The 55930-nt window shown below is 71.9% G+C and carries 51 protein-coding genes and 2 pseudogenes (2 of these 53 cut by a window edge); 29 read left to right on the top strand and 24 right to left on the bottom strand.

The window, feature by feature from the left end; translation table 11 throughout:
• The 4 genes from ACIQHQ_RS08580 to ACIQHQ_RS08565 all read left to right on the top strand — a co-directional run.
• Window positions 1-249 carry the end of a gamma-glutamyltransferase family protein gene (locus ACIQHQ_RS08580; protein ID WP_402610999.1) on the top strand. It extends 1578 nt beyond the left edge of the window, so 249 of the gene's 1827 nt are visible here — the last part of the coding sequence; its start codon lies beyond the left edge, outside the window; it ends in the stop codon at window positions 247-249.
• An 85-nt stretch (window positions 250-334) separates the two neighbouring features.
• Window positions 335-1180 (top strand): inositol monophosphatase family protein, encoded by an 846-nt coding sequence (locus tag ACIQHQ_RS08575; RefSeq protein WP_402610998.1) that lies wholly within the window; start codon window positions 335-337, stop codon window positions 1178-1180.
• Window positions 1181-1360: 180 nt separating this feature from the next.
• Window positions 1361-2770 (top strand): phytoene desaturase family protein, encoded by a 1410-nt coding sequence (locus ACIQHQ_RS08570; protein WP_402610997.1) that lies wholly within the window; start codon window positions 1361-1363, stop codon window positions 2768-2770.
• Window positions 2767-3276, top strand: a complete 510-nt coding sequence (locus tag ACIQHQ_RS08565) for an O-acetyl-ADP-ribose deacetylase (protein WP_402610996.1) — start codon at window positions 2767-2769, stop codon at window positions 3274-3276. The genes ACIQHQ_RS08570 and ACIQHQ_RS08565 overlap by 4 nt, the downstream gene beginning before the upstream one ends.
• A 20-nt stretch (window positions 3277-3296) precedes the next feature.
• Here the strand turns inward: ACIQHQ_RS08565 and ACIQHQ_RS08560 are convergent, their stop codons facing one another.
• Complete coding sequence (locus tag ACIQHQ_RS08560; protein ID WP_402610995.1) at window positions 3297-4130, bottom strand: class II glutamine amidotransferase; 834 nt, start codon at window positions 4128-4130, stop codon at window positions 3297-3299.
• 466 nt (window positions 4131-4596) lie between these two features.
• On the opposite strand from ACIQHQ_RS08560, the gene ACIQHQ_RS08555 reads away from it, so the two are divergent.
• Complete coding sequence (locus tag ACIQHQ_RS08555) at window positions 4597-4863, top strand: hypothetical protein (RefSeq protein ID WP_402610994.1); 267 nt, start codon at window positions 4597-4599, stop codon at window positions 4861-4863.
• Window positions 4864-5304: 441 nt separating this feature from the next.
• On the opposite strand, the gene ACIQHQ_RS08550 is transcribed toward ACIQHQ_RS08555, so the two are convergent.
• Together ACIQHQ_RS08550 and ACIQHQ_RS08545 are read right to left on the bottom strand one after the other, a co-directional pair.
• A complete protein-coding gene (locus tag ACIQHQ_RS08550) occupies window positions 5305-6714 on the bottom strand; it encodes a DUF2252 domain-containing protein (protein WP_402610993.1) in 1410 nt (469 codons plus the stop codon).
• 3 nt (window positions 6715-6717) lie between these two features.
• Window positions 6718-7296, bottom strand: coding sequence for a potassium channel family protein (locus ACIQHQ_RS08545; RefSeq protein WP_402610992.1), 579 nt, complete (start codon window positions 7294-7296; stop codon window positions 6718-6720).
• A gap of 179 nt (window positions 7297-7475) precedes the next feature.
• Between ACIQHQ_RS08545 and ACIQHQ_RS08540 the strand changes: the two genes are divergently transcribed.
• The gene (locus ACIQHQ_RS08540; RefSeq protein WP_402610991.1) at window positions 7476-7946 is read left to right on the top strand and encodes a PLDc N-terminal domain-containing protein; all 471 of its coding nucleotides are present in this window, start codon (window positions 7476-7478) and stop codon (window positions 7944-7946) included.
• Between the two features lie 32 nt (window positions 7947-7978).
• Window positions 7979-8395, top strand: coding sequence for a hypothetical protein (locus ACIQHQ_RS08535; protein ID WP_402610990.1), 417 nt, complete (start codon window positions 7979-7981; stop codon window positions 8393-8395).
• An 11-nt stretch (window positions 8396-8406) separates the two neighbouring features.
• On the opposite strand, the gene ACIQHQ_RS08530 is transcribed toward ACIQHQ_RS08535, so the two are convergent.
• Window positions 8407-10452: a SpoIIE family protein phosphatase gene (locus ACIQHQ_RS08530; RefSeq protein ID WP_402610989.1), complete on the bottom strand. Its 2046-nt coding sequence runs from the start codon at window positions 10450-10452 to the stop codon at window positions 8407-8409.
• Window positions 10453-10601: 149 nt separating this feature from the next.
• Here ACIQHQ_RS08530 and ACIQHQ_RS08525 point away from each other — a divergent pair, with 149 nt between their 5' ends.
• Both ACIQHQ_RS08525 and ACIQHQ_RS08520 read left to right on the top strand, forming a co-directional pair.
• Window positions 10602-11438, top strand: a complete 837-nt coding sequence (locus tag ACIQHQ_RS08525; RefSeq protein WP_402610988.1) for an alpha/beta fold hydrolase — start codon at window positions 10602-10604, stop codon at window positions 11436-11438.
• A gap of 224 nt (window positions 11439-11662) precedes the next feature.
• Entirely contained in the window at window positions 11663-15568 is a 3906-nt protein-coding gene (locus tag ACIQHQ_RS08520; protein WP_402610987.1) for a glycoside hydrolase family 2 TIM barrel-domain containing protein, read from the top strand.
• A 27-nt stretch (window positions 15569-15595) separates the two neighbouring features.
• Here ACIQHQ_RS08520 and ACIQHQ_RS08515 read toward each other — a convergent pair whose 3' ends face one another.
• The gene (locus ACIQHQ_RS08515) at window positions 15596-15958 is read right to left on the bottom strand and encodes a metalloregulator ArsR/SmtB family transcription factor (RefSeq protein ID WP_033309205.1); all 363 of its coding nucleotides are present in this window, start codon (window positions 15956-15958) and stop codon (window positions 15596-15598) included.
• A gap of 145 nt (window positions 15959-16103) precedes the next feature.
• Between ACIQHQ_RS08515 and ACIQHQ_RS08510 the strand changes: the two genes are divergently transcribed.
• The 3 genes from ACIQHQ_RS08510 to ACIQHQ_RS08500 are packed head-to-tail and all read left to right on the top strand — an operon-like array spanning window position 16104 to window position 18489.
• Window positions 16104-17573, top strand: a complete 1470-nt coding sequence (locus tag ACIQHQ_RS08510; protein WP_402611614.1) for an AlkA N-terminal domain-containing protein — start codon at window positions 16104-16106, stop codon at window positions 17571-17573.
• A gap of 9 nt (window positions 17574-17582) precedes the next feature.
• On the top strand, window positions 17583-18065 hold the full coding sequence (locus tag ACIQHQ_RS08505; RefSeq protein ID WP_402610986.1) for a methylated-DNA--[protein]-cysteine S-methyltransferase: 483 nt from the start codon (window positions 17583-17585) through the stop codon (window positions 18063-18065).
• 19 nt (window positions 18066-18084) lie between these two features.
• Window positions 18085-18489, top strand: a complete 405-nt coding sequence (locus ACIQHQ_RS08500; protein ID WP_402610983.1) for a hypothetical protein — start codon at window positions 18085-18087, stop codon at window positions 18487-18489.
• Here the strand turns inward: ACIQHQ_RS08500 and ACIQHQ_RS08495 are convergent.
• From ACIQHQ_RS08495 to ACIQHQ_RS08485, 3 genes are all read right to left on the bottom strand, one after another.
• The gene (locus ACIQHQ_RS08495; protein ID WP_402610982.1) at window positions 18449-19204 is read right to left on the bottom strand and encodes an SIR2 family NAD-dependent protein deacylase; all 756 of its coding nucleotides are present in this window, start codon (window positions 19202-19204) and stop codon (window positions 18449-18451) included. The genes ACIQHQ_RS08500 and ACIQHQ_RS08495 overlap by 41 nt on opposite strands.
• Before the next feature lie 79 nt (window positions 19205-19283).
• On the bottom strand, window positions 19284-19778 hold the full coding sequence (locus tag ACIQHQ_RS08490; RefSeq protein WP_402610981.1) for an NUDIX domain-containing protein: 495 nt from the start codon (window positions 19776-19778) through the stop codon (window positions 19284-19286).
• A 41-nt stretch (window positions 19779-19819) separates the two neighbouring features.
• Window positions 19820-20890 (bottom strand): ADP-ribosylglycohydrolase family protein, encoded by a 1071-nt coding sequence (locus ACIQHQ_RS08485; protein WP_402610980.1) that lies wholly within the window; start codon window positions 20888-20890, stop codon window positions 19820-19822.
• 205 nt (window positions 20891-21095) lie between these two features.
• On the opposite strand from ACIQHQ_RS08485, the gene ACIQHQ_RS08480 reads away from it, so the two are divergent.
• On the top strand, window positions 21096-22214 hold the full coding sequence (locus ACIQHQ_RS08480) for a glycerate kinase (RefSeq protein ID WP_402611613.1): 1119 nt from the start codon (window positions 21096-21098) through the stop codon (window positions 22212-22214).
• Between the two features lie 209 nt (window positions 22215-22423).
• On the opposite strand, the gene pssA is transcribed toward ACIQHQ_RS08480, so the two are convergent.
• The 9 genes from pssA to ACIQHQ_RS08435 form a co-directional block, all read right to left on the bottom strand.
• Entirely contained in the window at window positions 22424-23206 is a 783-nt protein-coding gene (gene pssA, locus ACIQHQ_RS08475) for a CDP-diacylglycerol--serine O-phosphatidyltransferase (RefSeq protein ID WP_051185636.1), read from the bottom strand.
• A gap of 58 nt (window positions 23207-23264) precedes the next feature.
• Window positions 23265-23921 carry a phosphatidylserine decarboxylase gene (locus ACIQHQ_RS08470; RefSeq protein ID WP_033309199.1) on the bottom strand — a complete coding sequence of 219 codons (657 nt, stop codon included), beginning with the start codon at window positions 23919-23921 and terminating at the stop codon, window positions 23265-23267.
• A gap of 170 nt (window positions 23922-24091) precedes the next feature.
• A complete protein-coding gene (locus ACIQHQ_RS08465) occupies window positions 24092-25297 on the bottom strand; it encodes an acyl-CoA dehydrogenase family protein (RefSeq protein ID WP_402610978.1) in 1206 nt (401 codons plus the stop codon).
• Between the two features lie 2 nt (window positions 25298-25299).
• The gene (locus tag ACIQHQ_RS08460) at window positions 25300-25812 is read right to left on the bottom strand and encodes a MaoC family dehydratase (protein WP_030843910.1); all 513 of its coding nucleotides are present in this window, start codon (window positions 25810-25812) and stop codon (window positions 25300-25302) included.
• A gap of 16 nt (window positions 25813-25828) precedes the next feature.
• A complete protein-coding gene (locus tag ACIQHQ_RS08455) occupies window positions 25829-26803 on the bottom strand; it encodes an HpcH/HpaI aldolase/citrate lyase family protein (protein WP_402610977.1) in 975 nt (324 codons plus the stop codon).
• Complete coding sequence (locus tag ACIQHQ_RS08450) at window positions 26800-28848, bottom strand: protein meaA (protein WP_402610976.1); 2049 nt, start codon at window positions 28846-28848, stop codon at window positions 26800-26802. Before ACIQHQ_RS08450 ends, ACIQHQ_RS08455 begins: the two co-directional genes overlap by 4 nt.
• A 10-nt stretch (window positions 28849-28858) precedes the next feature.
• On the bottom strand, window positions 28859-30202 hold the full coding sequence (gene ccrA, locus ACIQHQ_RS08445) for a crotonyl-CoA carboxylase/reductase (RefSeq protein WP_402610975.1): 1344 nt from the start codon (window positions 30200-30202) through the stop codon (window positions 28859-28861).
• Between the two features lie 382 nt (window positions 30203-30584).
• Window positions 30585-31412 carry a TetR family transcriptional regulator gene (locus ACIQHQ_RS08440; RefSeq protein ID WP_402610974.1) on the bottom strand — a complete coding sequence of 276 codons (828 nt, stop codon included), beginning with the start codon at window positions 31410-31412 and terminating at the stop codon, window positions 30585-30587.
• 142 nt (window positions 31413-31554) lie between these two features.
• Window positions 31555-33360 carry a 3-hydroxyacyl-CoA dehydrogenase family protein gene (locus ACIQHQ_RS08435; protein WP_402610973.1) on the bottom strand — a complete coding sequence of 602 codons (1806 nt, stop codon included), beginning with the start codon at window positions 33358-33360 and terminating at the stop codon, window positions 31555-31557.
• 610 nt (window positions 33361-33970) lie between these two features.
• Between ACIQHQ_RS08435 and ACIQHQ_RS08430 the strand changes: the two genes are divergently transcribed.
• Window positions 33971-34546, top strand: coding sequence for an adenylosuccinate lyase (locus ACIQHQ_RS08430; RefSeq protein WP_402610972.1), 576 nt, complete (start codon window positions 33971-33973; stop codon window positions 34544-34546).
• 2 nt (window positions 34547-34548) lie between these two features.
• Here ACIQHQ_RS08430 and ACIQHQ_RS08425 read toward each other — a convergent pair whose 3' ends face one another.
• From ACIQHQ_RS08425 to ACIQHQ_RS08410, 4 genes are all read right to left on the bottom strand, one after another.
• Entirely contained in the window at window positions 34549-35052 is a 504-nt protein-coding gene (locus ACIQHQ_RS08425) for a GNAT family N-acetyltransferase (protein ID WP_402611612.1), read from the bottom strand.
• Window positions 35053-35072: 20 nt separating this feature from the next.
• Window positions 35073-35510 (bottom strand): RidA family protein, encoded by a 438-nt coding sequence (locus tag ACIQHQ_RS08420; RefSeq protein WP_402610971.1) that lies wholly within the window; start codon window positions 35508-35510, stop codon window positions 35073-35075.
• A gap of 57 nt (window positions 35511-35567) precedes the next feature.
• Complete coding sequence (locus tag ACIQHQ_RS08415; RefSeq protein WP_402610970.1) at window positions 35568-37166, bottom strand: alpha/beta hydrolase; 1599 nt, start codon at window positions 37164-37166, stop codon at window positions 35568-35570.
• A gap of 164 nt (window positions 37167-37330) precedes the next feature.
• Window positions 37331-38371: an Rv2578c family radical SAM protein gene (locus ACIQHQ_RS08410; RefSeq protein WP_402610968.1), complete on the bottom strand. Its 1041-nt coding sequence runs from the start codon at window positions 38369-38371 to the stop codon at window positions 37331-37333.
• 170 nt (window positions 38372-38541) lie between these two features.
• Between ACIQHQ_RS08410 and ACIQHQ_RS08405 the strand changes: the two genes are divergently transcribed.
• From ACIQHQ_RS08405 to ACIQHQ_RS08355, 11 genes and pseudogenes are all read left to right on the top strand, one after another.
• Complete coding sequence (locus tag ACIQHQ_RS08405) at window positions 38542-38985, top strand: SRPBCC family protein (RefSeq protein WP_402610966.1); 444 nt, start codon at window positions 38542-38544, stop codon at window positions 38983-38985.
• A gap of 156 nt (window positions 38986-39141) precedes the next feature.
• Window positions 39142-41532, top strand: coding sequence for an MFS transporter (locus ACIQHQ_RS08400; RefSeq protein ID WP_402610965.1), 2391 nt, complete (start codon window positions 39142-39144; stop codon window positions 41530-41532).
• 2 nt (window positions 41533-41534) lie between these two features.
• Window positions 41535-41774 (top strand): annotated as a pseudogene (locus tag ACIQHQ_RS08395) (carboxypeptidase-like regulatory domain-containing protein); the annotation flags it as partial.
• 127 nt (window positions 41775-41901) lie between these two features.
• Complete coding sequence (locus ACIQHQ_RS08390; protein WP_402610964.1) at window positions 41902-42039, top strand: hypothetical protein; 138 nt, start codon at window positions 41902-41904, stop codon at window positions 42037-42039.
• A 121-nt stretch (window positions 42040-42160) separates the two neighbouring features.
• Window positions 42161-43252, top strand: coding sequence for a GDSL-type esterase/lipase family protein (locus ACIQHQ_RS08385; RefSeq protein ID WP_402610963.1), 1092 nt, complete (start codon window positions 42161-42163; stop codon window positions 43250-43252).
• Between the two features lie 74 nt (window positions 43253-43326).
• Window positions 43327-44160, top strand: coding sequence for a M55 family metallopeptidase (locus ACIQHQ_RS08380; RefSeq protein WP_402610962.1), 834 nt, complete (start codon window positions 43327-43329; stop codon window positions 44158-44160).
• On the top strand, window positions 44153-45466 hold the full coding sequence (locus tag ACIQHQ_RS08375; protein ID WP_402610961.1) for a M20/M25/M40 family metallo-hydrolase: 1314 nt from the start codon (window positions 44153-44155) through the stop codon (window positions 45464-45466). The genes ACIQHQ_RS08380 and ACIQHQ_RS08375 overlap by 8 nt, the downstream gene beginning before the upstream one ends.
• Before the next feature lie 23 nt (window positions 45467-45489).
• Entirely contained in the window at window positions 45490-47436 is a 1947-nt protein-coding gene (locus ACIQHQ_RS08370) for a prolyl oligopeptidase family serine peptidase (protein WP_402610960.1), read from the top strand.
• Window positions 47433-48365: an LD-carboxypeptidase gene (locus ACIQHQ_RS08365; protein ID WP_402610959.1), complete on the top strand. Its 933-nt coding sequence runs from the start codon at window positions 47433-47435 to the stop codon at window positions 48363-48365. The genes ACIQHQ_RS08370 and ACIQHQ_RS08365 overlap by 4 nt, the downstream gene beginning before the upstream one ends.
• 36 nt (window positions 48366-48401) lie before the next feature.
• Window positions 48402-48692, top strand: a pseudogene (locus ACIQHQ_RS08360) (peptidase S15); the annotation flags it as partial.
• Window positions 48693-48723: 31 nt separating this feature from the next.
• Window positions 48724-49284: a GNAT family N-acetyltransferase gene (locus ACIQHQ_RS08355; protein ID WP_402610958.1), complete on the top strand. Its 561-nt coding sequence runs from the start codon at window positions 48724-48726 to the stop codon at window positions 49282-49284.
• Between the two features lie 13 nt (window positions 49285-49297).
• Here the strand turns inward: ACIQHQ_RS08355 and ACIQHQ_RS08350 are convergent, their stop codons facing one another.
• A complete protein-coding gene (locus ACIQHQ_RS08350; RefSeq protein WP_402610957.1) occupies window positions 49298-49645 on the bottom strand; it encodes a VOC family protein in 348 nt (115 codons plus the stop codon).
• Window positions 49646-49691: 46 nt separating this feature from the next.
• On the opposite strand from ACIQHQ_RS08350, the gene ACIQHQ_RS08345 reads away from it, so the two are divergent.
• Entirely contained in the window at window positions 49692-50162 is a 471-nt protein-coding gene (locus tag ACIQHQ_RS08345; protein WP_402610956.1) for a phage holin family protein, read from the top strand.
• A 25-nt stretch (window positions 50163-50187) separates the two neighbouring features.
• On the opposite strand, the gene ACIQHQ_RS08340 is transcribed toward ACIQHQ_RS08345, so the two are convergent.
• Window positions 50188-50532: a hypothetical protein gene (locus tag ACIQHQ_RS08340; RefSeq protein WP_402611611.1), complete on the bottom strand. Its 345-nt coding sequence runs from the start codon at window positions 50530-50532 to the stop codon at window positions 50188-50190.
• A 149-nt stretch (window positions 50533-50681) separates the two neighbouring features.
• A complete protein-coding gene (locus tag ACIQHQ_RS08335; RefSeq protein WP_402610955.1) occupies window positions 50682-51644 on the bottom strand; it encodes an LLM class F420-dependent oxidoreductase in 963 nt (320 codons plus the stop codon).
• Window positions 51645-51815: 171 nt separating this feature from the next.
• On the opposite strand from ACIQHQ_RS08335, the gene ACIQHQ_RS08330 reads away from it, so the two are divergent.
• The 3 genes in view from ACIQHQ_RS08330 to ligD are tightly spaced (each overlapping or abutting the next) and all read left to right on the top strand, a layout consistent with a single transcriptional unit that may run on beyond the window.
• Window positions 51816-53591: an FAD-dependent oxidoreductase gene (locus ACIQHQ_RS08330; protein ID WP_402610953.1), complete on the top strand. Its 1776-nt coding sequence runs from the start codon at window positions 51816-51818 to the stop codon at window positions 53589-53591.
• Window positions 53588-55435 carry a transketolase gene (locus ACIQHQ_RS08325; protein WP_402610951.1) on the top strand — a complete coding sequence of 616 codons (1848 nt, stop codon included), beginning with the start codon at window positions 53588-53590 and terminating at the stop codon, window positions 55433-55435. Before ACIQHQ_RS08330 ends, ACIQHQ_RS08325 begins: the two co-directional genes overlap by 4 nt.
• A protein-coding gene (ligD, locus tag ACIQHQ_RS08320; protein ID WP_402610950.1) for a non-homologous end-joining DNA ligase crosses the window boundary here: on the top strand, window positions 55432-55930 show its 5' portion. It continues 461 nt past the right edge of the window; 499 of the gene's 960 nt are visible here — the first part of the coding sequence; its start codon is at window positions 55432-55434; the stop codon falls past the right edge of the window. The genes ACIQHQ_RS08325 and ligD overlap by 4 nt, the downstream gene beginning before the upstream one ends.

The following is a 55930-nucleotide window of genomic DNA, read 5'->3' as shown; positions in this document are numbered from 1 at the left end:
CCGAACTGGCACAACGACAGCTTCCCCGGCTCCTTCTACCCGCGCGGCATGCGCCCGGGCAGTGTGACCGTGGAGTCCCGCACCGACCCGGCCGTCGTGGAGGAGCTGCGGCGCCGCGGCCACGACGTGACCGTCGGCGGGCCCTGGTCGGAGGGCCGGCTGTGCGCGGTCGCACGGGATCCGGAGACCGGTGTGTTGTCGGCGGCGGCGAATCCGCGCGGGATGCAGGGGTACGCGGTGGGCCGGTGATCCGGTACCCCGCTGTTCATCGCGATGCCACCCGCCGTGCACCCGGCGGGGGCGCCTTGTCAGTGGCACGTGATGTCATGGAGGGGTGATCGACAGGAACGAAACCATCGAAGAGTTTCTCGCAGAGCACGCCCCCGACGTCGAAGAGGCGATCCGCAAGGCGGCCGCCGGCGAGATCATGCCGCGCTGGCGCCGGCTCGCCGCGCACGAGGTGGACCAGAAGAGCGGCCCGCACGATCTGGTGACCGACGCCGACCGCAAGGCCGAGCTGTACCTGACCGAGGTGCTGGCCGCCCTGCTGCCCGGCTCGGTCGTGGTCGGCGAGGAGGCGGTCCATGCCAATCCGGCGTCGTACGAGGCGATACGCGGTGATGTCCCGGTCTGGATCGTCGACCCGGTCGACGGCACCCGGCAGTTCGTGCGCGGCGAGACCGGGTTCTGCACCTTGGTCGCGCTGGCCGTCGGCGGCACCCTGCTCGCGTCCTGGACGTACGCGCCCGCCCGTGACCGGCTCGCCACCGCCCAGCGGGGCAAGGGCGCCTACCTCGACGGGCAGCGGCTGTTCGCCGGTGTGCCGGAGCCCGGCCGGGACCTGCGCGTGGCCACCTCCCACCCGGACTACACGACGGAGGAGGAGAAGCACGCCCTGCTCCGCCTGCGTACGGACGGTGTGCAACCGCGCCCGTGCGGCTCGGCCGGTCTGGAGTATCTCGCCATCGCCCGCGGCGAGTTGGACGCCGTCGCGTTCTCCTGGGAAGCCGCCTGGGACCACGCGGCCGGTCTGCTGCTGGTCGAGGAGGCCGGCGGCGCGCACCTGACCCGCGCGGGCGAGCCGTTCCGCATCACGGGCGGCAATGTCCTGCCCTTCACCGCGGCCCGCGACGCGACCACGGCCCGCAGACTGGTGGGGCTGCTCTCGGGCGGCGCCTGAGCGCCGGAAGGGTCACCTGTCGCGCACGGCTGGTCGCTCACCGTGCGCACGGAGCGGCTCCCGCCGCCGCGAAGCGGCCTTCCACAGCGGAAATCACCCGCGGCCGGTGACGGACAGTCCCCGGGCATATCCTGATCCTCAGTGGCCGTCGGCTGACGAAGGGGTCCCAAGGTGCCGTCGATGCTCGATGCCGTCGTAGTGGGTGCGGGGCCGAACGGACTGACCGCGGCCGTGGAGCTGGCCCGTCGCGGCTTCTCCGTCGCCGTCTTCGAGGCCCGGGGCACCGTGGGCGGCGGAGCCCGCACCGAGGAGCTCACCCTCCCCGGCTACCGGCACGACCCGTGCTCCGCGGCCCATCCGCTCGCCATCAACTCCCCGGCGTTGCGCGCCCTGCCGCTCGAGCGCTACGGCCTGGAGTGGCTGCACGCCGAGCTGCCCATGGCGCATCCCTTCCCGGACGGCAGCGCGGCCGTACTGGCCCGGACGGTCGGCGAGACGGCCGCCTCCTTCGGTCCGCGCGACGCCGGCGCGTACCGCAAGCTCGTCGCGCCCTTCCTGCCCAAGTGGGACACCCTCGCCCGGGACTTCATGTCCCTGCCGCTGACCGCGCTGCCCCGCGACCCGATCACCCTCGCCCGCTTCGGCCTGACCGGGCTGCCCCCGTCGACGCTCCTGATGCGCCGCTTCCGCGACGAACCGGCCAAGGCTCTGTTCTCCGGGCTCGTCGCCCATGTCATGGCACCGCTCGGCGGCTTCGCCACCGGCGCCGTCGGCCTGGTCTTCGCCCTCGCGGCGCACGCCCGCGGCTGGCCCGTCGCCCGCGGCGGCTCCCAGTCCCTCTCCGATGCCCTCGCCGCCTATCTGCGCGACCTCGGCGGCAGCATCCACACCGACTACGAGGTCAAGCGCCTGGACGACCTGCCGCCGGCCCGTGCGTACGTCTTCGACACCTCGCCCACCGCCCTGGCCCGCATCGCCGGCTTCGGCACCCACTACGCCGGCTACCGCTACGGACCGGGCGTCTTCAAGATCGATTACGCGCTGGACGGCCCCGTGCCGTGGACCGCGAAGGAGGCCCGTGCCGCCGGCACGGTGCAGATCGGCGCGAGCAGCGCGGAGATCGGCGCGGCCCTGCGCGCGGCGTCCCGGGAGGGCCGGGCCCCCGACAAGCCGTTCCTGATCACGGTGCAGCCGAGCGTCGTCGACCCCACCCGGGCTCCGGCGGGCAAGCACGTCTTCTGGGCCTACGGGCACGTCCCGAACGGCTGGACCGGTGACCTCACCGACGCCGTCGAGCGCCAACTGGAGCGTTTCGCGCCGGGGTTCCGCGACCGCGTCCTGGCCCGTGCCACGGCGGGCCCGCCCGAACTCGCCGCCCGCAACGCCAATTACGTCGGCGGGGACATCGCCTCCGGCGCGGCCTCCGGCCTCCAGTTGCTGCTGCGCCCGAAGCCCACCCTGTTCCCGTACCACACCCCCCATCCGGCCGTGTTCATCTGCTCCTCGGCGACCCCGCCGGGCCCCGGAGTGCACGGCATGTCGGGGCACAACGCGGCCAAGGCCGTCTGGAAGCGACTGAGGCAGACATGACGGCCATCGAACTGGTCCAGGGCGACATCACCCGTGAGAGCGCCGACGCGATCGTCAACGCGGCCAACTCCTCATTGCTGGGCGGGGGAGGGGTCGACGGGGCGATCCACCGCCGCGGCGGCCCCGCCATCCTGGAGGACTGCCGCAGGCTCCGTGCCGCGCACCTCGGCAAGGGCCTGCCCACCGGTCAGGCTGTCGCCACCACCGCGGGCGACCTGGACGCCCGCTGGGTGATCCACACGGTCGGCCCGGTGTTCAGCACGACCGAGGACCGCTCCGGACTCCTCGCCTCCTGCTACCGCGAGTCGCTCCGCGTCGCCGCGGAACTCGGCGCCCGTACCGTCGCGTTCCCCGCGATCTCCACCGGCGTCTACGGATGGCCGATGGACGACGGCGCCCGGATCGCGGTCGAGACCGTACGGGCGGCGGACACGACGGTGGAGGAGGTCAGGTTCGTCCTCTTCGACGAGCGGGCCTACGAGGCGTTCGCCGCCCGGCTCCGCTGACGGCACGGCGACGGCAGCGTTCAGACGGGCTCGGGCTCGAAGTGCCGCAGCAGGTCCCGGCCTGGCTGGACGACGCCGTAGGTGCTCTCCGGTACGGCGTTCCAGACGCCCGGCAGATCGCCCAGCGGCTCGGACACGACCAGTCGTGTCTCGTCGGAGACGTGGTTCAGGAAGCCCAGGTCGGGATGGAGGGCCCGTACGTCCTCCACCCTGCTGCTGTAGTACAGCGACCGCGATTTTCCCGCGCTGGAGTACCGGAAGAACCACACCCGTTCCCCGTCGCTCACCGCGACCGTCATCTGGAGCGGCTGCGGCACCCCGTGCTCGCGGCCCAGCCGCTCGACGAGCCCCGTCATCCGGGCCACCGCGCCCGGCGGATCGCCGTCCAGCCCGAGGGTGAGCGCCACATGGAACATCACCTCGGAGTCCGTCGTGCCCTCCAGCGACGGGAACAGCCCCGGGTCCACGGCGAGCATGAGATCCCGGCGCAGGTCGAGGTAGCCGTCGATCGCCCCGTTGTGCATCCACATCCACCGACCATGGCGGAACGGATGGCAGTTCGTCTGCTGCACGGCCGAGCCGGTGGAGGCACGCACATGGGCGAAGAACAGCGGCGAGCGGACGTGGTCGGCGATCTCCCGCAGGTTGCGGTTGCTCCAGGCCGGGCCCGTGTCGCGGATGACGGCGGGGGTGCGCAGGTGCCAGGCGTACCAGCCCACGCCGAAACCGTCTCCGTTGGTGGTCTCGACCCCCATCCGCGCGTGCAGGCTCTGGTCGATCAGCGAGTGCTTCGGGCGGTAGAGGACGTCGTCGAGCAGCACGGGAGTGCCCGAGTAGGCGAGCCAGCGGCACATGGCCTGTACCCCGTTCCGAGCCGCCCGGCCGGGCCGCACGGCTCCGTAGGTGGTGTGCGTGCACCCCAGAGAACGACGGCCGGGGCCGGGGCGCATCGCCCGCGGCGGGTGGTTACGGGTCCCGGGTCTCCCCTGTCCGCACCGGCCGGGTATCCGTCCGGTGCGGCGATGGCCTGCTCCGGTGGGGAGCCCTCGGCCACCTGGCGGAGATCGACTACCTGACGGTCGGCCCTGCCGGGCGGTGGCACAGGGCTCCGGCGACGAGCAAGCAGGACCGCTGCAGCCCGCCCCAGCGGTCCGAGTCAGGCACAGGCCCACTCGTCCCTGCCGCCGTCCTCACCGACCGCGACGAACAGCAACCGACGAGGCCTGGGCTTCCTCGACGAGCGGGCCGCCTCCCGCCCGGTCGTCCAGGACACGCTGGGGGAGGAGGGCCGCACCCCCGCCCGGGGCGCCTGCTCCTGACGTGAAGGGACGCCCGGCCGCGCCGACAGCGACGGAGACGACGATCCCGGCGGCCGAGAGCTCACCCCGGGCGCGCAGGACCACGGCACCCGGCTCGCCTGAGCCGCCCCGCTGGTCAAAGGGCCCCGGCCTGGCCCGCAAGGTCGTGGAGCGCGGCCCGCCACCGCACGGCCGAGGCGGCACGGGCCCTGCCCGCGCAGGACAGCCGGACCGGGCCCCGGCCCTGGTCGACGGCCTGCCGGTGGACGACCGGTCCGCCGCGCCGTGACCGTCCGCGCCACGCCGGTCCCGTGCGCCGGCCGCCCACGGGACCGGAGACCACTGCCCATCGCCTGATCGCCCGCGCGCTCCAGCACGGCCGCCGCGAGCAGCCGCGTCGGCCGTTCCTGGAGGCTGCCCCGGCATCCGCCCGCTCCCGGACAGCGGCCGGCTCGGCACCGGGCCGACGGCCGGTTCGTCTCCGGCCCGCTCCGTCCGTCGACGACGCGGCGGCCGCTCCGGACACGCGCCCGGCCGTACCGTCCAGGTGCCGAGCGTGCGCGAGCGGGACGTGCCGTGCCGTCGGCCGGGCTGATGCCGACGAGGGGGGGGGCGCCACCGACCGCCCTCCGTGTGGGCCGCTGATCCGCTTCCCCCGGCTGCGGCCCACTGGCGTGGAGATGGGCCGGCTGACGGAGCGACCCGGCAGCCCTGCGCAAGGGCCGGGCGTTCACGTCGCCGCGGCGTGCACCCGGCCTGAGCGGACCGCCTCGCCGAGCGCTTCGAAATCCCGCTCGTTCTGATCGGCGTACGCCTGTGCGAACACGGTCAGCGCGCGGTCGAAGCGGTCGCCGCCCCCCAGGTAGGCCGCGATGGCGACGGGGTCACCGGAGCGGGCGTGGGCGCGAGCCAGGCTCGCCCCGCACAGCTGCCCGAACAGCCGGAGCAGACCGGGGTTCATGGTCTCCGGCCGGGCGATGCCCTTCCAGTCCCGCAACTGCCGCACGTAGAAGTCCCGCTCGTGTCCGTCGAGCCCCACCGCGCGGGTCCAGCCCAGCAGGATGTCGCTGGTCGTCTGGATCAGCCGCTGGCCCGCCACCACACGCCGGCCCTGGTTGTCCCAGCGGTCGCCGCCCCGGTGGGCGGCGAGCACCGACTCCTGTGCCTCCTTGGCCTGGAGCAGCAGCGGATCGTCGTCGTCCCGGCCCAGGAGCAGCACGATCCAGCAGCGGGTGCCGACACTGCCGACCCCGACCACCTTGCGGGCGATGTCCACCGGGCGGTAGTGGCGCAGCAGGTGCCGGCGCTCCGACGACAGGGTCCGCGCGTAGCCCTCCAGGACGGCGCGCAGTTCCTGCTCCAGGCCGTGCGGCGAGGCGTCGGTCACCAGGTCCCGCAGCGGGGTGATCAGCGGTGGGTCCGGAGTGATCCGCCGCCCCTCGGCCGTGGCCCGGGTGAGTTTCGCGTAGGCCTGCATATGGGTGCGCGTCCGGGCGTTCGCCGTGGCCTTCGCCGTGCGGCGCCGGGCCTCCTTGGACAGCGACGCGGCCATCAGCTCCCGCAGGTGGTCGGCGTCGTCCTGGGCGTACCAGATGTCGAGGGTGCGCATCCCGGCGAATTGCCGCATCCGGCGCCGGTAGGCCCGGACGCACGCCTCCACCGCGCTGTTCTGCTCCGCCGCCGAGAAGCCGTTGGCCCGGCCCGCGATGACGAAGCCGGCCGCGAGCCGTTTGACGTCCCACTCGAAGGGGCCGGCCAGCGTCTCGTCGAAGTCGTTGATGTCGAAGACCAGATGCCGCTCCGGCGAAGCCAGCAGCCGGAAGTTCAGCGGATGGGCGTCTCCGCACAGCTGCACCCGCAGTCCGGTGTCCGTGGTGGCCCCGAGGTCCGCCGCCATGACCGCCGCCGCGCCGCGGTAGAAGCGGAACGGGGACTCGAGCATGCGGCCGTAGCGGATCGGCACCAACTCCGGCACGCGGGTCGCCGACTGGCGCTGCACCACCTCGACCGGGTCGAACCGGTCCGGCCCCGCCTCGAACCCGGCGTGGGCCGAGCGCGGGACCCGCCGCCGTGCGTGCCGGCCCGCGGCCGCTCGCTCGGCCGGTGACACGAAGGTCGTGAAGGGGCTCGGTACGGTCATGGCTCAGCGCTCCGGCCGTGAGGGAAAGTCGTCCGAGGGCTCCCGGCCCCGCCGGCGCAGTCCCGCCTGCACCGCGCCGGTGAGAATCCGTGCCGCCACGCCCACCAGCAGCAGTCCGCCCGCCATCTGAATCATCGTCAGCGTCCGCCCGGTCTGGGAACGGGCCACGATGTCGCCGTAGCCGACGGTGCTGAAGGTGGTCAGCGTGAAGTACAGGGAGTCCGTCTTGGTCAGCGGCTCGCTGAACGAGCCCGGGGTGGAGTGCTCCAACAGGAAGTAGGCGCCCGCGAAGAGCAGCAGGAACAGCGCCAGCGTCGTGCACAGGGCCTCGACCGCCTTCAGCCGGGGGTAGGGCGAGGTCACGATGGCCCGCACCTCCCACCAGAAGACCACGGCCACCAGCAGCAGACCGCACCCCAGCAGCACCGAGTCACCTCGCGTGCCGCGTCCGTCCAGGGGCAGCACGTAGTAGACGGTGACGAGCCCGGCCGCGATGAGCACGGCACGCACGAGGGCCGAGACCGCCGCCCGCCGCCGACGCCCCGGCCGCTGCCGGTGCGGTGCCTGCGCTGCATCGTCCATCGCCGCGTCTCTCGGTCTCGGTGCGGCCTCCGGACACCCCGCGAGGCCTGCCCACCACCTCAGCTCCCTCACGCCACACACGGATCACCCGCCACGGGTGAGGCGACCCGGCCCGGCCCCGGGCAGGCTGAAGCCGATGGGGACGGTCGTCCGGCCTGCCCCGGGGACGGAGGACCGACATGGACGCGCAGACCTACCTGGCGTACGACTTTCCGCTGCTGAGCGCCTTCTGGTCGATGGTGTGGTTCTTCCTCTGGATCATGTGGTTCGTCCTGCTCTTCCGGGTGGTCCTCGACATCTTCCGCGACGATTCCCTGAGCGGCGGGGCCAAGGCCGGCTGGCTGGTCTTCTGCATCGTCCTGCCCTTCCTGGGCGTGTTCGTCTACGTCCTCGCCCGCGGCCGGAACATGGGCCGCCGGGAGACGGAGCGGGCCCGCGCACAGCAGCAGGCCCTCGACAGCTACATCAGGGAGACCGCCCGGGGCGGCGAGGGCCGGCCCAGCAGCGTCGACGAACTCGCCAGGCTGTCCGACATCCGCTCCCGCGGCGACATCACGGACGAGGAGTTCCGCAGGGCGAAGGAGCTGGTCCTGAGCGGTTCCGCGGCATCGGGCGCCTCCGCTCCCGGTACCCCCACCTCCGGTCGCTGACCGCGCCGGATCCAGTAGAAGCGAGGTAGCAGATGACCACCACACACCCTACGCACGGGCACACGACGGCGAAGCGCGATCTGGCCACCAGCACGATGATCTTCGCTGCCGTCATGCTGATGATCGCCGGAATCCTGGCCGTCTTCCGCGGCATCGCGGCGATCGCCGAGGACGAGGTCTTCGTCTCGACCAGCAACTACATCTTCGCGTTCGACCTCACCGGCTGGGGCTGGATCCACCTCATCCTGGGTGTGGTCGCCGTGCTCGTCAGCATGGGCCTGTTCCAGGGAGCGGGCTGGGCGCGCGTCACCGGCGTGGGCATCGCCGGACTCGTCATCATCGCGAACTTCCTCTCCCTGCCCGCCTACCCGGTCTGGTCCGTGGTCATGATCGCGATGTCCGCTTTCATCATCTGGGCCCTGTGCACCCCACGCAGGGGTGACGCCTGAGCCGTCGGGGCTCAGCCCCGCGTGCGGACCAGCAGCAGAGCCACGTCGTCGTCCGGTTCGGGACTCAGCGCGCTGAGCAGACTGTCGCTCGCGCGCTGAAGGCTGTGCCCGGCGTTCCCCAGCAGCCGTGTCAGGGTGTCGAGGCCGGTGTCGATGGACTCCGCGCGGTTCTCGACCAGCCCGTCCGTGTACAGGGCGAGCAGGGAGCCCGGGGCGAGTTCCACCTCCAGCGTGCCGAAGGCCACCCCGCCGACCCCGAGCGGGACACCGCCCGGCACGTCCAGGAGCGCCGCCCTGCCGTCCGGCCCGGCCAGCACCGGCGGCAGATGCCCGGCGCTGGACAGCTCACAGGTGCCGCGCCGCAGGTCGCACACCGCGTACACACAGGTGGCGATCGCGTCGCCCAGCGAGCCGGCGATGTCGTCGAGGTGCCGCAGCAGCTCGGCCGGCGGCAGGTCCAGCCGCGCCAGCGCACGCGTCGCCGTGCTCAGCTGTCCCATGATCGCCGCCGCCTGGACGCCCTTGCCCATGACGTCCCCGACGACCAACCCGGTGCGTCCCGGCCCCAGCGGCAGGACGTCGTACCAGTCGCCGCCGACCTCGCTGAGGGCCGGGCGGTAGCGGGCGGCGATGTCCAGCCCCTCCCGCTCGGCGGGCGTGCTGGGGAGCAGGCTGCGCTGCAGGGTGAGGGCGGTGCCGCGTTCGCGGCCGTAGAGACGGGCGTTGTCGATGCAGATCGCGGCGCGGGCGGCGAGCTCCGAGGCGAGCACCTGGTCGCGGTCGTCGAAGGGGAGCTCGTTGACCGTGCGGAACAGCGACAGTGTGCCGAGCACCTTGCCCCGGGCCATCAACGGAAGCGCCAGGTAGGAGTGGGCACCGGCCTCGTGCAGCGCCTGGGCGGCCCGCGCGTCCCGGGCCAGACGCCGCAGCATCTTGGCGTCCACGTGCTCGACCCGGACCGGGCGGGCGTCGCGGACGCACTGCGTGATGATCCGCGACGAGCCGTACGTGGCCAGCTCGCCCACCGGGTCGGCGGCGTGGATGGCGTCGGTGGGGTAGCCGGCCGCGACGGCCAGCGCACGGAATTCGGCCGGGGCGCCGCCCGTCACGGGCACGATGGTGCCGCCGGCCACGACGGACTCCAGGATGTCCACGGCGGCCAGGTCCGCGAGCTGCGGCACGACCGCGTCAGCCAGTTCCCGGGCGGTCTGCTGGAGGTCCAGCGTGGTGCCGATCTTCACGCCCGCGTCGGCGATCACCGACAGGTGCTGGCGCGCCTGCGCGACCTCGGCGGCGGCCTGCTGGCGCTCGGTGACGTCCAGCACGGCCATCGCCAGCCCGAGCACCCGACCGTCGGTGTCCTCGATGCGGTGGTACGACTCCGAATAGGCGCGGTCCTGGACGTCCGCCGCCGTCCGGCCGACGGTCTGCTGGTCCAGCAGCGGCCTGCCGGTCTCCAGGACGTGCCGCATCCGGGCCTCGATGGTCTCCACGTCCAGGTCGGGCAGCACCTCGCCGATCCGGCGCCCCAGCACGGCCTCCTCGGGCACCCCGTTGATCCGCTCCAGGGCGGGGTTGACGCCCACCCAGCGCAGCTCGTTGTCGAAGACGGCGATGCCGAGCGGAGTCTGGTTGACGAGGCTGTGCGAGAGGGCGAGGTCGCGCTCCACCTTCCGTACGGTCGACGCGTCGGTGGCCAGTCCCAGCAGGTGGGGCTGCCCCTCGGGGTCGAGGAGGCGCATCGTGCGGAACTCCACGGCGCGTTCCGTGCCGTCGCGGTGCCGCAGCGGGAAGACACCCGCCCACCGGGCGCCCGTGCTGACCTGGGCGAACAGCTCCCTGCCCCGGGATCTGTTCTCGGGGGACACCAGGAGGGTGTCGGCGCGCTGGCGCAGCGCCTCCTGCGCGCTCCAGCCGAGCAGCTGCTCGATCTCCGGGCTCCACAGGGCGATGTGCCCGCGCGCGTCCAGGACCACGGCCGCGACCTTCAGCAGATCCAGCAGCCCGCCGGGCGCGGCCGTGACGCCTTCGCGGTCCGAGGTCGCATACCCGTTCATACGAGCCGCTCCTTCCGGCGCGGCAAAGGTACCGCCAAGATCTGTTGCGCGGGCTGTCCGATGAGGTCACATTACGGTCGGGCAAGTGCCACTGTCGCGCCGAAATGACAAAAACCGCGGGTAGGTACCCGCGGGGAGGGAATGCCGTCGTGGGGGAATGGACGCTGCGGGAGAGCCTGGTCACCGCGTCGGGAACCGTGCGCTGGGACCGGTTCGGCGACCCCGGCGGCGAGCCGGTCGTGCTGCTGCACGGGACGCCCTTCTCGTCGTTCGTGTGGCATGAGATCGCCCCCGCCCTCGCCGCCGCCGGGCACCGCGTGCACGTGTGGGACATGGCCGGTTACGGCACCTCGGCGATGCGCTCCGGCCAGGACGTCTCCCTGGGAGCCCAGGGCCGGATCTTCACCGAGCTGCTCGCCCACTGGCGGCTGGAGGAGCCGGCGGTCGTCGCGCACGACTTCGGCGGGTGTGTGGCACTGCGTGCCCACCTGCTGCACGGGGCCCGCTACCGGCGGCTCGCGCTGGTCGACCCGGTGGCCCTGGAGCCCTGGGGTTCCCCCTTCTTCCGGCTGGTCGGGGAGCACAGCCGGGTTTTCGAGCAGCTCCCGGCGGCACTGCACGAAGCCTTGGTGCGCGAGTACGTCTCCTCCGCGAGTCATCTCGGCCTGCGACCCGCCACGCTCGACGCGCTCGTCGGGCCCTGGACGGGGGAGGAGGGTCAGGCCGCCTTCTACCGGCAGATCGCGCAGGCCGACCAGCGCTACACCGACGAGATCCAGCCGCTCTACCCGGCGATCGAGCTGCCCGTCACGGTGTGCTGGGGGACCGAGGACACCTGGATCCCGTTCGCCAAGGGGCGGGAACTCGCCGCCCTGATCCCCGGGGCGCGGCTGGTGCCCGTCCCACAGGCCGGTCATCTCGTCCCGCTCGACGCGCCCGCCCGGCTGGCGAGCGAGTTGCTCGGCTTCCTCACGGCGACCGACTGACGGGCGCCTGACGCCGGATAACCATCAGGACCACACAAAGTCCGACGGGGTCATTGCTTCGGTTGTGTTCGAGTCCTAGGGTGTGCCTGCTCAGCAGTTGCTCCGTCACCGCCAGTTGCACGGGAACCAACAGAAACACCCATTACAGGGGGGAAGTTGGGGACCGCATCTGACATGCCCTCAGTCCGTGCAGCACCCTGTCGAACCGAGGAAGGCCAACGGTCATGCCGTACCCGCACTCGCACCCCTCTCCCGCCGACCGGCCGGTCGTCAGCCGCCGCCGACTGCTGGAGGGAGGAGCCGCCGTGCTCGGCGCGCTCGCGCTGTCCGCGTCGCCCGCCGCGGCGTACGCGGCCGGTCGGCGCCCGGCGGCGGCGGCGGCGGACGGCCCGCCGGAATGGAACGACGGCCTGGCCACCTACCGGATCGGCACCGAGCCGCCGCACACCACCCTCATGCCGTACGCGGACCTCGGGCAGGCACTCAAGGCCGACCGCGAGCGCTCGCCGTACCGCCTGAGCCTGGACGGCACGTGGAAGTTCGCCTACGTGGACCGCCCCGACGACCGGGACACCGACTTCTACCGCACCGACGTCGACGACTCCGGCTGGGACACCATCCCCGTGCCCTCGGCCTGGCAGCTGCACGGCTACGACTTCCCGATCTACGTCAACATCACCTACCCCTGGTGGGGCCCCAACGGCGGCGGTGAGGACGCCCAGCCGCCGGCCGCCCCGACCCGTTACAACCCCGTCGGCCAGTACCGCCGTACGTTCACCGTGCCCCGCAACTGGAAGGGCCGGCGCACCTTCCTGCACTTCGAGGGCGTCAAGTCCGCGCACTACGTGTGGATCAACGGTGAGCTGGCGGGCTACCACGAGGACTCCTACACCTCCGCCGAGTACGACATCACGCCCCACCTCAAGCCGGGCACCAACCAGATCGCCGTCGAGGTGTACCGCTACTCCGACGCGGAGTGGCTGGAGGACCAGGACATGATCCGGCTGAGCGGCATCTTCCGCTCGGTCCACCTCTACTCCACGCCGAGCGTGCACCTGCGCGACTTCCGCCTGGACACCCCGCTCGGCGACGACTACACCTCCGCCGAGCTCAAGGTCACCGCGCACGTGCGCGACTACGGCGGCGAGGGCGGCGGCCGCCACACCGTCGAGACCCAGCTCTACGACGCGCGCGGCCACGCCGTGTGGTCGCGGCCGCTGAACGGGTCCGTCGACGTCCCGGACGGTGACGAGGCCACCGTCGAGGCGTCCAGAGCCGTTCCCGCGCCGAAGCTGTGGTCGGCCGAGCACCCGAACCTCTACACCGCCGTGCTCCGCCTGCGCGATCCGGCCGGCAAGGTGATCGAGACGCTCTCGCACCGGGTCGGGTTCCGTGAGTTCGCGCTCAAGGACGGCCTGATGCGCATCAACGGCAAGCCGGTCTCCTTCCGCGGCACCAACCGGCACGAGATCCACCCCGTCACCGGCTCGGCGCTCACCCGCGCGCAGATGGTCCAGGACATCGAGATCATCAAGCGGCTCAACATCAACAGCGTCCGCACCTCGCACTACCCCAACAACCCCCTGTGGCTGGAACTCGCGGACGAATACGGTCTGTACGTCGTCGACGAGACCAACCTGGAGACCCACGGCGTCCGTGACAGGTTCCCGGGCAGCGGACACCCCGAGTGGACCGAGGCGTGCGTGGTCCGTGCCCGGAACATGGTCCACCGCGACAAGAACCACGCCTCGGTGGTCATCTGGTCCCTCGGCAACGAGGCGGGCGGCGGCACCACCTTCAACGCCATGTACGACTGGATCCGCTCCTACGACTCCACCCGTGTCATCCAGTACGAGGGCGACGACCGCCCGGGCATCAGCGACATCCGCTCCGAGATGTACGACAGCCCGCAGCGGGTCGAGCAACGCGCCAAGGACACCGGCGACACCCGGCCGTACGTGATGATCGAGTACTCCCACGGCATGGGGAACTCCAACGGCAACTTCAAGAAGTACTGGGACATCGTCCGCCGCCACGACGTCCTCCAGGGCGGCTGGATCTGGGACTTCGCCGACCAGGCCCTGCGCTGGCCCACCCCCACCCGCAAGCTGCTGACCGAGTCCGGCCCGGGCTCGCTGCGCGGCGAGATCATCGCGCCCGCCGGGACCTTCGACCGCGCCAAGGGCGTCTCCGGCGGCACCGTCTTCCCCCGCGACAGCCGCCTCGACCTCACGGGCTCCCTCACGCTGGAGGCCTGGGTCACCCCGCACGTGACCGGCTTCCACCAGCCGATCCTCGCCAAGGGCGACACCCAGTACGCCCTCAAGCAGACCGACAGGAACCTGGAGTTCTTCATCCACGGCGGTGGCCAGTGGGTCACCGCGAGCTGGGCGCTGCCCGACGGCTGGACGGGCAAGGAGCACCACATCGCCGGCGTCTTCGACGCGGACGCGGGCACGCTCACCCTGTACGTCGACGGCCAGGTGCGCGGCACCCGGACCACCACCCGGCGCCCCGCCGACAACACCGCGTCCCTGACGCTCGCCACCGATGTCGACAACCCGACCCGCGAGTTCAGCGGCACCATCCGCCGGGCCCGCGTGTACGCCCGCGCCCTGAGCGCGGCGGAACTGGCCTCGGACACCCGCAAGCCGGACGACGACGGCGTGCGCTTCTGGTTCGACGCCGCCACCGTCGGTTTCACCGAGAAGCGCCCGCGCGACAAGACCTTCTACGCCTATGGCGGCGACTGGGGCGACAACCCCAACGACGGCGCCTTCGCCGGGGACGGCATCGTCCTGCCCGACCGCACGCTCACCGGCAAGTCCGCCGAGGTCAAGCAGATCTACCAGGCCATCAACGCCACCCCGGTCTCGGGCGGCCCCGGCGCCGTCAAGCTGACCAACGAGTACCTGTTCACCAACCTGCGCGATTTCGAGGGCCGCTGGTCCCTCGTCGCCGACGGCGAGGTCGTCCAGCGCGGCCGGCTGACCCGCGACCAGCTGAACGTCGCCCCGCTCAGCAGCAAGGACATCAAGGTCCCGGTGCGGCTGCCCGCCAGGCCCGAGCCCGGCACGGAGTTCTTCCTGCAGCTCTCCTTCACCACCAGGGAAGCCACCAAGTGGGCGAAGGCGGGCTTCGAGGTGGCCAGGCAGCAACTCGCCCTCGACGCGGACAGCCCGGCCGTGAAACCCGTGCCGCTGCGCGGCGTGCCCGCCCTCAGCCACACCGACGGGGACAAGAGCGTCACCGTGAAGGGCAAGGGTTTCGCCGTCACCGTCGACAAGAGCACCGGCGCCATCACCTCGTACGAGGCGGGTGGCACCCCGCTCATCACCTCCGGCCCCGTCCCCAACTTCTGGCGGGCGCCCACCGACAACGACCGCGGCAACGGCCAGCACACGCGCAACCAGATCTGGCGCGACGCCGGGGCGAAGCGGAAGGTGACCGACGTACGGGTGCGGCCCCTGGACGACCGGGCCGTCGAGGTCACCGTCACCGGCACGCTGCCCACCGGCACCGAGTCCACGTACGGCACGACGTACACGATCTTCGGCAACGGGGAGATCAAGGTCGACAACAGCCTGCACCCGGGCGCGGCGAACCTGCCGTACATCCCGGAGGTCGGCACCCTGCTGTTCCTGCCGCGGAGCCTGGACCGACTGCACTACTACGGCCGGGGTCCCGAGGAGAACATGTGGGACCGCAACAACGCCACCGACGTCGGGCTGTACTCCGGCACCGTCTCCGGGCAGTGGACCTCCTACCTGCGTCCCCAGGAGAACGGCAACAAGACCGATGTGCGCTGGGCCGCGCTGACCGACGGCAGGGGGCGGGGGCTGCTGGTGTCCGGTGAGCCGCTGCTGGAGGTCAACGCCTCGCGCTTCACCCCCGAGGACCTGTCCGTCGGGGCCCGCCACGACTACCAGCTCACCCCCCGGGACGCGGTGGTCCTGCGGGTCAACCACCGCCAGATGGGCGTGGGCGGCGACAACAGCTGGGGGGCGCACACGCACGACGAGTTCAAGCTGCTCGCGGGCCGCGACTACGCCTACACCTACCGGCTGCGTCCGCTGACGCGGGTGAGCGAGGCGATGGAGGCCTCGCGACGGCCGACGGCCACCCGCTAGAACCCGCTGTAGGACAGCGGCGCCGCCTCAGTCGGCGGCGTCGCTGATCCCCAGGCGCAGATGCTCCACGTGGTAGACGGCCTGGTCGAGCAGCTCGGCGACATGGTGGTCGTGCAGCGCGTAGACCACCGAACGGCCCCGTCGCTCGCCCACGACCAGGCCCAGGTTGCGCAGCAGCCGCAGCTGGTGCGAGCAGGCCGACTGCTCCATGCCCACCTCGGCGGCCAGCTCCGTGGCCGGCAGCGGGCCTTCGCGCAGCCGCGCCAGGATCAGCAGCCGGGAAGGTGTGGACAGGGCCTGGAGCGTGGTGGCGACCTTCGCGACGTTGTCCGCGTCCAGGCGTACGCGCTCGCCGGCGTCCTGCACGGGGGTGACGGCTCCATGACCCATGACGTCATCGTACCGGGGGTCCGCACGAACACATGAATGAATCTTCATCTGTCCCGGTGAGCCGGTGCCCTGCGGGCACGTCCATGTCGGATTCTCGCCAGCCCCGCGCCGCCCGGTGCCGGATGCTGGACCCATGCGGATGGGGATGCACACCGACACCGAGCGCTGCGTACGCGCCGTCCGATCCAAGGACGCGCGGTTCGACGGCTGGTTCTTCACGGCCGTCCTGACCACCGGCATCTACTGCCGTCCCAGCTGTCCGGTGGTGCCGCCCAAGCCGGAGAACATGGTCTTCCACCCGAGCGCGGCCGCCTGTCAGCAGGCCGGGTTCCGGGCCTGCAAGCGCTGCCGGCCCGACACCAGCCCCGGCTCACCGGAGTGGAACCAGCGCGCCGACCTCGTCGCCCGGGCCATGCGGCTGATCGCCGATGGCGTCGTGGACCGCGAGGGCGTGCCCGGGCTCGCCGGCCGGCTCGGCTACAGCACCCGGCAGGTCGAGCGGCAACTGCTCGCCGAACTGGGAGCGGGCCCTCTCGCGCTCGCCCGCGCCCAGCGCGCCCAGACGGCCCGGCTGCTCATCGAGACGACCGCCCTGCCCATGGCGCAGATCGCCTTCGCCGCCGGCTTCGCCTCGATCCGCACCTTCAACGACACGGTCCGCGAGATCTTCGCCCTGCCCCCGAGCGAGCTGCGCGCCCGCGCGCCGAAACGGCAGGGCGCGAGCACCCCCGGCGCGCTCTCGCTGCGACTGCCCTTCCGCGCCCCGCTCCATCCCGACAACCTCTTCGGCCACCTCGCGGCGACGGCCGTGCCCGGCGTGGAGGAGTGGCGCGACGGCTCCTATCGGCGCACCCTGCGCCTCCCGTACGGCCACGGCATCGTGGCCCTCACCCCCACCCCGGACCACATCGCCTGCCGTCTCACCCTCAGCGACCTGCGCGATCTGACCGTCGCCATCAGCCACTGCCGCCGACTGCTCGACCTGGACGCCGACCCCGTCGCCATCGACGACCAGCTCCGCACGGACCCGGTGCTGGCGCCCCTGGTCGTCAAGGCACCCGGCCGGCGCGTGCCACGCACGGTCGACGAGTCCGAGTTCGCCGTCCGGGCCGTGCTCGGCCAGCAGGTCTCCACCGCCGCCGCCCGCACCCACGCGGCCCGCCTGGTCACGGCGCACGGCGAACCGGTCGAGGACCCCGAGGGCGGCCTCACTCACCTCTTCCCGGCCCCCGAGGCCCTCGCGGCGCTCGACCCGGAGACCCTCGCGATGCCGCGCACCCGCCGGGCGACCTTCACCACCCTGGTCCGCGGCCTCGCCGACGGCGAGCTCCACCTCGGCGTGGAGAGCGACTGGCCGCAGGCCCGCGCCCGGCTCCTCGCCCTGCCCGGCTTCGGCCCCTGGACGGTGGACGTCATCGCCATGCGCGCCCTCGGCGACCCCGACGCCTTCCTCCCCACCGACCTCGGCATCCGCCGCGCCGCCCGGGAACTGGGCCTGCCGTCCACCCCGGCCGCGCTAACCGCCCGCGCGGCGGCCTGGCGCCCCTGGCGGGCCTACGCGGTCCAGTACCTCTGGGCCACCGACAGCCACCCGATCAACTTCCTTCCGGTATAAGGACGTTCGATGAAGCAGCACACCGTGACCGACAGCCCGTACGGCCCGCTCACCCTCGTCGCCGACGACGGCGTCCTGTGCGGCCTCTACATGACCGGCCAGCGCCACCGCCCGCCGGAGGAGACCTTCGGCCCCCGCGACCCCACTCCGTTCACGGAGACCGAGGAACAGCTCAAGGCCTACTTCGCGGGCGAACTCGCGGAGTTCACCGTCCCCCTGCGCCTGCACGGCACCCCGTTCCAGCGCGCCGTCTGGGATCAGCTGCGCCGCATCCCCTACGGCGAGACCCGCACCTACGGCCGGCTCGCCGACACCCTCGGCGCTCCCCACGCCTCCCGCGCGGTCGGCCTGGCCAACGGCCGCAACCCCATCGGCATCGTCGTCCCCTGCCACCGCGTCATCGGCGCGAACGGCGGCCTCACGGGATACGGGGGCGGCCTGGAACGCAAGCGGCGCCTGCTGGACTTCGAACGCGGGGCCGCGCTGTTCTGACCCTCCGACTCATCAAGACATGTCGTACGGCGTGCGGCAGCTCCTCATGACCGACCCCGGAGGCAACTGCGTCCGTGTCGGACAGCGCACGGGCGAGGAGCGGCACCACGGGACCGCCGCCGAGGAGACGTTCGCGCGGGCCCTGCACTTCGCGTCCCTCCTGGCGGTCTCCAAGGGGGACGCGACGGGCGCCGCCAAGGTCATCGACCGGATGCTGCGCCTGATGGAGGAGACGACGACGCGCGTACAGCTGCTTCAGCTCCTCGTCCTGCGCGCGGACGTCGTGGGGCGGCTCGGCGACGAGGAGGCGGCCGCGACCGCCCTGGCCCGGGCCGCCGCGCTCGTTCTCACCGAAGCCGAGCGGGACCAGGGGCGTGACGCGCTCACTCGCCTGGAGGACCTGCGGGGCTCGCCCCGGCCGTGAGACGGCGCAGCAGCTCCGGAAGGGCCGTGCCGATGGGATCGCGGACGATCTCGTCGGCACGGTCGTCGTACGGGGTCGGCTCGGCGTTGACGACGATCAGGCGGGCGCCGTGGTCGGCGGCGACACCGGCGAGCCCCGCCGCGGGCTGGACCTGGAGGCTGGTGCCGGCCGCGACGAAGACCTGGCAGGCCTTGCTGATGGCCGCCGCTTCGCCGAGGACGACGGGGTCGAGCCGCTCGCCGAACATGACCGTCGCCGGTTTCAGGATCTGGCCGCACTCCCGGCACGGCGGATCCTCCTCACCGGCCTCGATCCGGGCGAGCGCGTCCTCCATCGGGCCGCGGGCACGGCAGCCGGTGCAGACGAAACGCCGTGCCGTGCCGTGCAGTTCGAGCACCTTGCGGTCGGGCATCCCGGCGAGCTGGTGCAACCCGTCCACGTTCTGCGTGATCACCCGCACCGGTACCCCGGACCGCTCCAGCTGCGCCACCGCCCGGTGCGCGGCGTTGGGCTCGGGACGCAGCGCGTGGTTCTCCAGCCGCATGCGCCACGACCGGCGGCGGATCTCCGGGTCGCCCATGTAGGACGCGTAGGTGACGAGCTTCTCGGCCTCCGGATCCCGGCGCCACAGCCCGTTCGGCCCGCGGTAGTCCGCAATCCCGGAGTCGGTGCTGACACCCGCACCGGTGAGCAGGGCGACGAGGGGCTTGGCCATGACACCGAGGGTAGGCGGGCAGCGGTGCGGCGGCGAGCGGATACCGAACGGGGTACCGAGGGACGGGCGGCCGGACCCGTCAGTCCACCCGCCGGCCGTTCTCCAGCTCCGCCGCCCCCGAGCCGTCCGCCAGGACGTCGAGGGCGGCCAGGACCCGGCCGCCGAGAGCGCCCGGCAGGTACGCGGTCAGTTCCCCGCGTGGGACCAGCCGCCAGGACAGCAACTCCTCCTCCTGGAGGCGGATCGCCTTCAGCTCGTCCTCGCTCAGCACCCCGCCGTCGTAGAGGTACGCCACCACGGGCGGACGGCCCGGGCCCTGCACCCAGTCCACCGCCAGCAGCCGGCCGAGCTCACGGTCGAGTCCGATCTCCTCGGCCGTCTCGCGCCGCGCGCCCTGCCGCGGGGTCTCGCCGTCGTCGGACTCGACGGTGCCGCCAGGCAGCGCCCAGCCCTGCCGGTAGTTGGGCTCGACCAGCAGGACACGGCCCTCGCCGTCCCGGAACAGCGCGGCGGCGCCGGCCAGGACGCGGGGCAGCGACGCGATGTAGGCGGCGTAGTCAGGAGAGGAAGTCACCGGTGCAGGGTAACCACCGCGGCCCACCTCGTCCCCGGCCGCTAGGCCGCCGGTTCCGCCAGCCGCAGTGTCCGCTCCGCCAGCTCGCTGATCCGCACCCCGTCGAAGCCGAACACCGCGCTGCGCACCCTGTCCTCCAGCGGGGCCTTCCACTGGTCGGGAATGGCCTGCGCCCCGCCGAACACGCCGGCCACCGAACCCGCGGTCGCGCCGTTGGAGTCGGTGTCCAGGCCGCCCCGGACGGTCAGGGTGATGGTGCGGGTGAAGTCGCCGTCGCCGTAGAGCAGGCCGGCGGTGAGGACGGCCGCGTTCGGCACGGTGTGGATCCAGCCCGTCCCGGCGGTCTCCTCGGCGACCGTGCTGAGCGTGTCCTCCCAGGACAGCCGGGTGCCGTGCAGCGAGACCACCCGGCGCACCGTGCGGGCGAGGCGGCTGCTCGCCGGGATCACGGCCAGGGCCTCGTCGACGGCCCGGCGCACGGTGGGTGCCGTGAACGCCGCCGCGATCAGCGCCGCCGCCCACATCGCCCCGTAGACCCCGTTGCCGGTGTGCGACAGCACCGCGTCCCTCCGGGCGAGCGAAGCGGCCCGGCGCGGGTCGCCCGGGCAGGTCCAGCCGAAGATGTCGGCGCGGATGAGGGCGCCGATCCACTCCTGGTACGGGTTGTCGTACGTCGCGGTCAGCGGCGGCTTCAGCCCGCCTGCGAGGTTGCGGTAGGCGGCCCGTTCGGCGGTGAACGTCTGCAGGTACGGCAGCCGCAGCAGCCACAGGTCGCCGACCTGCTCGGTGCTGAAGCCGAAACCGTGCGTCTCCAGCAGGTCGAGGCCGAGAATCGCGTAGTCGACGTCGTCGTCACGGCAACTGCCGTGGATGCGGCCGCGCACGCACTGGCGCCACTCGGGGCGCAGCGCGGTCGCCTCGTCGTCGGTGGGCTCGGGCAGGTAGTCGGTCAGGGGGAGGGCGGCGGCCCGCCTGAGGTAGCGGTCGATGCGGTCGCGCGACCAGATCTCGCCCTGTTCGACGGGTTTGCCGAGCATGTTGCCCGCGATGCGGCCCGTCCAGCCGCCGAGGACGCGGTCGGCCAGGTCCGTCTCGGTGTGCGCAAGGGCCATGGTTACGGTCTACCCGTTTCGCGCGATCCACCCGTCTGCGGGGCGGGAGCCGTAGGTCCAGGAGATGGGCACGTGCTGACGACCGGGGCGTCCTGCGGTTAAGGTCACAGCGGCGCGACTGGCCTTGACGTGCGTGAGGGCCCGGAGAGCAAGGGGAGTGCAAGTGGCGGACGCTGCAGTGAGCGATACCCGGAAGGCACAGCGGGTGCTCGTCGCCGCGGACAAGTTCAAGGGGTCGCTGACGGCCGTGGAGGTCGCCGAGCGGGTCACGGCCGGGTTGCGCCGGGTCCTGCCGGACCTCGAGGTCGAGGCGCTGCCCGTGGCCGACGGTGGCGACGGGACCGTGGCCGCGGCGGTCGCGGCCGGGTTCGAACGCCGGGAGGTACGGGTCGCCGGGCCTCTCGGCGAGGAGGTGACGGCGGCGTTCGCGCTGCGCGGGGGTACCGCGGTCGTGGAGATGGCCGAGGCGAGCGGGCTGCAGCGACTGCCCGCCGGGGTCTTCGCCCCACTCACGGCGTCCACGTACGGCTCCGGCGAGCTCTTGCGGGCCGCCCTGGACGCGGGCGCCCGCACGATCGTCTTCGGGGTCGGCGGCAGCGCCACCACCGACGGCGGCGCCGGGATGCTGTCCGCGCTGGGCGCCCGGTTCCTGGACGCCGACGGGGAGCCGGTGCCTCCGGGCGGTGGCGGACTCGCCGAGCTGGCCACCGCCGACCTGTCGGGACTCGACCCGCGCCTCGGCGAGGTCGAGCTGGTCCTCGCGAGCGACGTGGACAATCCGCTGACCGGCCCGAAGGGCGCATCCGCGGTCTACGGCCCGCAGAAGGGCGCTTCAGCGGACGACGTGGAGGCCCTGGACAGCGCCCTCGCGCACTTCGCCGAGGTGCTGGAGGGGCCGGCCGGGCCGCGGGCCGCCGAGTACGCGGCATCGCCCGGTGCGGGCGCGGCGGGCGGCATCGGCTACGGCGCCCTGCTGCTGGGCGCCCGGTTCCGCCCCGGCATCGAGGTGATGCTCGACGTCCTGGGCTTCGCCCCCGCCCTGGACCGTGCCGACCTGGTCATCACCGGCGAGGGCTCCCTCGACGAGCAGACCCTCCACGGCAAGGCCCCGGCGGGCGTCGCCACGGCGGCCCGTGCCGCCGGCAAGGACGTCGTGGCCGTCTGCGGCCGGCTCGCCCTGCCGCCCCAGACTCTGGGCCGCGCCGGTTTCCGCCGGGCCTACCCCCTGACGGACGCGGAACCGGACGTGGCGACGTGCATCGCCGAGGCGGGTCCGATCCTGGAGCGGGTCGCGGAACGGATCGCGCGGGACTTCCTGACCTGAGCCTCCCAGGACAGGCTCTTCTGGCCTGGCTCTTCTGGCCTGGCTCTGCAGGCCTTGTGCTCCAGGCCTGGGCTTCAGGTCTTGTGCTTCAGGCCTGGGCTTCAGGTCTTGTGCTTCAGGCCTGGGCTTCAGGCCCGGGCTTCAGGACATGGCGAAGGGCCCCGGACCGAATCCCGGTCCGGGGCCCTTCGCCATGCCACGTCAGAGCGCTACGGCAGCTGAGCCGCCCGCGCCTCGCGTCGATTGTCGCGGAAGTTGTTCACCCGCCGGGCCGTCGCGAACAGCGGGATCACCGCCCCCATGACCAGCTGCAGCGCACACCCCGTCTGCAGGAGCAGCTGTCCGCTCGGCGCGTCGAAGGCCCAGGCCGCCATCAGGCCCATGCCCAGCACGATCCACGACAGCATCGCCACCGCGAGCCTGCCCCGCGGCTTGGGGTACTCCACGCGGCTCACCATGAGCCACGCGGTCCCCAGGATCGCCAGCAGCGTCGCCACGAAGGGCAGCTCCAGCAGCACGATGGACACGACCGTCAGCGCGCCGAACGGCGAGGGCATGCCCTGGAAGGTGCCGTCCTTGACCGTGACGCACGAGAACCGGGCGAGCCGCAGCACCACCGCCAGCAGTACGACGATCGCCCCGACCGCGGCCACCCGCTGGTGCGCGTCGTCCGCGACCATGCCGTACACCAGCACGAAGTACGCCGGCGCCAGACCGAAGCTGATCAGGTCGGAGAGGTTGTCCAGCTCCGCGCCCATGGGGGAGGAGCGCAGCTTGCGCGCCACCAGACCGTCGAAGAGGTCGAAGACCGCCGCGCAGAGCATGAGGATGACCGCCGTGGCCGCGCTGTGGCGGGCCATGCCGGTCTCCTGGCTGCCCGTGAGGTGCGGGATCAGGATGCCGGTGGTGGTGAAGTACACCGCCATGAAGCCGCACGTGGCGTTGCCGAGCGTCAGGGTGTCCGCTATCGACAGGCGAAGAGAGAGGGGCATCTCCTCTTCTTCGTCGACCTCGTCCGCCTCCGGGACCCAGCCGGCCTTGGTGTCAGGATCAATCACGGTCAATGCGAGTCACCCCAGCCACGGTCTTCTGTCCCACCTCGACCGCGACCTCCACGCCCTCGGGCAGATAGAGGTCGACGCGCGAGCCGAAGCGGATCAGGCCGATCCGCTCGCCCTGCTCGACCTTGGTGCCCTGGGGCAGGTAGGGAACGATGCGGCGGGCGACAGCACCGGCGATCTGGATCATCTCGATGTCGCCGAGCTCGGTGTCGAAGTGCCAGACGACACGCTCGTTGTTCTCGCTCTCCTTGTTGAAGGCGGGAACGAAGCCACCGGGGATGTGCTCGACCGACGTCACCGTGCCGGCCAGCGGCGCGCGGTTGACGTGGACGTTGAGCGGACTCATGAAGATCGCGACGCGCGTGCGGCCGTCCTTCCACGGCATGATGCTCTGCACCACACCGTCGGCGGGCGAGATGACCCGGCCCTGGGTGATCTCGCGCTCGGGGTCGCGGAAGAACCACAGCATCCCCGCCGCGAGCGCGGTGGCGGGAACGGCGACGGCCTTGGCGGCGCCGGAGCGCCGGGCCCGCGCCAGGCTGAGGGCTGCGGTGGCGACGGTCGGAAGGAGCCACGGCGATGCTCCGCGCGCGAGGCGTACGCCGGCCCGGCTGTCGCGTGGTGCAGAGGTTTGGCTGTGGGGCATGAATGACCTTCGTAGCGGATGATGCCGCACTCTGACGGGGGACGGCGGCTTTCCGGCGATCGTAGCGGCTCGGGGCCCTAACTGGGTAAGCCAGGCAGCCGAGTCGGCGGCAGAAGAGTGCTGACGGGGTGTGATCTTCTTCTCCAAGAAAACACCCCGTATCCGGACATCTAGCCCTGGAATCGATACTCTTCGAGCAGCCGCCTGCCGATGATCATTTTTTGGATCTCGGCGGTACCTTCACCGATCAGCAGCATCGGGGCCTCACGGTAGAGGCGCTCGATCTCGTACTCCTTGGAGAAGCCGTAGCCGCCGTGGATCCGGAAGGAGTCCTCGACGACCTCCTTGCAGTACTCGGAGGCGAGGTACTTCGCCATCCCAGCCTCAAGGTCGTTTCGCTCCCCGGAGTCCTTTTTGCGTGCCGCGTTCACCATCATCGCATGCGCGGCCTCGACCTTGGTAGCCATCTCGGCCAGCTTGAACTGGATCGCCTGGTGCTGGGCGATCGGCTTCCCGAAGGTGTGGCGCTGCTGCGCGTACCGAACACCCAGTTCGAACGCACGCTGAGCGACGCCACAACCACGCGCCGCCACATTGACGCGGCCGACCTCCACGCCGTCCATCATCTGATAGAAACCGCGGCCGGTGACGCCGCCGAGCACTCGATCCGCGGGAATCCGCAGGCCATCCATGATGAGCTCGGTGGTGTCGACCCCCTTGTAGCCCATCTTGTCGATCTTGCCGGGGATGGTGAGGCCGGGACGCACCTCGCCGAAGCCGGGCTCCTTCTCGACCAGGAAGGTGGTCATCGACTTGTGGGGGGCCGTCCCCTCGGGGTGACCTTCGTCACTTTTTACGAGAACGGCCACCAGAGACGACGTTCCGCCGTTCGTGAGCCACATCTTCTGGCCGTTCAGGACGTACTCCTCGCCGTCCCTCACCGCCTTCGACGTGATCGCCGACACGTCCGAACCGAGGCCCGGCTCCGACATCGAGAACGCGCCCCGGATGTCACCGGCCGCCATCCGCGGCAGGAAGTGGTCCTTCTGCTCCTGCGTGCCGTGCTGCTTGAGCATGTACGCCACGATGAAGTGGGTGTTGATGATGCCGGACACCGACATCCACCCGCGGGCGATCTCCTCCACGCACAGCGCGTAGGTCAGGAGCGACTCGCCCAGCCCCCCGTACTCCTCGGGGATCATCAGGCCGAACAGGCCCAACTCCTTCAGCCCGTCGACGATCTGCTGCGGGTACTCGTCGCGGTGCTCCAGCTCCGTGGCGACCGGAATGATCTCCTTGTCCACGAAGTCCCGGACGGTGGACAGGATCTCCTGCTGGACGTCCGTCAGACCGGCGGTCTGGGCGAGTCGCGCCATGGCTACTTCTCCTGCTCCCTGAGCTCGGGGCGGCCGGGCTGCTCGCCGCCGCGCTCCTTGATGTACGTCTCGGTCGGCACCATCACCTTGCGGCGGAAGACGCAGACCAGCGTGCCGTCCTGCTTGTAGCCCTTGGTCTCGACGTAGACGATGCCGCGGTCGTTCTTCGACTTCGACGGCCACTTGTCGAGCACGGTGGTCTGGCCGTAGATCGTGTCGCCGTGGAAGGTCGGCGCCACGTGCTTCAGCGACTCGATCTCCAGGTTGGCGATGGCCTTGCCGGAGATGTCCGGTACGGACATGCCGAGCAGCAGCGAGTAGATGTAGTTCCCGACGACGACGTTCTTGCCGAAGTCCGTCGTCTTCTCCGCATAGTTCGTGTCCATGTGGAGTGGGTGGTGGTTCATGGTGAGGAGACAGAACAGGTGGTCGTCGTACTCCGTGACCGTCTTGCCCGGCCAGTGCTTGTACGTCGCCCCGACCTCGAACTCCTCGTAGGTGCGCCCGAACTGCATCGCGCTCAGCGCCTTTCTAGTCGGCGGGAATCTCGAACTTGCTGGTGCGCTGCATGCCGGCGGCGCGGCCCTTGCCGGAGATGACGAGCGCCATCTTGCGGCTGGCCTCGTCGATCATCTCGTCGCCGAGCATCGCCGAGCCCTTCTTGCCGCCCGCCTCGGACGTGTAGTAGTCGTACGCGTCCAGGATCAGCTCGGCGTGGTCGTAGTCCTCCTGCGACGGCGAGAAGATCTCGTTGGACGCCTCGACCTGGCCCGGGTGCAGCACCCACTTGCCGTCGAAGCCGAGGGCGGCGGCGCGCTGGGCGACCTCGCGGTAGCCGTCGATGTTGCGGATCTGGAGGTAGGGGCCGTCGATCGCCTGGAGGTTGTTGGCGCGGGCGGCCATCAGGATCTTCATCAGGATGTAGTGGTAGGCGTCCGCCGGGTAGCCGGGCGGCTGCTCGCCCACGACCAGCGACTTCATGTTGATGGACGCCATGAAGTCGGCCGGGCCGAAGATGATCGTCTCCACGCGCGGCGAGGCCTGCGCGATCTCGTTGACGTTGTTCAGGCCCTGCGCGTTCTCGATCTGCGCCTCGATGCCGATCTTGCCGACCTCGAAGCCCATGGTCTTCTCGATCTGCGTCAGCAGCAGGTCCAGGGCGACGACCTGCTGGGCCGTCTGCACCTTCGGCAGCATGATGCAGTCGAGGTTCTGGCCGGCGCCCTCCACGACCGTGACGACATCGCGGTACGTCCACTCGGTCGTCCAGTCGTTGACGCGCACGACCCGCGTCTTGCCCGTCCAGTCGCCCTCGTTGAGGAACTTGACGATGGTGTGCCGCGCCTCGGGCTTGGCGAGCGGGGCGCACGCGTCCTCCAGGTCGAGGAAGACCTGGTCCGCCGGGAGGCCCTGGGCCTTCTCCAGGAAGCGCGGGTTCGAGCCCGGTACCGCCAGGCAGGAACGCCGGGGGCGAAGGCGGTTGACCTGCGGAGCAGGGCTGGTCATGCGGGGACCTCCAGGGGGTCGAGCTTGTTCGCTTTCCGGATCTCGTCGACGATGCGGCCGATGATTCCGGTGATGTCGAAGTCCTTCGGGGTGAAGACCGCGGCCACTCCGGCTGCCCTGAGCTGCTCGGCATCACCGTTGGGGATGATGCCACCGGCGATCACCGGTATATCTGTGGCACCGGCCACACGGAGCCGTTCGAGGACGTCCGGCACCAGTTGGGCGTGCGATCCGGACAGGATGGACAGGCCCACCGCGTGCACGTCCTCGGCGAGGGCCGCGTCCACGATCTGCTCGGGCGTCAGCCGGATGCCCTGGTAGACCACCTCGAAGCCGGCGTCGCGCGCCCGCACGGCGATCTGCTCGGCGCCGTTGGAGTGCCCGTCCAGGCCCGGCTTGCCGACCAGGAAGCGCAGCTTGCCCACGTTCAGGTCCTTGGCCGTGAGGTCGACCTTGCGGCGGACCAGGGCGAGCGTGCTGCCCTCCTCGACGGGGACCGCCACCGGCGCCGAGGAGACGCCCGTAGGCGCCCGGAACTCGCCGAACACCTCGCGCAGGGCCCCGGCCCACTCGCCGGTCGTCGCCCCGGCGCGCGCGCACTCAAGGGTGGCCTCCATGAGGTTCTCGTCGCCGCGCGCGGCCTCCTTCAGCCGCTCCAGCGCCTTGCAGGGCCGCGGGTGGTTGAAGGGCGGCTGGTAGCGGCTGTCGCGCCACTGCTGGAGCGCGGCGACGACCCGGGCCTCGACCGCCGGGTCCACCGTCTGGATGGCGGTGTCCAGATCGGCGGTGAGCGGGTTCGGCTCGGTACCCTCGAAGATGTTGACGCCGATGATCTTCTCCTGGCCGGACTCGATCCGGCCCCGGCGCTCGGCGTGCGAGGCGACCAGCTGCGACTTGAGGTAGCCGGACTCGACGGCCGCCATCGCTCCGCCCATCTCCTGGATGCGGTCGATCTCGGCGAACGCCGCCTCGACCAGCTGCTCCACCTTCGCCTCGATCACCTTCGAGCCCTCGAAGATGTCCTCGTACTCCAGCAGGTCGCTCTCGTACGCCAGCACCTGCTGGATGCGCAGCGACCACTGCTGGTCCCAGGGGCGGGGCAGGCCGAGGGCCTCGTTCCAGGCGGGCAGCTGCACGGCACGCGCGCGTGCGTCCTTGGAGAGGGTGACGGCCAGCATCTCCAGCACGATCCGCTGGACGTTGTTCTCCGGCTGCGCCTCCGTCAGGCCAAGGGAGTTGACCTGGACGCCGTAGCGGAAACGGCGCTGCTTGGGGTTCTCGATGCCGTACCGCTCACGGGTGATGCGGTCCCAGATGCGGCCGAAGGCCCGCATCTTGCACATCTCCTCGACGAAGCGGACGCCCGCGTTGACGAAGAAGGAGATGCGGGCCACGACATCGCCCATGCGCTCCTGCGGCACCTGGCCGGAGTCGCGCACGGCGTCGAGGACGGCGATCGCGGTGGACATGGCGTACGCGATCTCCTGGACCGGCGTGGCGCCCGCCTCCTGCAGGTGGTAGCTGCAGATGTTGATCGGGTTCCACTTCGGGAGGTGGGAGACCGTGTACGCGATCATGTCCGTCGTCAGGCGGAGCGAGGGGCCCGGCGGAAAGACGTGCGTGCCGCGGGACAGGTACTCCTTGACGATGTCGTTCTGGGTCGTGCCCTGGAGCTTGGTGATGTCCGCGCCCTGCTCCTCGGCGACGACCTGGTAGAGCGCCAGCAGCCACATGGCGGTGGCGTTGATCGTCATCGAGGTGTTCATCTGCTCCAGGGGGATGTCCTGGAACAGCCGGCGCATGTCACCGACGTGCGCGATCGGCACGCCGACCCGGCCGACCTCGCCGCGGGCGAGGATGTGGTCGGAGTCGTAGCCGGTCTGCGTCGGCAGGTCGAACGCCACCGACAGACCTGTCTGGCCCTTGGCGAGGTTGCGCCGGTACAGCTCGTTGGACGCCTCGGCCGTGGAGTGACCGGCGTACGTGCGCATGAGCCACGGCCGGTCCTTCTCCCGCTTGCCTTCAGTGGGCTGACGCTCAGTCATCCGGTGCTCCTCAGATGTTCCGGAAGCGGTTGATGGCGTCGATGTGCTGGGCGCGCTTGGCCTCGTCGCGCACGCCCAGGCCCTCCTCGGGGGCCATGCACAGCACGCCGACCTTGCCCTGGTGGAGGTTGCGGTGCACGTCGAAGGCGGCCTGGCCGGTGTCCTGAAGGGAGTACACCTTGGACAGGGTCGGGTGGATCTTGCCCTTCGCGATGAGCCGGTTGGCCTCCCAGGCCTCGCGGTAGTTCGCGAAGTGCGAGCCGATGATCCGCTTCAGCGACATCCACAGGTAGCGGTTGTCGTACTCGTGCATGTAGCCCGAGGTCGAGGCGCAGGTGGTGATGGTGCCGCCCTTGCGGGTGACGTAGACGCTCGCGCCGAAGGTCTCGCGGCCGGGGTGCTCGAAGACGATGTCGATGTCCTCGCCGCCGGTGAGTTCGCGGATGCGCTTGCCGAAGCGCTTCCACTCCTTGGGGTCCTGGGTGTGCTCGTCCTTCCAGAACTTGTAGCCCTCGGCGCTGCGGTCGATGATCGCCTCGGCGCCCATCGAGCGGCAGATCTCCGCCTTCTGGTCGCTGGAGACGACACAGATCGGGTTGGCGCCGCCGGCGAGGGCGAACTGCGTGGCGTACGAGCCGAGGCCGCCGCTCGCGCCCCAGATGAGGACGTTGTCGCCCTGCTTCATGCCGGCGCCGTTGCGGGAGACCAGCTGCCGGTAGGCGGTGGAGTTGACCAGGCCGGGGGCGGCGGCCTCCTCCCACGACAGGTGGTCGGGCTTCGGCATCAGCTGGTTGGACTTGACCAGCGCGATCTCGGCGAGGCCGCCGAAGTTGGTCTCGAAGCCCCAGATGCGCTGCTCGGGGTCGAGCATCGTGTCGTTGTGGCCGTCCGAGGACTCCAGCTCGACGGACAGACAGTGCGCGACCACCTCGTCACCGGGACGCCAGGCGTTGACGCCCGGGCCGGTACGCAGGACGACGCCCGCGAGGTCGGAGCCGATGATGTGGTACGGCAGGTCGTGGCGCTTGGCCAGCTCGTTGGTGCGGCCGTAGCGCTCCAGGAAGCCGAAGGTCGACAGCGGCTCGAAGATCGACGTCCACACCGAGTTGTAGTTGACCGACGAGGCCATGACGGCCACCAGCGCCTCGCCCGGGCCGAGCTCGGGCAGCGGCACCTCGTCCAGGTGGATCGACTTGCGGGGGTCCTTGTCGCGGGTCTCGAGGCCCGCGAACATCTCCGTCTCGTCCTTGTGCACGGTGATCGCGCGGTACGACTCGGGGAGCGGGAGGGCGGCGAAGTCCTCCGACGTGGAGTCGGGCGACTGGATCGCGGCCAGGATGTCCTTAACGGTCACGGTGTTGCCTCCGGCGGTGAGCGCCCTGAGGGAGGGGCGCCGATGGGTACGTCGGTGCTGCTGAGGGTTGAGGGTGTGCCGTCGGTTCGGCGGTGGTGCTGTTCGGCAGCGCTGGGTGGCGCGGGAGGTTGCCTGTGACGCAGGCGCCCGGGCGTGCAGGCGGGTTCGGCCTGCCGGGACGTCGTCCGGACTCCTTCAACGTATGACACCGCGTGTCACCCCGCAAGGCACTGAGTGCCAGAACTTGTTCTCAGATGAAATCTTTACGCAACATATGAGCGATGATCGATCGAACGGCGTCGGCGAGGGCCCACGAAAGGGCCCCTGACATGCCAAAACGGCCACCCCGAAGGGTGGCCGTCATCACAGTGCGGTGGGCCGCTCAATGCTCCTTGAGCGCCTGCTCGATCGTCCGCATGACCTCGTCGAGCGGGGCGTCGGTGCGGGCGACGGTCACCAGCACCTCGCCCTGCGCCGACGCCGTGGCGGCGGCCGGCTGCGGCTGCGCGGAGCGCCCGGCCCCGATGCCCGACCCGAACGTCTTGCGCACGATCGCGAAGGCGTGATCCAGCTGCGCCTCCACATCCCCCTGGCCGCCGGCCCGGAGCCAGCGCCGCAGGACGTGGTTGTGGGCGGTGACGACCGCGGACGCGGCGACCTCCGCCAGCAGCGGGTCGTCGTTGGCGTCGTCGGCGTGCGCCCGCTCGTCGAAGTGGCCGAGGAGGTAGCGGGTGAACAGGCGCTCGTAACGGGCCACCGACGCGATCTCCGCCTCGCGCAGGGTGGGCACCTCGCGCGTCAGCTTGTAGCGGGCGACCGAGATCTCCGGCCGGGCCGCGTACATCCTCATGACTTCCTTGATGCCGCGGCACACCGTGTCGAGCGGATGCTCGTGCGCGGGCGCGGCGTTGAGCACCGCCTCGGCGCGAATCAGGGTGTCGTCGTGGTCGGGGAAGATCGCCTCTTCCTTGGAACGGAAGTGGCGGAAGAAGGTGCGGCGGGCGACCCCGGCCTGGGCCGCGATCTCGTCGACGGTGGTCGCCTCGTACCCCTTCGTCGCGAACAGCTCCATCGCGGCGGCCGCAAGTTCCCGGCGCATCTTGAGCCGCTGGGCGGCGGCGCGAGAACCGGCGGCACTCTCCGGCGCGTCGGTCGCGGCGGGTGTACGTGAGGACTTGGCGGGCTGGGGCATGCCCTGAACGTACTGCATGTGCGCAGCTCGGTGCGCATGACCTGGTTCTCCCCCGCCGCCTGAGGGCGGGGAAGGGGCGGCCCGGCCGGCCGGGTGGAACCGGTCCGGGCCGAGCAGGCCGCCCCACTCCACGCCGGACCGGAACCAGTCACCGGGACGCTCAGCGCTTGGCATATTCGCGGAAGCCACGGCCGGTCTTGCGGCCGAGGCAGCCCGCGGCCACCAGGTGCTCCAGCAGCGGCGCCGGAGCGAGCCCCGGGTCGCGGAACTCGCGGTGCAGGACCTTCTCGATGGCGAGCGAGACGTCCAGCCCGACCACGTCCAGCAGCTCGAAGGGGCCCATCGGGTAACCGCCGCCCAGCTTCATGGCCGCGTCGATGTCGTCGAGTGTCGCGTAGTGCTCCTGCACCATCTTGATCGCGTTGTTCAGGTACGGGAACAGCAGCGCGTTCACGATGAAGCCGGCCCGGTCACCGCAGTCGACCGGGTGCTTCCTGATCCGTGCGCAGACCTCGCGGACCGTCGCGTGCACGTCGTCGGCGGTCAGCACCGTGCGGACGACCTCGACCAGCTTCATGGCCGGCGCCGGGTTGAAGAAGTGCATCCCGATCACGTCCTGCGGGCGGGATGTGGCGCGGGCGCACGCGACGACCGGCAGCGACGAGGTGGTGGTGGCCAGGATCGCGCCCGGCTTGCAGACCTTGTCCAGGGCCGCGAACAGTTGCCGCTTGACCTCCAGGTCCTCGGCGACCGCCTCCACGGCCAGGTCGACGTCGGCGAAGTCGTCGTACGTGCCGGTCGGCGTGACCCGCTCCAGGGTCTGCGCGGCGGCCTCGGCGGTCATCCGGCCCTTGTCGACGGAACGGGCCAGGGACTTGCCGATCCGGGCCTTCGCGGTCTGCGCCTTCTCCTCGCTGCGGGCGGCGATGACCACGTCGTACCCGGCCTTGGCGAAGACCTCGGCGATCCCGGAGGCCATGGTGCCCGAGCCCGCGACACCGACCGAGCGGATCTCCCGGCCGGGAGCCAGGTCGCCGCCCTCCAGCGGCGTCAGCGCGTCCCGCACGACGGCCGGGCTGCCCGGCGCCTCGTACGTGTAGAAGCCCCGCCCCGCCTTGCGGCCGGTCAGCCCCGCCTCGCTCAGTTGCTTGAGAATCGGTGCCGGGGCGTGCAGCCGGTCGCGGGACTCGGCGTACATGGCCTCCAGGACCGTGCGCGCGGTGTCGACGCCGATCAGGTCGAGCAGGGCGAGCGGGCCCATCGGCAGGCCGCAGCCGAGCCGCATCGCGGCGTCGATGTCCTCGCGGGAGGCGTACTTCGCCTCGTACATCGCGGCCGCCTGGTTGAGGTAGCCGAACAGCAGGCCGTCGGCGACGAACCCCGGACGGTCGCCGACCGCGACGGGCTCCTTGCCCAGGTCGAGCGCGAGGTCGGTGACCGCCGTGACGGCGGCCGGCGCGGTCAGCACCGAGGAGACGACCTCCACCAGCTTCATGGCCGGGGCCGGGTTGAAGAAGTGCAGGCCCAGCACCCGCTCGGGGCGGGAGGAGTCGGCGGCCAGACGGGTCACCGACAGGGCGTTGGTGCCGGTCGCCAGGATCGTCTCGGGGCGCACGATCGTGTCCAGCTCCCGGAAGATCTGCTGCTTGACCTCGTAGGACTCCGGGGCCACCTCGATGACCAGGTCGGCGTCGGCCGCGGAACGCAGGTCGGCGGAGGTGCGGACACGGCCGAGGATGTCGGCGCGCTCCTGCTCGGTCAGCCGCCCACGCTCGACGCCGCGGGCGGTGGAGGCCTCCAGGGCGGCGACGCACTTCGCGGCCTGGGTCTCGCTGATGTCGATGCCGACGACCGTGCGGCCGGCCTTGGCGAGGACCTCGGCGATGCCGGTGCCCATCGTGCCGAGGCCGACGACGGCGACGGTCCGCAGCGAGGAGTGGGACGGGTCGGAAAGGGGAGTGGCCATCGCGGGACTCCAGGATGAGGGTGACGACGGGGAGCGCTCCGGGTGCGCCCAAGGCGGCCCGGCAGGGCCGGACCACGGGCGCACCGGGTGCGTGGGAAAGTGCGGGTGCTGGCCGGGCTGCGAAGCGCACACGCCCGGTGCCGCCTCCGCGGGCGTCAACACGCCCGGGCGAACGGCGGTTCCGACCGGCCCTGTCCCGGGGCCGAGCCGTACTGCGGTACCTGGGGCACCGAACCGACTGCTCTCACGACGGCCGCGTCACCAGACCGCCGCGAGGAAAGGCGAGTGGGTAACTCGCTCGTCTGAGCTTAACCGGCGGGTAACGAGCGCGCCAGCCCCCGGGTTTGTGATGTACGTCCCGCGGCTCGCGACGCCCTCAGGGCCTGTCGTTCGGATCAGCCCGGTGTCGCGGGGCCTGGTACGCCCCTCTGCGGCGTTGTCGTCGGTCGCCCCCGAGCTCTCGACTCCGCTCGAGCAGGGGGGACCCCCATCGTGTCGATGCCCTCCTCGACTTTGCGGCTGGACGCACCAGGCCCCCGCTCGGGTCGGCTGACAGGAGCCGTGCCTCACAACCGGCCTGAGGGGAACGACAGGCCCTAACCTCTGACTCATGGACGAAGAGTTGCGATCACTCACGGAGCGCTTACGCCAGGAGTCGGGAGCACCGCCCGCGTTCGAGCGGCTCGTGGCGACCGACGACCTCGACACCCTGGCGGCCGCGCTGACCGCACCCGGGCAGCACCTGTGGGCGAGGGAGCTGGCCGCGTTCCGGCTGGGGCTCGCGCGGGACCGGCGGGCCTTCGAGGCCCTGGTACTGCTGCTCAATCACCGTGACCCCCCGCGCTGCGCCTCCGCCGCCCACGCCCTCGCCCGGCTCGGCGACCCCCGTACCGCCCGCGCGGCCGCCGCCCTGGCCACCAACGAACTGCGGGTCGCCTACGCCTTGCACCCGGTCCGGCTCCTGGTCGAGCTGCGCGCCCCGGAGGCGGTGCCCGCGCTGATCACCACGCTCCAGCGGCGCCTGCGCCCACACGACCCGTACCGCCGCGTGGCCCTCGCCTGTGTGGACGGGCTCGGCGCGCTGGGCGACGCCCGGGCCCGGCCCGTCCTCAACGAGGCCCTCGCGCATCCGGCGCTGGCCGAGGCCGCGGTGCGGGCGCTGGGGCGAATCCCGAAGCAGAGATGACGTCAGCGGGGGAGCGTCCTGGCGTACCGCACCTCGGGAACGGCGACCCCCTCCACCTCGAAGGGCTCCTCGACGCCGTCCGCCCGGAAGCCGGCCCGTTCGTAGAAGCGGCGGGCCCGGTCGTTTCCCTTGAGCACCCACAGCAGGAGGCGGCCGTGGCCCGCGGCGGTGCAGCGCGCGACGGCCTCGGCGAGCAGCGCCCGCCCGACGCCTCGTCCCACCTGGTCGGGGTGGACGTAGACGGCGTACAACTCGACGTCCGGGGTGAGGACTTCTCCCTCCCGGTAGGGCCCGTGGCACGCCCAGCCGACGATCTCGCCGCCGCTGTCCTCGGCGACCAGGTTCACCACACTGCCGTCGCCCTGTGAGAGGTACGTACGACGGCGCTCGGCGTCCTCCTCCACGCTGAGCCCGTCCAGGTACGACTGCGGGATCAGGCCCCGGTAGGCGCTCTGCCACCCGCGGATGCGGATCTCCGCGACACGGTCGCAGTCGGCGAGCGTCATCTCCCTGATGTGACGTCCTGTCACAAAGCCACCACCGCGGACGCGTCGACCTCCATGAGGAACTCCGGCCGGACAGGCGCGGTGACCCGCACCGCCGAAGCGGCCGGCAGGCGGTCGTCGGGTATGTGCTCGGCGCGGGCCGCGCGGAGGGCGGGCATGTGCGCCATGTCCGTGACGAAGTTGGTGGGTTTGACGAGGTCGCCGAAGGTCGCGCCGTCGGCTGCCGGACAGCGCCGGAGGTTCTCGAAGACCTGGCGGGCCTGTGCCTCCGGGTCGCCCTCGCCGACCGGCCGCCCCTGTTCGTCGAGCGCGAGCCGGCCGGAGACAGCCACGAAACGGCCCGTGCCGAGGACGGTGGGGGTACCCCCCGCTCGAGCGGAGTCGAGAGCTTGGGGGAGGCCGTACTGGGCCGCGCCGGCGACTTTGTCGGGGGCGGGGATCCTCGTCAGCTCACTCATGGGTCCATGGTGGACCATGGGACTGACAGTGCCCGCCCCCGACGGATCGTCAGACGTTCAGTGACGGAACCCGAGCAGGCCGTGCAGCGCCGAACCGTTCGAGGAGGCCGACGCCCCCCGTGCCGAAGGCGAAGCGGCGGCCGCCGCGGGCTTCGGGTCCGGCAGCGCCTCGCACACCGCGTCCGCCTCGCCGTGGCCGCGCGGCACGGTGCCGTCCGTCAGGTACGCCGCCAGGTGCTCGTCCAGGCAGGCGTTGCCGCTCAGCGTGATGCCGTGGTTGCCGCCGCCCTCCTCGACCACCAGGCTGGAACGGGCCAGCAGCCGGTGCACGGTGACACCGCCCTCGTACGGGGTGGCGGCGTCCCCGGTCGCCTGGAACAGCAGCACCGGCGGCAGCTTGCCGTTGGCCACGTTCACCGGGCGCAGCGAGTCCGTCGGCCAGAACGCGCACGGCGCGTTGTACCAGGCGTTGTTCCAAGTCATGAACGGCGCCTTCTCGTGCACCGCCCGGTTGTCCTTGCGCCACTGCCGCCAGTCGCGCGGCCAGGACGCGTCCCGGCACTGCACCGCGGCGTAGACGCTGTAGCCGTTGTCACCCGAGGCGTCGACCGCGCCGAAGTTCTCGTACGCCTCGACCAGCGGCTCGGGGTCCTTGTCGTTCACGTACGCGGCGAACGCCTCTGCGAGGCTCGGCCAGTAGCCGTTGTAGTAGCCGCCCGGGATGAAGGTGTCCTCCAGTTCGGAGGCGCCCACCGTGCCGCCCGCCGGCTTCTTGGCCAGGGCCGCGCGCATCGCATACCACTTGGCCTCGATCTTCTCCGGATCCGTGCCCAGCCCGTAGGCCGTGTCGTACCTGGCGACCCAGGCCAGGAAAGCGCGGTGGCGGTCGTTGAACGCCACGTCCTGGTTGAGGTTGGCCTCGTACCAGACGTCGGTCGGGTCGACGACCGAGTCCAGGACCAGCCGCCGGACCCGCTGGGGGAAGAACCGGGCGTAGACCGCGCCCAGGTAGGTGCCGTACGAGTAGCCGAAGTAGTTGATCTTCTTCGCGCCCAGGGCCTGCCGGATCGCGTCCATGTCGCGCACGGCGCTGGTGGTGTTGATGTACGGCAGCAGGTGCGCGTACTTCTTGCCGCAGGCGGCGGCGAAGGACCTGGCGCGGTCGAGGTTGGCCTTCTCGATCGCGGGCGTCGCCGGGAGAGAGTTCGGGCGGACCGGGTCGAAGTGGCCCGGCTCGCAGTCCAGCGCCGGCTTGCTCGCTCCCACGCCGCGCGGGTCGAAGCCGATGACGTCGTACTGGGCCGCGACCTTCGCGGGCAGCGAGGACGCGACGAACCCGGCGAGCGTCAGGCCGCTGCCTCCCGGACCGCCGGGGTTGACCAGCAGCGGGCCCTGGTGGGTCCGGGCGGTGTGCGGGACGCGGGACAGGGCGAGGGTGATCTTCTCCCCGTGCGGCCTGCGGTGGTCGAGCGGCACTTTCAGGGACGCGCACTGGAGCGTCGGGTAGTCCTCGGTGGCGCAGCTCTTCCAGGTGAGCTTCGCGGCCTGCGGGGTGGTGTGCGCGGTGCTGGGTGCGCTCGCCTCGGCGGGAACGGCCGTGAAGGTCCCGGCCATGACGACGGCGGCGCCGCACAGCGCGGCTGCGCGTTTTCTCATGGAGTCCTCCCAGGACGGCGGGATGTCGGACCGCGAGGGTCACCGTCCTCGCCGCATCGTCCCGGAAACCGGTCCCGGAAGAACTCATTCCGTCACACTCATAACCCAATTGGATCTTCGGATGCGCTCGAATGCTCGTAAAGGCGCGCGGGTCTCGAATACTCCTAGAGGAGAGAGAGTTGGGTCGGCCCCGCCATGGGTGGCTCCCCTGCCGGCTCGGTGGGCCGGATCCGCCGTGGCGTCTGTGCGCGCGTGGGCCCGATGCCGTACTCCTCGGCCAGTTCGTGCACCTGACGGGTGATCCGCCGCTGGTACCACTTGGGGGCGTAGGAGCCCTCCGCGTACAACCGCTCGTAACGGGCCACCAGGTGCGGGTGGTGCTGCCCCAGCCAGGCCATGAACCACTCGCGGGCGCCGGGCCGCAGATGCAGCACCAGCGGTGTCACGGACGTGGCGCCGGAGGCCGCGATCGCCCGCACGCTGGCCCGGAGTTGGGCGGACGAGTCGCTCAGGAACGGGATCACCGGTGCCATCAGCACGCCGCAGCCGATGCCGTGTTCGCCCAGGGTGCGCACCACCTCCAGGCGCCGCTCCGGCGCGGGCGTGCCCGGCTCGACGGTGCGCCAGAGCTCCTGGTCGGTGAAGCCGACCGACACGGAGATGCCGACGTCGGTCACCTGCGCCGCCTGCTTGATCAGCTCGAGGTCGCGCAGGACGAGTGTGCCCTTGGTGAGGATCGAGAAGGGGTTCGCGTGGTCGCGCAGCGCCGTGATGATGCCCGGCATCAGCCGGTAACGGCCCTCGGCGCGCTGGTAGCAGTCGACGTTCGTCCCCATGGCGATGTGCTCGCCCTGCCAGCGGCGTGAGCCGAGCTGCCGGCGCAGCAGCTCCGGTGCGTTGATCTTGACCACGATCTGGCTGTCGAAGCCGAGGCCCGTGTCGAGGTCCAGGTAGCTGTGCGTCTTGCGTGCGAAGCAGTAGACGCACGCGTGCGAACAGCCCCGATAGGGGTTGACCGTCCACTGGAACGACATCCGCGACACCGCCGGCACCCGGTTGATGATCGAGCGGGCCCGGATCTCGTGGAACGTGATTCCGCGGAACTCCGGCGTGTCGAACGTGCGGGTCGTGACCGCGTCCGCGCCGAACAGCGCGGCGTCGGCCCGGCTGTGTTCGGAGTCCACTGTGAGGTTCTCCCAGCGCATGACGCCTCCTCGGTAGCACTGACCACAGAATAGAACACATGTTCCCTTGATCGTGCGAGGGTCTTTTCCGAACGCGTTCGACCGGGTTCGCCCACCCCGATTTGGGGGGGCGGGCGGCAGGGTGATTGGCTTGCCCCGACCCCCGAGCAACCAGGTCCTGGAGGAAAGCGATGGCGCAGGTCGAGGCCACTACGGAGCGGATCGTCGCGGCGGACGCGGAGACGGTGTTCGACGCCCTCGCCGACTACAGCGGCACGCGCGCGAAGCTCCTGCCCGAGCAGTTCAGCGAGTACGAGGTCCGGGAGGGCGGCGACGGCGAGGGCACCGTCGTCCACTGGAAGCTCCAGGCGACCAGCAAGCGGGTGCGCGACTGCCTCCTCGAGGTCAGCGAGCCCACCGACGGCGAGCTGGTCGAGAAGGACCGCAACTCCTCCATGGTCACCACCTGGCGGGTCACCCCGGCCGGTGAGGGCAAGTCCCGGGTCGTCGTGACCACCACCTGGACCGGCGCCGGCGGCATCGGCGGCTTCTTCGAGAAGACCTTCGCGCCCAAGGGCCTCGGCCGGATCTACGACGCGATGCTCACCAGGCTCGCCGCCGAGGTCGAGAAGTAGTCCGCCTCAAAACTCAAACCACCAGGGGGTGTTGTGCCCCTCACCGGTTCGAGTGATCTCCATGTGGCTCGCTCCTGTGCCGTAACTCGTCGCGCTTGCTCGTAGTTGTCGCTTTTACGCGGGAATTGCGCGGCAGCGCGACGAGGGGAGCGGTGAGTGGGCGGGATCACTCTGGCGCAGGACGAACCGGCGGTGGCGCCCCCCGACACCCCCGCACCACCGCCGGACCCGGACGCCGGACCGAGCCCGCGCCGGGTGCGGCTGGTCTTCTTCGCGCTCATGCCGGCCCTGCTCCTGGCCGCCCTGGAGCAGATGATCGTCGCCACCGCGCTCCCGAAGATCGTCGGTGAGCTGCACGGCCTGGACCGGATGTCCTGGGCGATCACCGCCTATCTGCTCACCGCCACCGTCGGGCTGCCGGTCTACGGCAAGCTCGGCGATCTGCTGGGCCGCAAGGGCGTCTTCCAGTTCGCGATCGTGGTCTTCGTCGCCGGCTCCGCGCTTGCGGGCCGAGCGCAATCCATGGATCAGCTGATCGCCTTCCGCGCCCTGCAGGGTGTCGGCGCGGGCGGCCTCATGACCGGCGTCCAGGCGATCATCGCGGACATCGTGCCGCCCCGGCGGCGGGGCCGTTACATGGGCCTGGTCGGCGCCGCCTTCGGCCTCGCCTCCGTGGCCGGACCACTGCTCGGCGGGTACTTCACCGACCACCACTCCTGGCGCTGGTGCTTCTACATCAACGTCCCCTTCGGCCTGGTCACCCTCGCCGTCGTCACGATCGCCCTGAAGCTCCCCAAGCCCGCCGCCAAGGCCCGGCTGGACGTCCTCGGCGCGCTGCTGCTGACCGCCGCCTCCACCTGTCTGGTCCTGCTGACCAGTTGGGGCGGCACCGAACACGCCTGGGACTCGCGGATGACCCTCGGCCTCGCGGCCGGCGCGGCGGCGGCCATCGTCCTCTTCCTCGTCACCGAGCACTTCGCCGCCGAACCCCTCATGCCACCGCGGCTCTTCAGGGACTCCGTCTTCAACGTCACCGGCCTGGTCGGCCTGGTGATCGGGGCGGGCCTCTTCGGCGCCGCCAGCTACCTGCCGACCTACCTGCAGATGGTCGACGGGGCCTCCGCCACCGAGTCGGGCCTGCTGATGCTGCCGATGATGGCCGGCATCGTCGGCGCCTCGATCATCGCCGGACAGCTCATCAGCCACACCGGCCGCTACAAGGCCTACCCGATCCTCGGCGGCGCCCTCTCCGCCGTCGGCATGTGGCTGTTGTCGCGCCTGGAGGTCGATACCCCCCGGCTGCACTACAGCATCTGGATGGCCGTCCTCGGCGCCGGCATCGGCATGGTGATGCCGGTCCTGATCCTCGCCGTGCAGAACTCCGTGCGCCCCGCCGACCTCGGCACCGCCACCAGCGCCCACAACTACGCCCGGCAGATCGGCGGCAGTGTCGGGGCCGCCGTCTTCGGCACCCTCCTCGCCGACCGGCTCGCCGACGCCCTCGCCCATCGCCTCCCCCCGCGCGCGGGCACCGGCCTCCCGGACCCCGAGTCCATCACCCCGCAGCTCGTGCACGCATTGCCCCCGGCGCTGCGCGACGGCTACATCCGGGCGTACGCCGACGCCATGCCGCGGATCTTCCTCTACCTGGTGCCGGTGCTGGTCCTCGGACTGGTCATCGCCCTCTTCCTCAAGGAGAAACCCCTGGTGTCCCACAATGCCTCCGTCACCGACCCGGACACGGCGCCGCGGAACGCCCCGATCCCGCAGGCCAGGGCCGCGTACGCCGCCGGCGTCCCCGTGTGCGGCTCGGTGCAGCATCACGACGGGACCGTCGTGCCCCGCGCGGCGATCACGCTCATCGACGTCACCGGGCAGCAGACCGGACGCGGCGCGAGCGGAGAGGACGGGCGCTACGCGCTGGCCACCCCGGGCCCCGGCTCGTACGTGCTGATCGCCGCGGCAGGCGGCCACCAGCCCCAGGCGGTCTCCGTGACCGTCGGCGAGCGTCCCGTCGAACTCGACATCGTCCTCGGCGGCGCCGGAAACCTGATCGGCACGGTGGTGACCGCCGACGGCACGCCCGTACGGGACGCCACCGTCACGCTCACCAACGTCCACGGCGAGGTCGTGGCCACCACCCGCAGCGGCCGAGAGGGCGGTTACGTCATCACCGATCTGGTCGCCGGTGAGTACACCCTCGCCGCGAGTGCGCCCGCCTTCCGCCCGGCCGCGCTCCCGGTCACCGTCCAGGCCGCCCGCGAGACCCGCCGGGACATCGAACTGGCCGGCGGCGCGGTACTGCGCGGCACCGTCCGGGCGGGCGGTGGCAGGCCCGTGGAGGACGCGCGCGTGACGCTGCTCGACGTGGCGGGAAACGTCGTCGACACCCTCACCACCGGCGCCGACGGCATCTTCCGCTTCGTCGACCTGTCGTCCGGCGAGTACACCGTCATCGCCGCCGGATACCCGCCCGTCGCCACCGTGCTCCAGGTCGCCGGAGGAGGCCGTACCGAGCGGGATCTCCAACTGGGGCACGAGGACTGAACGGCACCGTCCGGGCGGGCGGTGGCAGGCCCGTGGAGGACGCGCGCGTGACGCTGCTCGACGTGGCGGGAAACGTCGTCGACACCCTCACCACCGGCGCCGACGGCATCTTCCGCTTCGTCGACCTGTCGTCCGGCGAGTACACCGTCATCGCCGCCGGATACCCGCCCGTCGCCACCGTGCTCCAGGTCGCCGGAGGAGGCCGTACCGAGCGGGATCTCCAACTGGGGCACGAGGACTGAACGGCACCGGCCGGTCCCGGCGAGTGGGGGACCAGCCGCACCAAGGCCCGCAAGACGGTCTGGTTCGAGCTGACGCCGCCGCGCCGCCGAACAGCACGACCTCGAACGGGCGTGAAGGTTACGGGCCGTGCCGCAGTGTCTGTGCCCGGCCGGATGCACCGTCCCGGCGAGCGGTCGGCTGCCGCTGAAGAACACCGAGTACCGGCCGGACGGCACGCACATCGAGCTGCCGTCCACCTGGCTGGTGGCGAGGCGTACGGCCTGAGGCGAGCGGTCAGGGGGCCCGGACCCGGTGACGCGGTCTGGCGGGCGCCGATTTTGTCGGTGTACGGTCACTCGAACACCGTCCGTGCACCCGCCTCGCCCCGCGGAGGACCGTCATGCCGATGCCCTGGTTACGGATGCTGGCCGCGTCAGCGGTGTCGACGGTGCTGATCGGCACGAGCGCCGTCACGACCGCCGCCGCACCGGAGCCTCGTGGAGTACGGGACAGCGTGCACACCGCCGGGCGGGTCAAGGCCGCCGGGGACGCGCTCCAGTACAGCTGGCCCGGCGTCTACTTCGAGGGCCGGATCCGCGGCACCGGCGTGGGCGTCGTGCTCGACGATCCGGCCGCCGACTACGACGTCCAGGTCGACGGCGCCACCGTCGCGACCCTCGTCACGCCCGGCAGGACCACGCACTGGGTCAGGGGCCTGCGCGACGGCGTGCACACCGTCCGGCTCGTCAAGCGGAACGACACCCCGTGGAGCACCAGTTCCTTCGGCGGCTTCGTCGCCGCACCCGGCGGTGCCGTCCTGGCCCGGCCGGCCGCGCGCAGCCGCCAGATCGAGTTCATCGGCGACTCCCTCACGGCCGGCTACGGCAACCTCTCGACCTCCCGTGACTGCGACGGCGAACAGCTCAAGCGCACCACCGACGCCGATGTGAGCTTCGGCGCCCTCACCGCCCGGGGGCTGGGCGCCGACTACCAGATCAACGCCTATTCGGGCCAGGGCATGGTGCGCAACTACAACGGCGGCTCGCCGGAGGTGAACTACCGCACCTTCTACGACCGCGCGCTGCTGAACGTGCCGGGCGACGTCTGGCAGAACCCGGGTACGTGGCGGCCGCAGCTCGTCGTGGTCCACCTCGGCACCAACGACTTCTCCACGCCCGTCAACCCGGGCGAGCCGTGGACGGACGAGAGCCTCGCCGCCGCCTATCGCAGCGCCTACAGCGGCTTCCTCGACAAGCTGCGCAAGCGCTACGGGGCCGCGACCACCCTCCTGGCCGTGGGCACGGGCCGGTTCGCCGGCCACGTGGAGCACGCCGTGCGGGAACGCACCGGCGCGGGCGACCGCCGGGTCCGCTTCTGGTCCCTCGACACCACCGGCCTCGACTACGCCGGTTGCCACTGGCACTACTCGGCCCGCGACCACCGCCTTCTCGCCGACCGGCTCACCGCCCTCCTCGCCGACCTGCCGATCCGTTGGTGACCACCTCGTAGCCGGTTCCGCCCGCAGCGCGTAACGTGACGAACCATGAAGATCTCCGCCCTGGACGGCCTGTCATGAGAATCCTCATCAGCGCCGACATGGAGGGCGCCACCGGCGTCACCTGGCCCGACGACGTGATGCCGGGCGCGTCGCAGTGGGAGCGCTGCCGCTCGCTGTTCACCGGTGACGTCGACGCCGCCGTACGGGGCTTCCACGACGGCGGTGCCGACGAGGTGATCATCAACGAGGCGCACTCCACGATGCGCAACCTGCTGCTGGAGCGGCTCGACGACCGCGCCCGGCTGCTCACCGGCCGGCACAAGGCGCTGTCCATGGTCGAGGGCGTGCAGCACGGCGACGTCGACGGCATCGCGTTCGTCGGCTATCACGCGGGGGCCGGCATGGAGGGCGTCCTCGCGCACACCTACCTCGCCAACTCCATCACGGGCGTCTGGCTGAACGACGTACGGGCGAGCGAGGGGCTGCTCAACGCCCATGTCGCCGCCGAGTACGGGGTTCCGGTCGTGCTGGTCACCGGGGACGACGTCGCCTGCGAGGACGCGCTGGGGTACGCGCCCGAGGCGTTGAAGGTCGCGGTGAAGGACCACGTGTCGCGCTACGCGGCGGTGTGCCGCACTCCCGCCCGCACGGCGGCCGACATCCGGGCGGCGGCCAAGGAGGCGGCCGCGCTGGCGAGGCGTCACGAGCCCGTGCACGGCGGCCCGTTCACTGTGGCGGTGGAGTTCGACGCGGAGCACCTGGCGATGGCCGCCACCGTCGTCCCCGGGGTGGAGCGGATCGCGGAGCGGAAGGTGGCGTACACGAGCGAGACCATGTACGAGGGCATCCGCGCCTTCAAGGCGGTCACCACGATCGTCTCGGCCGCGGTGGAGGAGCAGTATGGCTGAGCAGGCCGACGGACCCGCACTGGACGAGGTCGTGACGTTCACGTCCGACCTCATCCGGATCGACACCACCAACCGGGGCGGCGGTGACTGCCGGGAGCGGCCCGCCGCCGAGTACGCCGCCGCACGGCTCGCCGAAGCCGGCATCGAACCGACCCTGCTGGAGCGCACCAAGGGGCGGACCAACGTCGTCGCCCGGATCGAGGGCACCGACCCCTCGGCCGGGGCCCTGCTGCTCCACGGCCATCTCGACGTCGTGCCCGCCGCGGCCGCCGACTGGAGCGTGCACCCGTTCTCCGGGGAGATCCGCGACGGGGTCGTCTGGGGGCGCGGCGCCGTCGACATGAAGAACATGGACGCGATGATCCTGGCCGTCGTGCGCGGCTGGGCACGCCAGGGCGTCCGGCCCCGCCGGGACATCGTCATCGCGTTCACCGCGGACGAGGAGGCCAGCGGCGCGGACGGCTCCGGCTTCCTCGCCGACGAGCACCCCGCGCTGTTCGAGGGCTGCACCGAAGGCATCAGCGAGTCCGGCGCCTTCACCTTCCACGACGGCGACGGGCGGCAGATCTACCCGATCGCGGCCGGGGAACGCGGCACCGCCTGGCTGAAGCTCACCGCCCGCGGACGCGCCGGGCACGGTTCCAAGGTGAACCGGGACAACGCCGTGACCCGCCTCGCGGGCGGGATCGCGCGGATCGGCGCGCACGAGTGGCCGCTCAGGCTCACCCCGACCGTGCGCGCCGCGCTCACCGAACTCGCCGCGCTCTACGGCATCGAGACCGACCTCACCGACGTGGACGCGCTGCTGGAGAAGTTCGGCCCGGCCGCGAAACTCGTCGAGCCGACCCTCCGCAACAGCGCCAACCCGACCATGCTGGACGCCGGTTACAAGATCAACGTCATTCCCGGCGAGGCCGTGGCCCACGTGGACGGCCGGTACCTGCCCGGCGGCGAGGAGGAATTCCGCAGCACCCTCGACCGGCTCACGGGGCCGGACGTGGACTGGGAGTTCCACCACCGGGAGGTCGCCCTGGAGTCGCCGGTGGACTCGGCGACGTTCGCCGGGATGCGGGCCGCCGTCGAGGAGTTCGCACCCGAGGGGCACGTGGTGCCGTTCTGCATGTCCGGCGGCACCGACGCCAAGCAGTTCTCCCGCCTCGGCATCACCGGCTACGGCTTCACCCCGCTGAAACTGCCGGACGGCTACGACTACGCGGCCATGTTCCACGGTGTCGACGAGCGGGTACCGGTCGAGGCGCTGCACTTCGGTGTCCGCGTACTCGACCGGTTCCTGCGGACGGCCTAGGAGACTGGGGGAAGACGGTGCGGATGCTGGCCTACGGGGCGTGGCCCTCACCCATCGACGCGGCCCTGGCCGCCGCCCACGACGGGCACCCGGAATACGTGGGCTTCGTCGGCGACGAGGTGTGGTGGACCGAGCCGCGCCCCGCCGAGGGCGGCCGGCGCACCCTGGTGCGGCGGCACACCGACGGCCGGGAGGAGTCGCTGCTGCCCGCGCCGTGGAACGTGCGCAGCCGGGTCATCGAGTACGGCGGGCACCCCTGGGCCGCCCTCGCGTGCGACACCGGGCCCCTGGTGCTGTTCGTGAACTTCGCCGACCAGCGGCTGTACCGCTGGGAGCCGGGAGGCGAGCCGCGCCCGCTGACACCCCTGACCCCGGTGGGCGGCGGCCTGCGCTGGGCCGAGCCGCTGCCGCTGCCGGAACGGGGTGAAGTATGGTGCGTGCTGGAGGAGTTCACCGGTGAGGGGCCCACCGACGTGCGTCGCGTCCTGGCCGCCGTCCCGCTGGACGGCTCAGCGGCCCGGGACCGGGACGCCGTACGCGAACTCACCGACGCCCGGCACCGGTTCGTCACCGGGCCGAAGCTCTCGCCCGACGGGCGGAGGGCCGCCTGGCTCGCCTGGGACCATCCCCGCATGCCCTGGGACGGCACCGAACTGCTCCTCGCCGACGTCGCCCCCGACGGCACCCTGCGCGACGCCCGGGCCGTGGCCGGCGGCCCCGGCGAGTCGATCGCGCAGGCCGACTGGAGCCATGACGGCCGCCTGCTGCACGCGAGCGACCGCACCGGCTGGTGGAACCTGTACCTGGACGGCGAGCCGCTGTGCCCGCGCGAGGAGGAGTTCGGCGGGGCCCTGTGGAAGCTCGGGTCGAGATGGTTCACGCCGCTGGGCAGCGGTCTGATCGCCGTCGTGCACGGCCGGGGCGCGACCGCCCTCGGCATCCTGGACCCCGAGACCAGCGAGGTCGTCGACGCGGCCGGGCCCTGGACCGAGTTCGCCCCCACCCTCGCCGCACACGGCGAACGGGTCGTCGCCGTCGGGGCCAGCCCGCGCAGCGCCTACGAGGTCGTGGAGCTGGACGCCCGCACCGGCCGGGCCCGGGTCATCGGCGCCGAGCACGACGACGCCGTGGATCCCGCGTACTACCCCGAGCCGCAGATGCGCACCTTCACCGGCCCCGACGGACGCGACATCCACGCCCACATCTACCCGCCGCACCATCCAGGCTGTGTCGCGCCCGGCGACGAACTGCCGCCCTACGTCGTCTGGGCGCACGGCGGGCCCACCGGCCGTGCGCCGCTCGTGCTCGACCTGGAGATCGCGTACTTCACCTCGCGCGGCATCGGCGTCGCCGAGGTCGACTACGGCGGCTCCACGGGATACGGCCGCCCGTACCGCGAGCGGCTGCGCGAGCAGTGGGGCGTGGTCGACGTCGAGGACTGCGCCGCCGTCGCCCTCGCCCTGGCCGACGAGGGCACCGCCGACCGCGCCCGGCTCGCCGTCCGGGGCGGCAGCGCGGGCGGCTGGACCGCGGCCGTCTCGCTCGCCACCACCGACGTCTACGCCTGCGGCACGATCAAGTACCCGATCCTGGACCTCGCCGGCTGGGGCACGGGGGAGACCCACGACTTCGAGTCGCGGTACCTGGAGAGCCTGATCGGGCCGCTCGCCGACGTGCCCAGCCGGTACGCGGAGCGCTCGCCCGCCGCGCACGCCGAGCACATCACCGTGCCGTTCCTGCTGCTCCAGGGCCTGGACGACGTGATCTGCCCACCCGTCCAGTGCGAGCGGTTCCTGGCCCGGCTGGCGGACCGAAAGGTGCCGCACGCGTATCTCGCCTTCGAGGGAGAGGGGCACGGGTTCCGGAAGGCCGAGACCATGGTGCGCGCGCTGGAGGCCGAACTCTCCCTGTACGCCCAGGTGTTCCGCCTGGACCCGCCCGGCATCCCGACCCTGGAGCTCGCCCGGTGAACCCGTTGGTACGACCGCCCCGGCTCGCCCCCGGCGCCCGGGTCGCCGTCGTCGCGCCGAGCGGGCCCGTGCCCGAGGAGCGGCTGCAGGCCGGGCTCGACATTGTGCGCGGCTGGGACCTCGATCCGGTGGTGGCTCCCCATGTGCTGGGCCGCCACAGTGAGTTGGGCTATCTCGCCGGTGCGGACGCGCAGCGGGCCGCCGACCTGCAGAACGCCTGGTGCGATCCGTCCGTCGCGGCCGTGCTGTGCGCCCGGGGCGGCTACGGGGCGCAGCGCATGGTCGACCTGCTCGATTGGGCGGCGATGCGGGCGGCCGGCCCGAAGGTGCTCGCCGGATTCAGCGACATCACCGTTCTGCACCAGGCCTTCGCCACCCGCCTGGGCCTGGTCACTCTGTACGGACCCGCGGCCGCGGGCGTGGACTTCCTCAAGAACGCCCGTGCCCAGGAACATCTGCGGGCCACCCTCTTCGCGCCGGAATCGGTGCGGATCGTCACGGCCGTACCCCCGGGCGGCACCGCTCTGGTGCCGGGCCGGGCGCGGGGCGTCACCCTGGGTGGCTGCCTGAGCCTGCTCGCCAGCGACATCGGCACCCCGCACGCCCCTGCCGGGGCGCGGGGCGGGCTGCTGCTGATGGAGGACGTCGGCGAGAGCCCCTACCGCCTGGACCGGTATCTGACCCAACTCCTGCGCACCGGCTGGCTCGACGGCGTCGCCGGGATCGTCCTCGGGTCCTGGGAGGGGTGTGGCCCGTACGAGGAACTGCGCGCGGTCCTGGCCGACCGGCTCGAGGGCCTGCGCGTCCCGGTCGTGGAGGAGTTCGGGTTCGGGCACGGACCGGGCGCGCTGACGATGCCCTTCGGGGTGCCGGCCGAACTGGACGTCGACGCGGCCACGCTGACGTTCGACGAGCCGGCCCTGAGGTGAGCGGACCGCTTCCGACATCTCGTCAAGAAGCCCCCTGACGCGGCCCGCCGAACGGTCCTGTCCGCCAAGCTCTGCGACGTCGCCCTCGACGGCACCCGCACGCTGGTGCGCCGCCTGGTCGCACCGGTGTGCGTCCCGGACGTCACCAAGAGCTTCACCGTCACCCTGCCCGCCATCACGTGCCGGTACGAGAAGCGGTACCGGCTGCGGTTCGTGATCGCGGCGAGCGACGACGCGCACTTCGGCAACCGGGGGAGCGAACCGGTGACCGTGGTCAGCGGGCCGCGCGACACGGGGACGCTCCGGCTGCCGGTCGTCGGGTCCTGAAGGATTCCGGCGGCGCGGTTACCGTGGCAGGGTGCCGCACCACACATCTCGCCACCTCGCCGAAGGCCCCCGGGTGGGCATACGCCACTTCACCTACGAGGACGGCGCCGAGTTCACCGCCCGCGCCCGGGAGAGCCAGGACCTGCACCACCCGTGGCTCTTCCCGCCCACCACCTCGCAGGCCTACACCGCCTACGCCGGCCGGCTGATCGAGGACCGGTCCAAGGCCGGGTTCCTGGTGTGCGAGAAGAGCGGCGGGGCCATCGGCGGCTTCATCAACATCAACAACATCGTCGAGGGCGGCTTCCGGTCCGGGGCACTGGGCTACGGCGCCTTCGCGCACGCCGCGGGGCGGGGACTGATGCGCGAAGGGCTCGACCTCGTCGTGCGGTACGCGTTCGGCCCGATGCGGCTGCACCGGCTGGAGATCAACGTCCAGCCGGGCAACGCCGCGTCGATCGCCCTCGCCCGCCGCTGCGGGTTCCGCCTGGAGGGATTCTCGCCGAAGATGCTCTTCGTGGACGGGGCCTGGCGCGATCACCAACGCTGGGCGATCACCACCGAGATGATCACCCCGCGGGGGCCGAGCTGAGCCCCGACGGCGTCTACGCCTGGCGGTCCACGTACTCGTAGACCGCCCCGTCCGGATGCAGGGCGATCAGGTTGCGGCCCGCCGGCGAGGCGATCGGGCCCGCGACGATGTGGGCCCCCAGGCCGGTCAGCACCTTGTGGGTCTCCTCGACATCCGTCACGGCGATCGTCGCGGCGACCTTGCGCAGCACCTCCAGTTCGGCCGGGGGACCGCTCATCAGCAGGAAGCAGCCGATCGCCGCCACCTGGACACCGCCCCGCTCGAAGCGCTGGGCTCTGCCGCCCGCCAGCCGCTCGTAGAAGGGGATCGCGGTCTCGAGGTCGTCGACGCAGACGCGCAGTGTGGCACCCAGAATCTCCATGCCACCGAGCCTAGTTAGGCGCAGGGGGCGAGGGTACCCGCCGGGCATGAAGCCGTTGGATCACCTGGAGCACTTGGACAAGCACCTGGTCGACGAGCTGGCACAGGTGGCGCGCGAGACCGTGCGTGAGGAACTGCGCGAGCAGACGCGCAAGCAGCGCCGCAAGGCAGCGCTGTACGCGGCGTCCGGCGCCCTCGCCCTGTACGCCGGCGCGGCCCTCGCGCTCGCCGTGGGGCTGGCCCTCGCCCTCGGCCTGCCCGACTGGGCCGCCGCGCTGATCACCGCCGTGATCCTGGGTGCCCTCGCCCATGTGCTGCGCGGCATGGCCCGGCCGTCCCGGCCGGGCCGGGAGCACGCGGCCGGGATGGCGCCGGGCGGGGACGACGCCCGCCGGACCGCCGCCGGGGCCGTCGGCGGCATGCCGTATCCGCCCGCGCCGCCCGGCGGGACGGCCGCCCCGGGCACCGTGCCCCCGCGGCCGGCGGCCGCCCCGGACGTACCCCACCGCGGGGTGTGACACCCGAGGCCCACCCCGTGTCCCGCTACGCGCTGTGCGTGCCGCCTGCCGCACCGGCCTCCGTACCGTCGAGGAACCGCAGCAGTACGGCCGCCTCCGCCCGGAGCCGTTCGGCCCGGGCGGCATGCGCAGGTGCGATCAACTGCGCGGCGGCTTCCAGCCGTTCGGCGACCTCGGCACGTACGACGTCCACCGCCTCCCGCTCGCTGAGCTCCCGCCGGGCCGCCTCCGTGGCGCCCGCGCCGACCGGCGAGGCCTCCAGAGCGCCGGCGCCGGACCCGGTCTCGTCCACGGGCACCGCCTCGGCGTTGTCCAGCGCGGACAGCGTGCCGCGCAGGGCGTTCACGGCGGCCCTGTCCCGGGCCCGCATCGCTTCCGGCAGGGCCTCACGCATACGTAGGCGAACAGACATGCGGCGACTCTAGGCGACCCGGTACTCCTCCACCGTCTGATTTCCGAGGGTGAACGCATGGCCAACGACCCGGGCCGGGCGGACGTATGCGGCGAGGACGCCCCTCGTCACACGGTCTGCTGGAGCTGAGGCAGCACCTTCGTGCGGTAGAAGTCGAAGAAGCCGCGCAGGTCGGGGCCGATCTGGTTCACGTAGACCCGGTCGAAGCCCGCGTTCGCGAACTGCTTCAGTTCCGCCACGTGCTCGTCCACGACGTCGCCGCACACCCGGTTCTCGCGCACCATGTCCTCGGTGACGAGCTGCTGCGCCTGCTCGAAGTGCTTGGGGGAGGGCAGCACCTGGCCGAGCTCGCCCGGCAGCTGCTCGTTCGCCCAGAGCCGGTGGACGGTCCGCACGGCCTCGTCCTTGTCGGTGCCGTAACAGACCTTGGTGCCGCCGCTGACCAGCTTTCCGCCGCCACCGCCCTTGCGGTACTGCTCCACCATGGTCTCGTCGGGCATCACCGTGATGTACCCGTCACCGACGCGGGAGGCGAGCTGAGTCGCCGCCGGGCCGAAGCCGGAGACGTCGATCGGGATCGGCTCGTCCGGGACCGTGTACAGGCGTGCGTTCTCCACCGTGTAGTGCGGGCCGTGGTGGTTGACCTCCTCGCCGGTGAACAGCCGGCGCATCACTTGGATGGCCTCCTCCAGCATCTCCAGACGGACGTGGGCCGGCGGCCAGTGGTCGCCGAGGATGTGCTCGTTGAGCGCCTCGCCGGAGCCGACACCGAGACGGAAGCGGTTGTTCGTCATCACCGCGCTGGTCGCCGCGGCCTGCGCCACCACCGCCGGGTGCATGCGCACGGTCGGGCAGGTCACCGCCGTCTCGATCGGCAGGGACACCGCCTCCGACAGCGCGCCGATCACCGACCACACGAACGGGCTCTGGCCCTGCTCGTCGTTCCACGGGTGGTAGTGGTCCGAGATCCACAGCGCCTGGAATCCGGCCTGTTCGGCCATCCGCGCCTGCTCGATCAGCTCGGCCGGTCCGTACTGCTCGCACGAGAGGAAGTAACCGTACTCGGGCATGGGGGAGTGCCTCCGCGACATCGGCGGTCCGTATCCCGCACCGGGTACCCGGGCACGGGGCCGGAAACCGGCGGCGTCGGGGCGAGCGGGTCCCGGCCCACGTTTGGGCGCCCTGGCCAGGGGGACGCGGAAGGCTCCTGAGCCACGCGACAGCGCCGGAGGCGAGCGACCGTGAGTCGACCCCGCATCCTGATCATCGGTGCCGGCTTCGCCGGATACCGCACGGCCCGCACCCTGTCCCGGCTCACCCGGGGCCGGGCCCACATCACCCTGCTGAATCCGACCGACTACTTCCTGTACCTGCCCCTGCTGCCCCAGGTCGCGGCAGGCATCCTGGAGCCGCGCCGGGTCACCGTCTCCCTCTCGGACTCGCTGCCGAACGTACGGCTCGTACTCGGTGAGGCCGACCGGATCGACCTCGACGACCGTACGCTGCACTACACCGGCCCCGAGGGCGACGGCGGCACCCTCTCCTACGACCGGCTGGTGCTCGCCGCCGGCAGCGTCAACAAGCTGCTGCCGATCCCCGGTGTCGCCGAGCACGCGCACGGCTTCCGCGGGCTGCCCGAGGCGCTGTACCTGCGCGATCACGTGACCCGGCAGGTGGAGCTCGCGGCTTCCGCCGACGACCCCGGGACGTGCGCCGCGCGGTGCACCTTCGTCGTGGTGGGCGCGGGATACACCGGTACCGAGGTCGCGGCGCACGGGCAGATGTTCACCGACGCGCAGGTGCGCAAGCACCCGCTGCGGCAGGGCATGCGGCCGCGCTGGATGCTGCTGGACGTGGCGTCGCGGGTGCTGCCCGAGATGGACGAGAAGCTCTCGGCCACCGCCGACCGGGTCCTGCGGCAGCGGGGCGTGGACGTGCGGATGGGGACCTCGGTCAAGGAGGCCACACACGAGGGGGTCGTGCTGACCGACGGCGAGTTCGTCGCGACCCGGACCCTGGTGTGGTGCGTGGGCGTGCGTCCCGACCCGCTGGTGGAGTCCCTCGGGCTGCCCATGGAGAAGGGACGGCTGCTCGTCGATCCGCACCTGCGGGTGCCGGGCCGCCCGGAGCTGTTCGCGTGCGGTGACGTCGCCGCGGTACCCGACCTGCAAAACCCGGGGAGCTATACGCCGATGACCGCGCAGCACGCATGGCGGCACGGCAAGGTCGCGGCGGAGAACGTCGCCGCGTCGCTCGGTCTGGGCGGTGCGCACAAGCCGTACCGCCACCGCGACCTGGGGTTCGTCGTCGACCTGGGCGGGGCCAAGGGCGCCGCCAACCCGCTGGGTGTGGCCCTCTCCGGTGTGCCGGCGGGTGCGGTGACGCGGGGCTACCATCTCGCCGCGATGCCCGGGAACCGGGTCCGGGTCGCCGCGGACTGGCTGCTGGACGCCGTACTGCCGCGCCAGGCCGTGCAGTTGGGGCTCGTACGGTCCTGGTCGGTGCCGCTGGACACGTCGTCCCCGGAGGTGGCCCGCGTGCCGGGCGGCCCCGGTCAGCGGCAGGAGGCGACCGCCAGGTCCGGGCCGGGGGCGGCGCTCGCGGCCGACACGGACGACGGGGGCACCGGCGGGGGAGGGCCCGGCCGGGCCCGGCCCCAGAATGAGCCCGCGAAGGGGCAGCCCGGATCCGGGGCGACGCAGGTACGTCCCGGATCCGGGGCCGCGGAACGGCGCTCCGAGTCCGACACGCCCAAGGGCCGCCCGGCAGCGGACCGGGCGCGCACTGAGCCGGCCAGGAATCAGCCGGGTGGTGAGCCGGCCAGGAATCAGCCGGGTGGTGAGCCGGCCAGGAATCAGCCGGGTGGTGAGCCGGCCAGGAATCAGCCCGGTGGTGAGCCCGCCAAGAACCAGCCCGGCCCGGCACCCGCGCCCGGCCGGCCACCCGCGGGTCACCCCGCCCCCGGCCCCGTCAAACGAACCGACGCCCCGGACGACTCCGCGAAAGGAGACTCATGAACACCGGTGAACTCACCGACCTCGGACAGCAGCTGCGGGTGGACAGCGTCCGCGCCGCCGCCGCGGCGGGATCCGGGCATCCGACGTCCTCGATGTCCGCTGCCGACCTGATGGCCGTCCTGTTCGCACACCACCTCCGCTACGACTTCGACCGCCCGGCCCACCCGGGCAACGACCGCTTCGTCCTGTCCAAGGGCCACGCCTCCCCGCTGCTCTACTCCGCCTACAAGGCGGCCGGCGCCATCGACGACGAGGAACTGCTCACCTTCCGCAAGCTGGGCAGCCGCCTCGAGGGGCACCCCACCCCGCAGCGCCTTCCGTGGGTCGAGACGGCCACCGGCTCGCTCGGACAAGGCCTGCCGGTAGGAGTCGGCATCGCGCTGTCCGGCAAGCGGCTCGACCGCACCGGCTACCGCACCTGGGTGCTGTGCGGTGACAGCGAGCTGGCCGAGGGGTCCGTATGGGAGGCCGCCGAGCACGCCGGATACGAACACCTGGACAACCTCACCGTGATCGTCGACGTCAACCGCCTCGGCCAGCGCGGCCCCACCCGGCACGGCCACGACCTGGACGCCTACGCCCGCCGCTTCCAGGCCTTCGACTGGCACACCATCGAGGTCGACGGCCACGACGTGGACGCCATCGACCGCGCCTACGGAGAGGCCGCGTCGACCAAGGGCCAGCCCACCGCGATCCTCGCCCGTACCCTCAAGGGCAAGGGCGTCGAGGGCGTCCAGGACCGCGAGGGCCTGCACGGCAAGCCGCTGCCGGAGGCCGAGGAGGCCGTCACCGAACTCGGCGGCCCGCGCGACCTCCGCGTCCGGGTGCAGGAGCCGCCCGCCGCCCGCATGCTGCACTCCGTCCACACCGGCGACTTCGAGCTCCCGAGGTGGGACGAGGGTGAGGAGGTCGCCACCCGCAACGCGTTCGGTGAGGCGCTCGCCGCCCTCGGCACCGGCCGCGGCGACATCGTCGCCCTGGACGGCGAGGTCGGTGACTCCACCCGCGCCGAGTTCTTCGCCAAGGAGCACCCCGACCGCTACTTCGAGTGCTACATCGCCGAGCAGCAGCTGGTCGCCTCGGCGGTCGGCCTCGCGTCCCGCGGCTGGGTGCCGTACGCCGCCACGTTCGCGGCGTTCCTGACCCGCGCCTACGACTTCATCCGGATGGCGTCCGTCAGCGGCTCCGGCATCAACCTCGTCGGCTCGCACGCGGGCGTCGCCATCGGCGAGGACGGGCCCAGCCAGATGGGCCTGGAGGACCTGGCGATGATGCGGGCGGTGCACGGCTCGACCGTGCTGTACCCGTGCGACGCCAACCAGACCGCACGGCTGGTCGGCGCGATGGCCGGCCTGGAGGGCGTCCGCTACCTGCGCACCTCGCGCGGCGAGAGCCCCGTGATCTACGGCCCCGACGAGGACTTCCCGGTCGGCGGCAGCAAGGTGCTGCGCTCCTCCGGCCAGGACCGGCTGACCCTCGTCGCGGCGGGCGTCACCGTGCACGAGGCACTGGCCGCCGCCGAGGCGTTGCAGCAGGAGGACATCGCGGTGCGGGTGATCGACCTGTACTCCGTGAAGCCCGTCGACCGGGCCACCCTGCGCCGGGCCGCCGAGGAGACCGGCTGCCTGGTGACCGTGGAGGACCACCACCCCGAGGGCGGCATCGGGGACGCCGTCCTGGACGCCTTCACCGACGGGCGCCCCGTACCGCGCCTGGTGCGGCTCGGCGTGCGCACGATGCCGGGCTCGGCGTCCCCCGAGGAGCAGCTGCGCGCCTCGGGCATCGACGCGGAGTCCATCGCGGCGGCCGGACGGCTGCTGGTGGAGGAGGCGGTCGTGCGGTGAGCGGCGGCGACGGCACGCGCAGGGTGCGGGCGGGCCGCCGCACGGTGGAGGTGCACCGGCCGGACAAGGTGCTCTTCCCCGGCGGCGGGGACGCCAAGGAGTACACCAAGGGCGACCTGGTGGACTACCACCGGGCCGTCGCGCCCTTCATGCTGCCGCATCTGCGCGGCCGTCCGCTGATGCTGGAACGGCATCCGGACGGCATCGACGGACCGACGTTCATGCAGAAGAACACTCCGGAGCACTACCCGGAGTGGATCCCCCGCGCGGAGGTGACCAAGGAGGGCGGCACCGTCCGACACGCCGTCTGTGAGGACACGGCCACCCTCGTCTACCTGGCCGACCAGGCGAGCGTCAGCCTGCACCGCTGGCTGTCCCGCGTCGGCAGCGTCGACCACCCCGACCGGCTGGTCTTCGACCTCGACCCTCCCCCAGTGCCTGAAGGGCCTGGGGGGACCCCCAGGGACGACTTCGAGGCCGTGCGCGTGGCCGCCC

The organism is Streptomyces sp. NPDC092370 (genome assembly GCF_044755265.1).
Classification (GTDB): Bacteria; Actinomycetota; Actinomycetes; order Streptomycetales; family Streptomycetaceae; genus Streptomyces.
The sequence above is the reverse complement of the archived record's forward strand: the minus strand, read 5'-3'. Positions and strand labels throughout refer to the sequence as shown.

Bases quoted from the DNA above. Each gene is read 5' to 3' on its own strand.
- ACIQHQ_RS08570 (WP_402610997.1), top strand. From the start codon at position 1,361: ATGCTCGATGCCGTCGTAGTGGGTGCGGGGCCGAACGGACTGACCGCG.
- ACIQHQ_RS08410 (WP_402610968.1), bottom strand. From the start codon at position 38,371: ATGCGCTGGGAGAACCTCACAGTGGACTCCGAACACAGCCGGGCCGAC.
- ACIQHQ_RS08380 (WP_402610962.1), top strand. From the start codon at position 43,327: ATGAGAATCCTCATCAGCGCCGACATGGAGGGCGCCACCGGCGTCACC.
- ACIQHQ_RS08470 (WP_033309199.1), bottom strand. From the start codon at position 23,921: ATGCCCCACAGCCAAACCTCTGCACCACGCGACAGCCGGGCCGGCGTA.
- ACIQHQ_RS08425 (WP_402611612.1), bottom strand. From the start codon at position 35,052: ATGACGCTCGCCGACTGCGACCGTGTCGCGGAGATCCGCATCCGCGGG.
- ACIQHQ_RS08485 (WP_402610980.1), bottom strand. From the start codon at position 20,890: ATGGCCCTTGCGCACACCGAGACGGACCTGGCCGACCGCGTCCTCGGC.
- ACIQHQ_RS08435 (WP_402610973.1), bottom strand. From the start codon at position 33,360: ATGGCCACTCCCCTTTCCGACCCGTCCCACTCCTCGCTGCGGACCGTC.
- ACIQHQ_RS08450 (WP_402610976.1), bottom strand. From the start codon at position 28,848: ATGACTGAGCGTCAGCCCACTGAAGGCAAGCGGGAGAAGGACCGGCCG.
- ACIQHQ_RS08495 (WP_402610982.1), bottom strand. From the start codon at position 19,204: ATGGCCAAGCCCCTCGTCGCCCTGCTCACCGGTGCGGGTGTCAGCACC.
- ACIQHQ_RS08385 (WP_402610963.1), top strand. From the start codon at position 42,161: ATGCCCTGGTTACGGATGCTGGCCGCGTCAGCGGTGTCGACGGTGCTG.
- ACIQHQ_RS08350 (WP_402610957.1), bottom strand. From the start codon at position 49,645: ATGGAGATTCTGGGTGCCACACTGCGCGTCTGCGTCGACGACCTCGAG.
- ACIQHQ_RS08340 (WP_402611611.1), bottom strand. From the start codon at position 50,532: ATGCGGGCCCGGGACAGGGCCGCCGTGAACGCCCTGCGCGGCACGCTG.
- ACIQHQ_RS08545 (WP_402610992.1), bottom strand. From the start codon at position 7,296: ATGGACGATGCAGCGCAGGCACCGCACCGGCAGCGGCCGGGGCGTCGG.
- ACIQHQ_RS08535 (WP_402610990.1), top strand. From the start codon at position 7,979: ATGACCACCACACACCCTACGCACGGGCACACGACGGCGAAGCGCGAT.
- ACIQHQ_RS08455 (WP_402610977.1), bottom strand. From the start codon at position 26,803: ATGACCAGCCCTGCTCCGCAGGTCAACCGCCTTCGCCCCCGGCGTTCC.
- ACIQHQ_RS08405 (WP_402610966.1), top strand. From the start codon at position 38,542: ATGGCGCAGGTCGAGGCCACTACGGAGCGGATCGTCGCGGCGGACGCG.
- ACIQHQ_RS08325 (WP_402610951.1), top strand. From the start codon at position 53,588: ATGAACACCGGTGAACTCACCGACCTCGGACAGCAGCTGCGGGTGGAC.
- ACIQHQ_RS08565 (WP_402610996.1), top strand. From the start codon at position 2,767: ATGACGGCCATCGAACTGGTCCAGGGCGACATCACCCGTGAGAGCGCC.
- ACIQHQ_RS08515 (WP_033309205.1), bottom strand. From the start codon at position 15,958: ATGGGTCATGGAGCCGTCACCCCCGTGCAGGACGCCGGCGAGCGCGTA.
- ACIQHQ_RS08335 (WP_402610955.1), bottom strand. From the start codon at position 51,644: ATGCCCGAGTACGGTTACTTCCTCTCGTGCGAGCAGTACGGACCGGCC.
- ACIQHQ_RS08370 (WP_402610960.1), top strand. From the start codon at position 45,490: ATGCTGGCCTACGGGGCGTGGCCCTCACCCATCGACGCGGCCCTGGCC.
- pssA (WP_051185636.1), bottom strand. From the start codon at position 23,206: ATGCCCCTCTCTCTTCGCCTGTCGATAGCGGACACCCTGACGCTCGGC.
- ACIQHQ_RS08550 (WP_402610993.1), bottom strand. From the start codon at position 6,714: ATGACCGTACCGAGCCCCTTCACGACCTTCGTGTCACCGGCCGAGCGA.
- ACIQHQ_RS08465 (WP_402610978.1), bottom strand. From the start codon at position 25,297: ATGGCGCGACTCGCCCAGACCGCCGGTCTGACGGACGTCCAGCAGGAG.
- ACIQHQ_RS08430 (WP_402610972.1), top strand. From the start codon at position 33,971: ATGGACGAAGAGTTGCGATCACTCACGGAGCGCTTACGCCAGGAGTCG.
- ACIQHQ_RS08460 (WP_030843910.1), bottom strand. From the start codon at position 25,812: ATGCAGTTCGGGCGCACCTACGAGGAGTTCGAGGTCGGGGCGACGTAC.
- ACIQHQ_RS08510 (WP_402611614.1), top strand. From the start codon at position 16,104: ATGCACACCGACACCGAGCGCTGCGTACGCGCCGTCCGATCCAAGGAC.
- ACIQHQ_RS08420 (WP_402610971.1), bottom strand. From the start codon at position 35,510: ATGAGTGAGCTGACGAGGATCCCCGCCCCCGACAAAGTCGCCGGCGCG.
- ACIQHQ_RS08530 (WP_402610989.1), bottom strand. From the start codon at position 10,452: ATGAACGGGTATGCGACCTCGGACCGCGAAGGCGTCACGGCCGCGCCC.
- ACIQHQ_RS08415 (WP_402610970.1), bottom strand. From the start codon at position 37,166: ATGAGAAAACGCGCAGCCGCGCTGTGCGGCGCCGCCGTCGTCATGGCC.
- ACIQHQ_RS08560 (WP_402610995.1), bottom strand. From the start codon at position 4,130: ATGTGCCGCTGGCTCGCCTACTCGGGCACTCCCGTGCTGCTCGACGAC.
- ACIQHQ_RS08520 (WP_402610987.1), top strand. From the start codon at position 11,663: ATGCCGTACCCGCACTCGCACCCCTCTCCCGCCGACCGGCCGGTCGTC.
- ACIQHQ_RS08540 (WP_402610991.1), top strand. From the start codon at position 7,476: ATGGACGCGCAGACCTACCTGGCGTACGACTTTCCGCTGCTGAGCGCC.
- ACIQHQ_RS08345 (WP_402610956.1), top strand. From the start codon at position 49,692: ATGAAGCCGTTGGATCACCTGGAGCACTTGGACAAGCACCTGGTCGAC.
- ACIQHQ_RS08505 (WP_402610986.1), top strand. From the start codon at position 17,583: ATGAAGCAGCACACCGTGACCGACAGCCCGTACGGCCCGCTCACCCTC.
- ACIQHQ_RS08375 (WP_402610961.1), top strand. From the start codon at position 44,153: ATGGCTGAGCAGGCCGACGGACCCGCACTGGACGAGGTCGTGACGTTC.
- ACIQHQ_RS08500 (WP_402610983.1), top strand. From the start codon at position 18,085: ATGTCGTACGGCGTGCGGCAGCTCCTCATGACCGACCCCGGAGGCAAC.
- ACIQHQ_RS08440 (WP_402610974.1), bottom strand. From the start codon at position 31,412: ATGCAGTACGTTCAGGGCATGCCCCAGCCCGCCAAGTCCTCACGTACA.